Below are 56311 nucleotides of genomic sequence, written 5' to 3'. Positions count from 1 at the left end.
GACCAGTTGCCCGACAAGGAACTCGCGGCCGCGCCCGCGGGATCACAACTCGCCGAGGACTACTACGGCGCGATGAACGCGGCGATTAACTTCGCGTGGGTCAACCGGCAGCTGATCATGCACCGCACGCGGCAGGTCTTCGAGCGCGTCTTCGATCGATCCTGGGAGTCGATGGAGATGGACCTGCTGTACGACGTGGCACACAACATCGCGAAGAAGGAGACCCACACCGTGAACGAGGACGGCGAGGAGCGCGAACTCTACGTCCACCGCAAGGGTGCCACGCGGGCGTTCCCCGCCGGCCACCCGGAGGTTCCGAAGGCGTACCGCGATGTCGGCCAACCGGTGATCATCCCCGGCAGCATGGGCGCGGGCAGCTACGTCCTCCGAGGCGGCGAGAACTCGATGGATTTGACCTTCGGCTCGACCGCTCACGGTGCGGGTCGGCTGATGAGTCGCACGCAGGCCAAAAACGAGTTCTGGGGCGGCGACGTCCAGCAGGACCTCGAGGACCAGCAGGCGATCTACGTCAAGGCCCAGTCGGGAGCAACGATTGCCGAGGAAGCGCCGGGCGTCTACAAGGACGTGGACGAGGTCGTCCGCGTCTCGGACGAACTCGGCATCGGCGACAAAGTCGCGCGGACGTTCCCCGTGTGTAACATCAAGGGGTAACGGATCTCGTTCTCGGTCATAGCCCTCGAGTAACCAGGAAGTACGGAGCGGGATTATCTCTTACGGCAAAAGTGAGAGTTCGCAGACAAAGTCATCCCTTCAGGAGCGGTTCCAAACGGAATCGAATCAGTGTTCGGCCGGTGGCCCTCTTTGCAATCGGAGACCGAGATATAGCGCTATCGCGAGCGCTTGAACGACCAGCATGAGAAGCACACTCCCTGTCATCACAGCCGCAACGATGCCGAAAACGAACGCGGTGATCGCCAGAATCAGTGGCGACCGACGATTGTGACTCTCGGCCTCGCGATACACGTAGGCTGAGAACAGTGCCTGAGTCGCGACGTATACAGGAGCACCGATTCCGATTGCGGCCATCTCGTCCTCGTTTCAGGTGCAACTACATGTAGTTTGTGACACACGTATCTCCTCGGGTATCGATTCCGTTTACACCACGGTGAGGCCGTCATTTCCACCGAAGTGAGGACCGAGCTCTACTTCAGACGATACGGACTTCCGCTATCCTCGTCATCGTCGTCCTCGCTCTCGTACGGCTTCCGCGCCGTGATCGTCACGGTCGCTTCGGGGTCGTCCTCGTCGGCCCACGGGCTGTCGTAGGCCGAGATCTCGAGGTCGGTCACGTCCCATCCCTCCTCCTCGACGAGTTCCACGAGCCGGCGCTGGTCCGCGAGCATGTCCTCGTCCATAGCGTCTCGTTCGAGCGGCGGAGAGGTATGTCTTCCGTCGGAAGGTGGGAGTGACCCTGCTCTGGGGGATACCGCCCACCCGATTTCGCGGTCCTGACGAGTCTCCGCGAACTCTCGAGTCGAACGGCGTCTCACAACCTCGTTGACAGTACCTAGAAACCGAAATTGGTTACGAGCCGCTGAAATCCCCGGCGTGTTTAAGCGGATCCGGCTGCAACCCAGTGGCATGCTCACCGACGAGTTCGGGCGAGAGGTCTCCGGGGTTCGCGTCTCTCTCACCGATCGGTGTAACTTCGACTGCGTCTACTGTCACAATGAGGGGCTCGGGGACACTCGCGGACCGATGGATCCGCAGGACGACGAAATGTCGACCGACGACGTCGTCCGATTCCTCGAGGTCGCCGCCGAGTTCGACGTCGACGCGGTCAAGTTCACCGGTGGGGAGCCGATGCTGCGACAGGACCTGGAGGAAATTATCGAGCGCACACCCGACCAGATGGAGGTCTCGCTGACGACGAATGGGACGTTCCTCCCCGGCCGCGCGGAGGCGCTCGTCGACGCTGGACTCGAGCGGGTCAACGTCTCCCAGGACGCGCTCGATCCCGAGGATTTCGCCGCGGTGACGAAAAGCGGGGCCTACGAGAAGGTCCTCGAGGGCGTCGAGGCCGCGCTCGAGGCGGGCCTGGACCCGGTCAAACTCAACATGGTCGTCTTCGAGCACACCGCGGGGTACGTGCCGGAGATGGTCGATCACGTCGCGGAAAACGACGGGCTACAGCTCCAGTTGATCGAGTACATGCCGGAGCTGACGGGGAAGCCGGAGTGGAACATCGACATCCAGCGGGTTCACGACTGGTTGGCCGAGCAGGCCGACGAAATCGAACACCGGGAGATGCACGATCGAAAGCGCTACTGGATCGGCGGCGACGACGGGAGCGGCGGTGGCATGGTCGAGATCGTCGACCCCGTCGAGAACCCGACGTTCTGTGCGAACTGCCATCGGGTTCGGGTCACCCACGAGGGCTATCTGAAGGGCTGTCTCAACCGCAACGACGACCTCAAGTCGATGGGCGAGATGACCAAGTCGGAGATCCGCGAGGCATTCCGCAATACCGTCGCGAACCGGGTTCCCTACTACGGCGAGTACATGATCCAGAACGAGGAGGGGCAGTGGGAGATCAACGAGAAGTACATCGAAGAGTACGCCGGAGCCTGAGTTAACCCCCCGTCTTCGTTTTGTCACGTGCGTTCGGGAACCGACTCGAGCCGAGTGACATCCTCCCCGCCGTAAACGGCAGGGCTTCCCGTACCGCAGTTGGGATATTTGCCGGTCTACGACACGACCTGTTCTCTCGTGTGAAACGTCCCGCTCTCGCGGTCGAACAGGTATGTCGATGGCTGTGTCGTTCGAAAGGCGCTTTGCGCCTTTCGTGATGACGAGAGACCTCCGGTCTCTCGAACCACCACACAGCCGTTACTCCTATCCTCGCCGTGAGGACTCGGAGTTATCTTCTGGCGCATATTTTCCGCCCCGTTACAATCCGCGTTCCCGACCAACTCGCACGACGAGCAGACGTACAGGCCACGTTCGACACGGTTCGACTTCGTGTCGTCACCACATCGTGAGCAGGTCTTACTAGTGTCCCACTCGTTCTCTTTCAGCACCTCAACGCCACAGATCTCGCCTTTGTATTCGAGGTACTGGTAGATGCGGTTGAACGCCCACGAGTGCAACTTCTTATTGCCAGTTTTGCCCCAGTCTGACTCACGTACGTCTTCAGGCCAACTCACCGCGAGCGTTCCAACACCGCGTTCAACACACTCGGTGATGATGGTGTCCGTGAGGACGTGGTAGAAGTGGGTTTCACGGTCTGCGAGTTTTTGACGTGCCCACATCGACTTCTCTGAGGGGCCGTTCTCTCCCTCAGTATCGTACTCTGATCGGGTGAAGTAGTGCTTGTCCTGTTTGAGCGAGTTCCCGGGGAACAGGACGTATTCGGCGGGGAAGGCGATCGTTGCAATGTTCTTGATGCCGAGGTCGATACCCGCCAATTCGTCGCCTGCGGAGTCGGTAGTTTCGAGTTTGACTTTACAGACGAAGTGTAGTTCCCACTCATTGCCGTTCCAGACGGCGCGAACGTTCTGCGCCCGGTTGACTTCTGAGAGGTCAACGTCCGGGCGAGTCTGGTACTCGCAGAGGATGAAATCTGACCACGATTCTTTGAGGTTCGACCCTTTACTGAGTCGGACGCGGTTGTTTTCGGGGTCGTGCTTGAAGCCGTCTGCTTTGAACGTCACAGTGCTTCGGGGCCGGGTGTCGCCGTGTTTGCGGTAGCCGGGCGGATTCGCCTTCGGGTCTTTGTGCCGCAGGTCGAACCACGACTGAAAAGCGTCAGAAAGTTCTTCGATGACTTTCTGACTGGATTGGGCATTCAAGTCTTTCCAGCACGTGCGGTTCTTCATATACGATTTCAGCGCCCCCTCATCTGGAATTTTGCCAGTTGCGTCCCAGATACGGTCGGCTGTCCATCGTGCGACATTCCAGATTTTCGAGGCGGAGTCTCCGAGCGAATCAAGGCCGTCGCAAACCTGACGCTGGTTCTGAATGGAACCAACGTAGGTGCGAGTGACCTCAATCGCCATACATAGCCTATGTGGATGAATCGACTTAATGGTGTGTATTAACGGTGAATATCCGGACTGCTATCGACGGTAGTTGGCGTCAGGGTTGTCAGATTCACTCTCGTCGTAAACGACGGGATTCTCTCCTCGTAGAAAGATAGTCGGACTCGAGTGTGATCAACAGTGGAATCGATTTGAACGAGGAGCGGCTACCTTTCGTTGCCCTTAAGTAGTCGACGGGGGTAGGTTCGGGTGCAATACGTGTAGGGGAGTGATCCCCGAGTCCGAGAGGGCGATGATAGACGGAAACGGTGTTGTGGTAGCCAAGCGGCCCAAGGCGCATGGTTGCTAACCATGTGGCGTCAAGCCTCCGGGGTTCAAATCCCCGCCACAACGTCGGACACTTCGCTGGCGTTTTCCCGCCAGTCGATTTGCATCGCAGGCAGACCAGAGACAGATACACGATACATGAGCGCGGAAGAACCTCAAGAACAAGAAGACGACGAAGACCTCCGATACTTCGTCCGCATCGGACAAACGGACCTCGATGGGACGAAGTCCGTCGAGCGCTCGCTCTCGGAGATGAACGGGATCGGTCGCCGGACCGCCCGACTCATCGCCGAGGAAGCGGGCGTCGACCGAACCGCGACGTTCGGTCGACTCGACGACGACGTCATCGACGGCGTCATCGAGGCCGTGGAGAACTACGCCGAACAGGTCCCCGACTGGCTCAACAACCGTCAGGGAGACTTCTACAGCGGCGAAACGACCCACGAGATCGGGAACGATCTCCAGTTGACCCGACAGCACGACATCAACCGGATGAAGATGATCGACTCCTACAAGGGCTCTCGCCACAAGCGAGGCCAGAAGGTTCGCGGTCAGCGAACCAAGTCCACCGGCCGAACGGAGGGCACCATCGGAGTCAACGTCGAAGAGATCCGCGAAGAACAGGCCGAAGAGGCCGCAGCCGCCGAAGAAGAAGAAGAGGACGAGGGTGAATAATGCCACTCGGCACTGACACCAAGCAATACGAGACGCCGAACCACCCCTACCAGGGTGAGCGCATTGCCTCCGAACACTCCCTCGTCGACCGCTACGGGCTCTCGAACAAAGAAGAGCTCTGGCGAGCGCAGTCCGAACTTCGCTCCTACCGGCGCGAGGCTCGAGAACTGCTCGGCCAGGCCCAGGACGACGAAACCGTCATCCGACGCTCCGAGGAATTCCTCAACCGACTCAAACGCGTCGGCATCCTCAACGAGACGGACGAACTCGGCGACATCCTGTCGCTCGAGATCGAGGACATCCTCGAGCGCCGACTCCAGACGGTCGTCTACCGGACGGGTCTGGCGAACACGCCCCAGCAGGCCCGCCAGTTCATCGTCCACGGCCACGTCGTGGTCGACGGACAGCGCCACCTCGTTCCGTCCTACGTCGTCGACACCGACGAGGAGGATCTGGTGGCCTTCGACGAGAACAGTCCGCTCGCGGACGAACTCCACCCCGAACGCGCGGAGGGTAACCAATGAGCCAGAACGACGATAAATGGGGAGTCGCCCACGTACACGCATCGTTCAACAACACCGTCATGACCGTGACCGACCTCACGGGCGCGGAGACGATCGCCAAGTCCTCCGGCGGGACGGCGGTCAAGCAAAACCGCGACGAGGCGTCGCCGTACGCGGCCATGCAGATGGCCGAGTCCGTCGCCGAAGAGGTCAAAGCAGCCGGTATCACGGGCCTTCACGTTCGCGTGCGCGGCCCCGGCGGCAACCTCCAGAAATCCCCCGGTCCCGGCGCGCAGGCGACGATCCGCGCGCTCGCCCGTTCGGGCATCGAGATCGGGCGAATCGAGGACGTCACGCCGATCCCCCACGACGGATCGCGCGCACCGAAAGGCAAGGGCGGCTACTAGACCATGACAGAGGAGTACGACGTCGAGTTCGTCGAACGCGAGGATCGTGAGGCACGGTTCCTCGTTCGCGGCGTGACGCCCGCATTCGCGAACGGCATCCGCCGCGCGATGGTCGCCGACGTACCTACGATGGCGATCGACACCGTCCGGTTCGTCGAGAACTCGTCGGTCATGTTCGACGAGCAACTCGCGCTCCGACTCGGGCTCGTCCCGCTGACGACCCCGCCGGTCGGCGAGTTCACCGAGGACGACACCGTTACGCTCTCGATCGACGTCGAAGGGCCGGCGACCGCCTACTCCGGCGATCTCGTCTCGAGCGACGACCTCGTCCGTCCCGCGGACGACAACATTCCGATCATCGACCTCAAGGACGGCCAGCGCCTCGAAGCCGAGGCCGATACCGTGATCGACCGCGGACGAAACCACGCCAAGCATCAGGGTGGGGTCGCGGTCGGGTATCGACACCTCCAGCGCGTGACGGTCGACGGTGATCTTCCCGAGTTCGAGGACGAGGAGAGCCGGATCATCCGCGGCGTCATTGAGGACGACGGCGAACTCGTGTCGACGAGCGAGTTCGACCACGACCTCTCGAATCGCTACCCGGGCAAGGAGGTCCGGGTCGAGGACGTGCCGAACGCCTTCGTCTTCCACGTGGAGACCGACGGCTCGTTCCCCATCGAGGAGCTCGTGACGCGAGCAGCGGAGACGCTCGCCGAACGCGCGACCGACCTCGAAGACGCAGTACAGCTATAGATATGAACCGACGCCCCCGACCCGATCAAGGAACGCCGTTCGCCGACGCCGTGAGCGACGAGACCGGCGATCGCGTTCCTGCTGGAATCGAAAGGGGTTTGAAGGGGCGACGGGTAGACGGAAGTGCGAGCAGGGATAGCCAAGTTAGGCCAACGGCGCAGCGTTCAGGGCGCTGTCTCGTAGGAGTCCGCAGGTTCAAATCCTGCTCCCTGCATCACTTCTCTAAACTCGATTCCACCGTCGACGGCGCAGTATCCCGCGTCGCCGACGTGCCGGCAGTTGCAGTATTTGGAGGAAACCAATGAGTAGCAAGACTAATCCGAGGCTCAACGATCTCATCGCCGAGCTGAAGTCGACGTCCCGCGAAACGGACGCCGATGTCTGGCGAGACGTTGCGGATCGACTCGAGAAGCCCCGACGCACCCACGCTGAGGTGAATCTGGGCCGCATCGAGCGGTACGCACGCGAAGAAGAGACTGTCGTCGTTCCCGGCAAAGTGCTGGGATCTGGCGCACTACAGAAGAACGTCACCGTCGCCGCCGTCAAGTTCTCTTCGTCCGCAGAGACGAAGATCGACCAGGTCGGCGAGCCGGTATCACTCGAGCAAGTGCTCGAAGAGAACCCCGACGGATCGGATGTCCGGGTGATTCGATGAGTCTCGCAGAGTTTGACGCAGATCTTGTCGTCGATGCCGGTGACTGTATCCTTGGACGAGTCGCGAGCGAGGTCGCCCAGCGCGCGCTGGACGGCGATCGCGTCGCGATCGTCAATGCAGAGGACGCGGTCATCACCGGCGACAAGGAAGACATCTTCGAGACGTACCGTACGCGGCTACAGCTGGGTTCGGACCGCGGACCCTACTACCCCAAGCGACCGGACACGATCTTCAAGCGGTCCGTTCGCGGGATGTTGCCGTACAAGAAAACCCGTGGCCGCGAGGCACTCGACAGCGTCCGCGTCTACGTCGGCAACCCCTACGAGAACGACGACGATCACGAGCTGGAAGTGCTCGAGGGGACGTCACTGGATCGGCTGTCGAACATCCGCTTCGTTCACCTACACGAAGTGTCCGAACAGTTAGGTGCTAACGTCACATGGTAACCAACACGAGTGGCAAGAAAAAGACGGCCGTCGCCCGCGCCACGGTGCGCGAGGGCGAGGGTCGCGTTCGAATTAATTCGCAACCCGTCGAACTGGTCGAACCGGAGACGTCCCGACTCAAGATGCTCGAGCCGTTCCGCATCGTCGGCGACGATCTGCGCGGCGAGATGGACATCGATGTTCGCGTCGAGGGTGGCGGTATCAGCGGACAGGCAGACGCCGTCCGCACCGCCGTCGCACGCGGGATCGTCCAGCACTCCAACGACGCCGAACTCCGCGACGCGTTCATGGAGTTCGACCGGTCGTTGCTGGTCAACGACGTTCGCCAGTCTGAACCGAAGAAGTGGGGCGGCCCGGGCGCTCGGGCGCGCTACCAGAAGTCCTACCGCTAAGGTGATTCAATCATGATGGTACCGGTCCGGTGTTTCACCTGTGGCAACGTCGTCGCCGAACACTGGGAAGCGTTCGACGAGCGAGCGAACGAGGGCGACGAGGATCCGGAAGAGGTTCTGGACGAACTCGGCGTCGAGCGCTACTGCTGTCGGCGCATGCTCGTCAGTCACAAGGACCTCGTCGACGTCGTCTCCCCGTACCAGTAACCATGCAACAACAACAGCACAACCGCTACGAGAAGGCACGCATCCTCGGCGCTCGAGCGCTGCAGGTCTCCTACGGCGCGCCGGTGTTGATCGAGACGGAGCAGACCCAACCGATCCTCATCGCCGCCGAGGAGTACGACGCCGGCGTGTTGCCCTTTACCGTCAAGCGGGGGTACGACCGGAAATGACGCTCATCACCGACATCCGGCTGCGTCGGATCCTCGACTCGCGAGGGAATCCGACAGTCGAGGCGGATGTCGTGACCGAGAGCGGCGGTTTCGGCCGCGCCGCAGCGCCCAGCGGGGCCAGCACGGGCGAGTACGAAGCCGTCGAACGGGCCCCAGGTGAGGCGATCGCGGCGGCCCGGGAACGCGCCGTTCCCCGGCTCGTCGGCGAGATCTATGCGGGTAACCAGCGCGACGTCGACGCCGCGCTCCACGCTGCTGACGGCACCGACGACTTCTCGGAGATCGGCGCAAACAGCGCAGTCGCGATCTCGATGGCCGCTGCAAAAGCCGGTGCCGACGTGCTCGGTGCGCCGCTCTTTCAGCACCTCGGTGGCACGTTCCGCGGCGAGAGCTTCCCGATTCCGCTCGGTAACGTCGTCGGTGGCGGCGAACACGCTGCCGACGCGACCGACATTCAGGAGTTCCTGGCCGCACCCGTCGGCGCGCCGAGCGTCGAAGATGCGGTCTTCGCGAACGCGGCCGTCCACGCCGCAGTCGCCGACCTGCTCGAGGAACGCGGCGTTCCCTGTGGCAAGGGCGACGAGGGCGCGTGGGCACCGTCGATCGACGACGGCGAGGCCTTCGAAATCGTCGCCGAGGCGGTCTCGATGGTCCAAGACGAGGTCGGCTTCAACGTCGGCTTCGGGCTGGACGTCGCCGGCGCTGAACTGTACGATTCCGAGTCGGAAACGTACGAGTACAGCGACCGGAGCCGCGATACGGACGAGCAGATCGCGTACATCGCCGAACTCGTCGAGGAGTACGACCTCGTCTACGTCGAGGATCCCCTCGACGAGGACGATTACGATGCCTTCGCCGAACTGACCGAGGAAGTCGGCGACCAGACGCTGATCTGCGGTGATGACCTGTTCGTCACCAACACCGACCGTCTCGTCGAGGGAATCGACCGCGGCGCGGCCAACAGCATCCTGATCAAGCCGAACCAGATCGGGACGCTGTCGGACGCGTTCGACGCGATCGAACTCGCGACGGAGAACGGCTACGACTCGGTCGTCTCCCACCGGTCGGGCGAGACCGAAGACGCGACGATCGCACACCTCGCCGTTGCGACCGACGCTCCCTTCATCAAGACGGGAACCGTCGGCGGCGAGCGAACCGCAAAGCTCAACGAGCTCATTCGAATCGCAGACGACGCGACATGACAGAAAACGACGCAACCCAGGAAGGGCTCGACGCCGCCGAGGAGGAAATCGACGAGGAGCCAGCCGAAGGGGCTGGCCCCGCCGCCGAGGAGGATGTCGAGCCAGTAGACGAACAGCCCGCCGACGCCGGGGGAGCGCCCGCGGCCGACGCAGAACCAGCCGACGACGACGCCGAGGAGGAAGACGCCGGTCCAACCCTCGACGACGACGTCATGTCCGACGAGGAGGCGGACCTGTTGATCCCCGTCGAGGACTACCTCGGCGCTGGCGTCCACATCGGGACCCAACAGAAGACCGAGGACATGGGTCGGTTCATCCACCGTGTCCGAACCGACGGTCTCTACGTGCTCGACGTCTCGAAGACCGACGGCCGCATCCGCACGGCCGCGGACTTCCTCGCGAACTACGACCCGGAGCAGATCCTGGTCACCTCGAGCCGTCAGTACGGTCGGTTCCCGGCGGAGAAGTTCGCCGATGCCGTGGGCGCTCGCGCCCGCACCGGCCGCTTCATCCCGGGCACGCTGACGAACCCGAAGTACGATGGCTATATCGAGCCGGACGTGCTCGTCGTCACCGACCCGATCGGTGACGCCCAGGCCGTCAAAGAGGCTATCACGGTCGGTATCCCGGTCATCGCGATGTGTGACTCGAACAACCAGGTCAGTAACGTCGACCTCGTCGTCCCGACGAACAACAAGGGTCGGAAGGCCCTCTCGGTCGTCTACTGGCTCCTCGCCAACGAGGTCCTCGATCGACGCGGTGCCGAGCCGTCGTACTCGCTCGAGGACTTCGAAAGTACGGTCTAACGCTGTAGATATCGACGCTGTTCGTTTTCTCGCCGACTTTCGCTCGAGCCCGATCTCCGAGCGCGTGGCGACGGACTATCACTGCGCTTAAACGGCGTGTGATCGGTGAGACTTCTTCTGGGCAATTCGACGGCTACTCCATCGGCGTTCGGATCGGCGCAAAGAGGTCAACTGTATGATAAGACTTATACACAACTAGTAGAAAGAAGCGATAATGTCCTCGGCACCCTTCGACCGGGACTGGCGGGCCGTTATCGCGACCGTGATGGTCGTCAGCGCGCTTCTCATTGCCGGCTGTACCGATACTAGTAGCAGAGAGTACAACTCGACGATCAGCGATCCGTCGACCGGTGACGTGATTGACAACGTCTCCGTTGATACTATCGACCAGCAAAACGGCGCTCGCTTCGACGTGGACTACTCTATCGACGCGACTGCGAACGAGACCTACTCTCTCGTCGTCTACGAGCGCCGGAACGATTCGCTTGAATGGGACGGTACCTACAGCCTCGATCCGAACAGATATCACACCGAATTCTCCGTTGGGTCGCCGCTTCCGGACGAACCCGACCCGACGTATCAGATCCGGGTCGAACGCGGGGCAAACGCGACCGTCATCGATGCCGTTACGGTGACGATCAACGCGAACCGTGAGCGTTCGCGGATGGCTCGAGGGCCCTCAGGACGAAGACGCCGCATCTAGCATCGCCTCGATCAGTTCGGCGGCGTCCGTCGCCGTCGCACCGAAGACGTAGGTCGCGGGCTCGATCCCGAACGCGCCTCGATGGTATGCGATGCGGGGAACCTCGCCGTGGTCCGCGAACCGATTTCGGAGGTGGTCCCCGCGGTCCTCGTAGTCGGCATCGAACTCGAGCGGATCGATCCCCATCGCCGCCGCGGCCTCGAGTAAATCGTCGTCAGTGGCAACGTTGATCGCGCCACGAACGGATGGATCAGCGTCGTTGGCGGCGAGTATCGCCGTCGAGACGTGTTTCGAGGCGCCGAACTCGGGGTTGGCTGGAATTTCGATTCGGCCGCCCATCGCGTAGATCCGACCGGGAACCGCGGCGATATCGGTCTCGTCGTGCGGCTCGGGCAAGCACATACCGACGTTCGTCCCCACGTTCGGGATGGAGTCGGCCATGCCGGGGATCGAGGCAAGCGTCCGCGCGGCGGTGCGGACGTTCGCGAGAACGTCCCGTTCGGCACGGATATCTGGATCGAGCCCGCGCACGCAGAGGTCGCAGCCGAGTCCCCGCAGCTCCGGCATCGCTTCTTCGTGAAGTTCGCAGATTGGGCCGCGGTCCTCGAGCGTACGGATCAACGCGAGGAGTTCGGCGAGCGCGTCGTAGCTGTCCAGTTCGCCGCCGACGAGTCCGTCCGCGATGCGATCGACGGTGGCAACGGTTTCGGGGTCGTCGCGAAACCGATCGTCACCGCCGCCGTCACCGCTGACGTACTTGCTGACCGCGGCCTGAGTCACGCCGAGTTCGGCGGCGATCTCCTGTTGTGTCATCCCGCGGTCGGCGAGCCGGGTGGCCAACATCGCCCGCACGGTCGGCAGGAACCGTTCGACGACGAGTTCACTCGGGAGAACGAGCGACATACGATCGACGTTCGACTGCAGGGGCATAAGTCCGACTCCGATCGAACGGCCGACGGCTCATACGGTCTGCTGTAAGTCATTTTCGGCACGACCGTGATCTGGCCTGCGGTCGCACCGGTACATCGTTACAGCAGACCGTCTCACCGCGGACGACAGCGTGACACAGACAGGTATTACTTGTCTTCGGACAAACGGCCGGGCATGACACTCTCGAGCGCTCCCGGGAAGGTGTACCTGTTCGGGGAGCACGCGGTCGTTTACGGCGAGCCCGCCGTCCCATGTGCGATCGAGCGGCGGGCACGAGTCGGCGTGCAACGACGCGACGACGGCAAACTCCGCGTTCGAGCGGACGATCTCAGTCTGGACGGATTCACGGTCGAGTACGACGGGACGACGGAGGACGGGCCCGACATCGATGTCTCGGAATCGCTCGTTAGCGCGGCGATGGGGTACGTCGACGGGGCGATCGAACAGGTCCGCGAGGTCACTGGCGAGGACGACGCCGGCTTCGACGTGACGATCGAGAGCGACATTCCCCTCGGTGCCGGACTGGGGTCTTCAGCGGCCGTCGTCGTTGCCGCGATCGATGCCGCGACTCGAGAACTCGGCGTCACCCTCGAGACCGCCGAACTCGCCGAGCGGGCCTATCAGACGGAGTCCCGGGTTCAGGACGGCCAGGCCTCCCGGGCCGACACGTTCTGTTCCGCGACCGGCGGCGCGGTCCGCGTCGAGGGCGAGGACTGTCGCACGCTCGAGGCGCCCGATCTACCGATCGTGATCGGCTTCGACGGTGGCGCGGGGGACACCGGCCAGTTGGTCGCGGGCGTTCGAGACCTCCGCGCGGAGTACGATTTCGCGGCCGACACGGTCGAAGCGATCGGCGACGTGGTCCGGAACGGCGAGGACGCGCTCGCCGACGGCGACATCGAGGAGATCGGTCGGCTGATGGACTTCAATCACGGTCTGCTCTCCGCGCTGGGGGTCTCCTCGCGCTCGCTCGATACGATGGTCTGGGCGGCCCGTGACGCGGGCGCATACGGCGCGAAGCTGACCGGTGCCGGCGGCGGCGGCTGCATCGTCGCGCTGGACCCGACGCCGGAAACCGAGACGGCCCTCTCCTTTACGCCGGGGTGTGAGGACGCGTTCCGCGCCGAACTCGCCGATGAAGGGGTGACGCGACTCGAATGATCGTCCTGAAACTCGGCGGCAGCGTCATCACCGAGAAGGACCGGCCGGAGACGCTCGACGGCGGCGCGCTCGAGCGAGCGGCGGACGCTATCGCTGCGGCGCTCGAGGCGGGGATCGACGAACTCATCGTCGTCCACGGCGGCGGGAGCTTCGGGCACTACAACGCCAGCGAACACGGCGTCAGTACGACCGACGGGACCCACGACGCGAGCGCAGTGCTGGACATCCACGGGGCGATGAAAACGTTGAACCAGTTCGTTCTGACTCGATTGCTCGAGCGGGACGTCGACGCGGTCCCGGTCCACCCGTTTTCGGCGGCGCATCGCGATCGCGAGGGGCACCTCGACCTAGCGACTGAGCAGATCGAAACGATGCTCGAGGAGGGGTTCGTTCCCGTCCTCCACGGTGACGTGATCGCCCACGCCGGCGCGGGTGCGACGGTGATCAGCGGCGACGAACTCGTGGCGGTACTCGCCCGCGACCTCACTGCGGACCGCGTCGGTCTCTGCTCGACGGTTCCCGGCGTTCTGGACGAAGACGACGCAGTGATCGATCGGATCGACGACTTCGACGCGGTGGCCGCGGTGCTCGGGGCCAGCGACGCGACCGACGTGACCGGCGGGATGGCAGGCAAGGTCCGAACGCTACTGGCTCTCGAGGCCGAGGCATCGATTTTCGGCCTCGACGCGCTTGAGTCGTTCCTCGACGGTGCAGATTCGGGAACGACGATCGATTGAGGTCGACGAACGATCGACGGCCACCGGAGCAGAACAGAACGACGAGACGCATCTCTTAGCGGGTCCAGAACCCGCCGGTAAACATGACGAGCACGGGGATGATCTCCAGGCGACCGATCCACATCAGGAAGATCATCAGGAGTTTCGAACTCATCGGAAACTCGAGATAGCTCCCGAAGGGGCCCAGTGAGCCGAACCCGGGACCGATGTTCCCGATCGTTGCCAGACTCGCGCTGAACGCCTCGAGCGGCGTCAGCGAGTACCCGATTCGGCTGGCGTCGAGCGCGATGAGCAGCGCTGCGATGCCGAAGATGAAGAGGTACATGAAGGTGAACCCGAGGACGCCGCGGATGGCGTCCTCGTCGACGACGTTGCCGCCGAGACGGATCGGTTGAACGGCCTCGGGGTGGGAGGCCGTAAACAGCTCCCGACGCAAGATCTTGAACACGATTAGCCACCGAACGACCTTGACGCCACCGCCGGTCGAGCCGGCACAGCCGCCGACGAGCATCGCGAACAGGAGTACGATTTTGCCCGTCGAGGTCCACTCGGCGAAGTCGCTGGTCGCGTAGCCGGTCGAGTTCAACAGCGACGCGATCTGGAAGGCGCTCTGTCGCAGCGAGTTCTCGAACGTTCCCTCCGTTACGCCGCCGAGTTCCGCCAGTGACGGCGCGGCACCGGTATAGAGAATTCCCGCGAGCAGCACCGTCAGCCCGCCGATCGCTCCGATGTAGGCGCGGAACTCGGAGTTACCGACGAAGCGCTGTCGCTCGCCGCTGAAGACGTGCCAGAACAGGGCGAAGTTGGTCCCGGCGATGACGATGAACGGAATGAACGTCCACTGGACGATCGCGGAGAACGCCGCGACGCTGTTTGCTTCTGGCGAGAATCCACCCGTCGGGAGCGTCGTGAATCCGTGGGCGATGGCGTTGTAGAGTCCCATCTCCGGAGCTAGTCCCGCGAGGTGCAGGCCGTAGAGAATGGCGATGAAAACGAGGGTGAACGCGAAGTAAACGAGCCAGAGGATGCGCGCCGTCTCGGCGATTCGCGGCGTGAGCTTCTGTAACTGCGGTCCCGGCGCTTCGGACTCGACGAGTTGTGCACCGCTGACCGCGAGCTCCGGCAAGATCGCGACCATCAGGACGATGATCCCCATCCCACCGAGCCACTGAGTCAGCTGACGCCACATCATTATTGCGTGTGAGTGGCTCTCGACCGATATTTCCCCGAGAACGGTCGCCCCTGTCGTCGTAAACCCGGACATCGACTCGAACAAGGCGTTGACGGGGTGGGCGAGCGTCGATTCGGTACCCCAGCCTGCGAGCACGTACGGCACTGCACCGATGATCGCCACTGCGAGCCACGTGATCGCGACGAAGAGCATCGCCTCGCGGACCTGCAGGTCCGGATCGGGACTGAGTCGCTCGAGGCCGTAGCCGACAGCGATCGTGAGGGCGATCGTTGCGATGAACGGGAATACGGGGTCGCTGTAGATGAGCGCCACGATGAGCGGAATCACCAGTGGGACGGCGAGATATTTGAGGACGATCCCGACGAGCGCGAAACTGGCGCGCCAGTCAGTACGGAGCCGCATGGAACACCCCACTCGAATACTCACGTCTGGACACGGTATCTAACGAAATTTGGGGTAGATCGTATTAATCCATCGTGACTCGGTTCGCTCTTCGATTCGACGGCGGCGGTTGCGACTCGCTTCTCGAGGTGGAGCATTTTCACCGTCGTTTCGGCGGTTCAGTGTCTGTCGCAGCGATTCTCGTGACCCGAGTCCCACGTTGTGAGGGGTCTATATACGGACTGCGCGTATATCAGCTATGAACGTTCGATTACCAAGCGTCCGTCACCCGCACTCGTTTTACGACGTGTTCGGCGTCATCGCCACCGCGGTGGCGATCATGGCTCTCGTCCTCGCCGTTCGATATAGTTCAGTCGTCAGGTTGGAGATGGTCGTCTTCATGGCGATCGTCTTCCTCTGGGTCGGCTGGGCGGTCCACGGAATTCTCGAACAGTCCGGAACGGGATCCAGCGGAGATTCGCGTTTCTCTCGAAACAGACGGCCTCGATAGCGCGTTACCACTGGACGATCCGACTACGGTTCGAGGAGAACCGGACCACGGAGCAGCAGACGGACGTGTTCTCTATTCTACAACGGAGATTAGATCAGTTTGATGACTTCGTCGAGCGCGTCCGCGGCGACGAAGATGATCACGTGGTCGCCGGACTGGACGATTGTCGATCCGCGCGGCGTGATATGCGCCCCGTCCCGCGATATCGCACCGATGACGACGCCCTCAGGAAGGTCATTCGTCGCATCGACGATCTCTCGCCCGACGAGAACGCTCTCCGAATCGACTTCGATCTCGATGACTTCCGCGCGATCGTGCTCGAGCATCGCAACCTTCTCGGTGTTGTCCGTCCGGGTGAACCGGATGATTTCCTCCGCGGTTTCCTCTCGAGGGTTGATCGCGACGTCGACGCCGACGGTCTCGAAGAGGTCGGCGTACTCGGGGTTCTCGATGATCGCGACGGTGCGGTCGACGCCGAGGCGGTCGGCGAGCAGGGAGACGAGGAGGTTCTTCTCGTCGCTGTCGAGGGCGGCGATCACGACGTCGGCCTCGCCGACGTGCTCGCGGGCGAGGAACTCCTGATTGGTAGCGTCGCTCTCCATGACCATCGTGTTCGGGAGCGACTCGGCGACCTCGCGAGCCCGTCCGTGGTCGCGTTCGATCAGCCGCGGACGAAAGCCGTGATCCTCGAACTCCCGGGCGGTCTGAAATCCGATCTCGCTGGCACCGACGATGACGACTTCCTCCGCTTCCTCGGGCGTCATAGCGACTTCGTTGGCGAAGTCGTTGATCGAAGTCGGGCTCCCGATTACGACGACCCGATCCCCGGCCTGAATAACGGTGTCACCTCTGGTGACGACCATCTCGTCGTCCCGGAAGATCGCGGCGAACGTGAGCGAATCGTAACAGTCAGCTTCCCTGACGGTCCGATCTGCGATCGGGCTGTCCACTGGGATGTCGAACTCGGCCATGCGAATGAGTCCGCCGGCGAACGTATCGACGTCGTGCGCGCTCGGCAACCCGGAAATCCGGAAGATAGCCTGTGCGGTCAAGAGGTCGGTACAGACCATGAAATCGACGCCGAAGGCCCCCTTCGAGCCCTGCCACGTCTCGAGCAACGTCCGGCGACGCACTCGCGCGATGGTAAAGACGTCGCCCGTAGCCTTCGCCGCGCCGCAGACGACCGCGTTCGTCTCGTCGTTGTCGGTACAGGCGATGACGAGACCCGCTTGCTCGAGCCCGGCCTCGCGTAGCGTCTCGAGGTCGGTGCCGTCACCGCGGATCGTGAGTACGTCAAGCGAGTACGTGAGTTCCTCGGTAACGTCGCCGTCGCGATCGACCAGGGCAACGTCGTGGGTGTCCTCTAGGTTGGCGGCGATCGATCGACCGACTTCGCCGGCCCCGACGATGATTACGTACACGACGGTCCCTCCGAAATCATAGTTAGTGGGATCCGTTTCGAGGCGACGGGGAAATGGATTTCGGTGCCTGATACTGACTACCGTTAGTCGTTTCGGCGCGACTGCGACCCTCCTGTCGTTGCACCGGAACACCGTCACAGCAATCCGTATGAAAGAGTCTGCGCGTTCTCCGGGGAGTGCCTTCAATGGACGGTAGGGGCGATGCGACGACGGGCAAGCCAACCCACTGCGTTTTTAACACCCGGGCGTGTAGGAGGCACTAGCGAAACCCGCGGGCAAGTGCGTTCGGGGCTTGCGATGTCGCGAGCTATCGGAGACGGAACCGCCGTCGCACCGAGCGCATAGCGGGATGGCCGACGTGCTGCAAGACGCCGGGGCCGCACAACCGGGAGTCCGCGGACCGTTTCGACGAGAGTCCAGGCAGTGACTTTCAGTACGAGGAACCATGGAAATCGAAATCGCAACCATCGGCGGCTACGAAGAAGTCGGCCGGCAGATGACTGCCGTCCGCGCAGGCGACGATGTCGTTATCTTCGACATGGGTCTGAACCTCTCGCAGGTTCTGATCCACGACAACGTCGAAACCGAACGGATGCACAGCCTCGACCTGATCGACATGGGCGCTATTCCCGACGACCGGGTCATGAGCGACCTCGAGGGCGACGTGAAGGCCATCGTCCCGACGCACGGCCACCTCGACCACATCGGTGCCATCTCGAAGCTGGCCCACCGGTACAACGCGCCGGTCGTCGCGTCGCCGTTTACGATCGAGCTGGTCAAACAGCAGATCGAGGGCGAACAGAAGTTCGGCGTCGAGAACGACCTCGTCAAGATGGAGGCCGGCGAGACGATGTCGATCGGCGATTCCGGCAAGGTCGACCTCGAGTTCGTCAACGTCACGCACTCGATCATCGACGCGATCAACCCCGTTCTCCACACGCCCGAAGGCGCGATCGTCTACGGGCTGGACAAGCGAATGGATCACACGCCGGTCATCGGCGATCCGATCGACATGGAGCGCTTCCGCGAGATCGGCCGCGAGGGCGAGGGCGTCCTCTGTTACATCGAGGACTGTACCAACGCGAACAAGAAGGGGAGAACCCCCTCCGAGAGCGTCGCCCGAGAACACCTCCGGGACGTGCTCTACAGCATGGAGGACTACGACGGCGGCATCGTCGCCACTACTTTCTCGAGCCACATCGCTCGCGTGAAGTCGCTGGTGGAGTTCGCCGACGACATCGGCCGCCAGCCCGTGTTGCTGGGTCGGTCGATGGAGAAGTACTCGGGCACCGCGGAACGGCTGGACTTCATCGACTTCCCCTCCGATCTGGGAATGTTCGGCCACCGCAAGTCCGTCGACCGCACGTTCAAGCGGATCATGAACGAGGGCAAGGGCGACTACCTGCCGATCGTCACCGGCCACCAGGGCGAGCCTCGCGCGATGCTCACTCGGATGGCCCGCGGCGAGACGCCGTACGAACTGGAAGACGGCGACAAGGTCGTCTTCTCCGCCCGCGTGATTCCGGAACCGACCAACGAGGGTCAGCGCTACCAGGCCGAGAAACTGCTCGGCATGCAGGGCGCACGGGTCTACGACGACATCCACGTTTCGGGCCACCTCAATCAAGAGGGTCACTACGCGATGCTCGACGCACTACAACCCCAGAACATCATTCCCGCCCACCAAGACATGAAAGGCTACTCGAGCTACGTTGATCTCTGTGAGAGCGAGGGATACAAGATGGGACGAGACCTCCACGTCACGCGCAACGGGAACCTCATCCAATTAGTCGACTGATATGACGAGTCCCGAGGCACGCGAAGAGGCGGTGCTCGAGGCGGTCCGGCAGCGCCGCGAGCTGGTTAACGACGCGATTCCCGAGGAGCTCCCGATCCAGCGGCCCGAACGGCTCTACGAGGCATCCAGATACCTGTTGGACGCGGGCGGCAAGCGGCTCCGCCCGACCGTCCTCCTGACGACGGCCGAGGCGCTGACCGACACCGATCCGCTCTCGGCGGCGTATCGGTCGTTCGCGCCGCTCGACGAGAGCGGCCCGGTCGACGTGATGGCCGCCGCGGTCAGCGTCGAGGTCATCCAGTCGTTCACCCTGATCCACGACGACATCATGGACGACGACGACCTCCGCCGCGGCGTCCCCGCCGTCCACAAGGAGTACGACCTCGAGACGGCCATTCTCGCGGGCGACACGCTCTACTCGAAGGCCTTCGAGATCATGCTCGAGACGGGAGCGGAGTCCGACCGCATCGTCGATGCGCTCTCCGTCCTCGCCACCACCTGCACGGACATCTGTGAGGGCCAGTCGCTGGACGTCACCTTCGAGCAGCGCGCCGACGTCACTCCCGACGAGTACCTGGAGATGGTCGAACAGAAGACGGCCGTCCTGTACGCGGCCTCGGCCTGTCTTCCGGCAATCTTGCTCGGAGCCGACGACGAAACGATCGACGAACTCTACGGCTACGGACTCGACATCGGCCGTGCGTTCCAGATTCAAGACGACGTGCTCGATCTGACGGTCCCCAGCGAGGAACTCGGCAAACAGCGGGGGAGCGACCTCGTCGAGAACAAACAGACGCTGATCACCGTTCACGCTCGCGAGCAGGGCGTCGACATCGACGGACTGGTCGACACCGACGACGTCGACGCGGTCACGGAGGCTGAGATCGACGAGGCGGTCGCCGAACTCGAGGCGGCCGGTTCGATTACCTATGCGAACGAGACCGCCCAGGAGCTAGTCGAGCAAGGGAAGGAGCGACTCGAGGTCCTGCCGGACAACGAGGCCCGTGAACTCCTCTGTGAAATTGCCCATTACCTGATCGAACGCGGCTACTGAACGAAGCCGCGGCCCTGTTTCGCGGAGTTTCTGCATATTCCTCGCTCGAGTCGTGTTCCGTGCGCTCCCTGCTTGAGTCGGGCGGAACGGGTTCGTTCTCGGCCGAACTCAACGTTCGATATCGTCCGGGTCTTTTTGCGGGTCCCACACTGAGCGAAGGACATGACTGACGACTCTTCGGACGTACCCGCCGCTTCCTCCTCTCGACGACGGTTTCTCGGCACGGCCGTGGCCACTGGCATGGCTGCGACCGCCGGCTGTGTCGGATCGCTGCTCGACACGTCCGATTCGAACGCGAACGAGATCGAACCCGAAGAGCCCAGCGAGCCCCGGAAGGGGACGCCCGGCGAGTTCTACACGCTCGTCGAGCGAAACGACATCCCCGTTGAATCGCTCCGGTGGGACGGATCGGATCTGGTTCTCCAGTACGACTCGAGTGCCTCGACCGAATCGGAGTCGACGACGGAGATCGAAGTCATCACGACCGTCTACAACGAGAACCTCGTGAAAAACGATGCCGAGGTCAACATGCTCTACGCGGAGGTCACGAACCCGTTCGACGGGCAGGCCTACGGCTGGGGCGTCAAGACCGAGTGGTGTAAGCAGTATAACGCGGCCGTCGACGACAGCGAGGGCGGCGACACCGAGACCGGCAGTGATGACGATGGGTCGACCGATGCAGAGGGCGATACCGAGGAATCCGACGGCTCCAACGAAACTGAGAGCGACGGAAATAGTACCGAGACAACGGATAGTGACGGCAACAGTACCGAGGATGGCACGTCCTCGGTGGGCCGGGCCGCGATGGTCCTCATGAGTAACGTCCTCAACACGCGGGTGTACGATGACGACGTCGAGAACTGAGGATGTCGTCGGAGACTGAACCGGAAACCGGATCAGCGGCTCAGGACGCTAACGTCGGAGTCGAACACGGGCCGAACGAGACGGCGAATCGCGAAGGTTTTGGGACGGGCGCGACTATCGCCGGGTAATGAACGACGAGTTACGCGAGCGCGTCGAGCGCGAGGCCGAGAAGCACGCGCTGTTGAACGCCGTGAAACACGAGAGCGACGCCGATGTCGGCGCTATCATGGGACCGCTGATGGGCGACAACCCCGACTTCCGCGAGCACGGCGACGAGATTCCGGGTATCGTCGGCGGCGTCGTGGGTCGAATGAACGACCTCGACTACAAGGACAAACGCGAACGGCTCGAGGAACTCGCACCCGAGGAACTCGCCGAGATCGAGGCCGAGGAGGAGGAAGACGAGCACGATCTTCCGGAGCTACCCAACGCCGACGACTACGACGCCATCCGGATGCGGTGTGCGCCGAACCCGAACGGTCCGTGGCACGTCGGCCACGCCCGGATGCCCGCCGTCATCGGCACCTACCGCGAGCGCTACGACGGCTGGTTCTGCGTGCGCTTCGACGACACCGACCCCGAGACCAAACGGCCGGATCTCGAGGCCTACGATGCGATCCTCGAGGACCTCGACTACCTCGGCTTCGAACCCGACGCGACTTACAGGGCGAGCGATCGCCTCGAGACCTACTACGACCACGCCCGCGACCTGATCGAGATGGGCGGGGCCTACACCTGCTCGTGTTCGGGCGAGGAATTCTCGGAGCTGAAGAACTCGGGTGAGGCCTGTCCCCACCGACAGAAGGACGAGGCGACCGTGCTCGAGGAGTTCGACGGGATGATCGACGGCGAGTACAGCAGCGGCGAACTGGTTCTGCGGGTCAAGACCGACATCGAGCACAAGAACCCCGCGCTGCGCGACTGGGTCGCGTTCCGGATGATCGACACGCCCCACCCCCGCGAGGAGGCCAGCGAGTACCGCTGCTGGCCGATGCTCGACTTCCAGTCGGGGGTCGACGATCACCTGCTCGAGATCACGCACATCATCCGCGGGATCGACCTGCAGGATTCGGCCAAACGACAGCGCTTCGTCTACGACTACTTCGACTGGGAGTACCCTGAGGTCATCCACTGGGGCCACGTCCAACTCGACGATTACGACGTGAAGATGAGCACGTCGACCATCTCGGAACTCATCAAGGACGGCGAACTCGACGGTTGGGACGACCCGCGCGCGCCGACGCTGAAGAGTCTGCGCCGGCGCGGCATCCGCGGCGAGGCCATCGTCGAGGCGATGACCGGGCTCGGCACTTCGACCACCGATGTCGATCTCGCGATGAGTTCGATCTACGCGAACAACCGCGACCTGATCGACGAGGAGACCGACCGCCGGTTCCTCGTCCGCGACGGCAACCAGATCCCCCTCGGCGGGAGCCCGCCCGAAGTGGGGACGCCGCCGCTTCATCCCAACCACGAGGAGCGCGGCGTTCGCGAGATCCCCGTCGGCGATTCGGTGATGCTCGAGCCCGACGACCTCCCCGAGCGCGAGGAGCGCATCTGGCTCAAGGGGTTGGGCTGTTTCCAGTTCACCCGCGATGTCCTCCAGTACACGGGCGAGGACATCGAAGTCGTCCGCGAGGGCGACGTGGACGTGATCCACTGGGTGCCGGCCGACGAGCGCGTCCCCGTCCGCATGCGAACGATGGATGGCGACGTTCGGGGGCACGCGGAACCGGGCGTCGGTGACCTCGCTCCCGACGACATGGTGCAGTTTGAACGGGTCGGGTTCGCGAGAATAGACCGACATGACGAGGCGGACGAGGAGACGGTCGCGTACTACGCGCATCCCTGAACGGGTCCGTCGCTCGTCGAGCGACCGTCCCCGGAACCAATCAGTTCCCGTTTTGGCGCTCTCACATCGAAAGTCGGCGAATTACTCTTCCTCGAGCAACGCGTCCCCTCGTTCGGGATCCGGGTCGGCCACGACGCCGTCCTGCCGTCCCAGTACGCGGGCGTGGGCGGCGCAGACGAGCCGATTCTCGTCCCAGGGGATATGCAACTCGACGGCGGCGGGGCGCTCGCAGTCGGCCTCGGAACACTCCATCTAGTCGTGCCAACGGCACCCATGGCTTCAGTGTTTCCCCGAGATCACAGGAGAAAGACGGCCGCGAGGAATCCGAGTAGGATCGACACCGTCAGCAGGACCTGCACCGCCGTCGACGCGAGGACGCCGATCGTCGTGTAGACCGCCGATCGCGTGCTCCCCTCGAGTTCGCCGTTGCGAACGAACTCGAGGACGAAGACGGTGCCGAAGAGGCCGACGAGCAGCCCCAGCGGGCCGGTGACAATCATGAGGAGGATGCCGACGATGGCCGCGGCTGCGGTCGTCAGCCACGAGGCACCGCCGGCCCGGGCGGCGATCGAGCCGCCGAAGAACTCGACGAGCGCGGTGATGACGGCGATGAACACGAGGACGGTGAAGGTGAGCACGCTCAGCTCCTCGAGTCCGGCCCCCCACCAGTAGACGCCGAGTCCGGAAAGCGAGAGGAGGCCGCTCGGGACCATCGGGACGGCGGCTCCGGCGATGGCACCCACGAGCAACGCGACCGCGACGACGGTGATGACGTCGACCATGCTGGCGATGACGACGGACCGCGGGAAAGGCGTACCGCCTTCGGTACCGGTGTCTCGGGCGCTGGAACGGGTTCGCGGATCCACGGGGTGCCGGCGGAGTCGGTCGTGGGCAGACAGCGAACGGTATACGTATCGGGGACCGAACGTGTGGGATATGACCAACCAGCGCGGAGCGATAATCGTCGGCGCGTCGTCGGGTATCGGCGAGGCGCTGGCCCGTCGACTCGCCGCCGACGGCTACGAGATCGGCATGGCGGCCCGGCGAACGGAACGGATGGAGCGGATCGGCGCGGCCCTCCCGACGAAATCCTACGTCGCGACGATGGACGTCACCGCGACTGAGGACGCTCGAGCGGGCTTTTTCGAGCTCGCCGAGGCGATGCCGTCGGTCGACCTCGTCGTCATCAGCGCCGGGACTGCGGCCCGCAATCGCGACCTCGAGTGGGAACCCGAGAAGCGAACGATCGACGTGAACGTCCGGGGCTTTACGGCCCTCGCGACGGCCGCGATGGAGTACTTCGAGCGCAATCCCGACCGCGCGAGCGAGTCGGACGGCCACCTCGTGGGACTCTCCTCGGTCGCGGCGCACGTCGGCAACGACGACGCCCCGGCGTACAACGCTTCGAAGGCCTACGTGTCGACCTATCTCGAGGGGCTGCGCTACCGACAGGCCGATCGCGACGCGGACGTGACGATCACGACCATCGAGCCAGGCTTCGTCGACACCGAGCTCTCGATGGGCGGCTTCTGGGAGTGTTCGCCCGAGACGGCGGCCGAACAGATCGCTCGAGCGATATCGAAGAAACGGGCCCACGCCTACGTCACTCGGCGCTGGCGAGCTATCGCGTGGGTTCTCGATCTGGTTCCGGACGCGCTGCTTCGACGGCTGTTGTGAGGTCGATGCTCGAGGCGCGTTCAGTGTACTAGCGAATGGAACGGCGTGTTACTGATGGGTATTGGGTGAGACGAAGCGTCCTGCTATCGTGGCAACGGGGAATCGCCACGCCCTCCCCAGCCGATTCGCTCAGTCACTTCGTTCCTTCGCTCATCCCTCGCACGGCTTCGAGCCGCGGTTCACCAGTGGTTCGCGGCTCCCTGCGGTCACCGCTCACATCGAGGCCTTCACTTCGTTCAGGCCTCGCAGTTCACCGCGGCACAGCGTGCGCCACCGCATGCGGGTCGATCAGTTTGGTGCGAGACGACGGTACGTTATGTTGAGCGTTCCCCCTCCGTTTCTCCCATCGATCGGAGCGGGAGTCGGAATCACCCATCGTCAAACCGCTCCCGGACCTCGACCGCCGCGTCCGTCCCGTAGCGATCGACGAGCGGACGGAGCGCGTCGCCGAGCGCCCGCATACACTGTCCCGACGAATGGTACCCGAGCCGTTCGGCGATGGTCTCCGCGTCCCGACCCTGGAGGACGCGCGCGACGAGCAGCCGTTCCTCGCGATCGGTCAGGTCGGCTGTATCAGGGTCGTCCACGAAGTATCGCACGACGAGGTGTCTGAACGGGCCGGGATCGACGTCGAACAGCCCCGGTCCGTAGGTGGCACCCGCGACGACGCGCCACTCGTGGTCGGTCAGCGCCAGCGGCGGTCCGGCGTCGGTGTCGACGCTTCGAAGCACCGCGCGGGCGATATCGGGCTCGAAATCGTCGAGCGCGTCCGAACACAGGGCGGCGAACCGGCCGGCGAACCAGTCGGCGTGGCGGTCGCGTACCGCCCGGCCCGCGTCGCTGGTCGGCGCGAGCATGAGTGCAGAGTACTCGCCGCTGGCGTCGTTGCGCGTCGTCGAGACGTGGACCGTCCGGTAGCCGTTCTCGCGCCAGAACTCGAGGAGGCCGGGGGTCGCGCCGAAGCCGGTTCCGAGCCAGTCGATTGCGGCGTCGTCGCCACGCTCTCCGCGATCTGGACCGGCGCTCTCGGTGCTATCGGTAAACTCCTCGCGAACGCGCTCGAGCAACCGCGAGCCAAGTCCTTGCGAGCGGGCAGCGTGGTGGGTGGCGATGCGGACGACGCGGAGTCCCGCCGGCTCGCCCGCCGCCTCGTCCCGGAGCTGGCTCGTCAGTATGTCGGGCAGCATGTTTCCGCGGACACGGCCGCCCTCGTACATCATCGCTCGGGTCTCCGCCGAGAGGTTTCCCTCGCGTGCGAGCAGCGCGACACTGACGACGTGACCGTCGTGGGTGAGTGCGCGGGCCTCGAGGTTCGGCGCGTCGAGCAATCGAGCGAGGTCGTTCGGCTCGGTCCGATAGTGTGCGAGGACGAGCAGCCCGAAGGCCTCGCGGAGCAGGCGTTCGTCCGCGAGCGCTTCGGCCGCCTCGAGTCGCCGGTAGTCGACCGATTCGGGTGTGGCGGCGTCCACGAGCGGCTCTACCGGTGGGCGAGCGTCGAGCAACAACGCGCGGAAGGCCCACACTTCGATCGGATCGCCCGCCGCGTACCGGATGGGTTCCACGAGCGTGCAGTCGGTAACGGCGTGGTCGCTCTCGATGAGCCGATCGCGGAATCGGACCGAGAACCCCCGTCCGGCTCCCTCGTAGCCGTGGATCGTCGTGGCGAACGCGACGCGATCGGCCGTCAGTAGCGACTCGAGGGTCGCGACCGGGAGCGCGGCCGCCTCGTCGACGACGACGACGTCCGCCGACTCGAGGTCCGCGATCGCGTCGGGGGGCTCGTGGAATCCGATCGAGCCACCGGTAGCCGTCTCGATTCGGCGGGGTTCGACGATCGCGGCATCGCCCTCGAGGCGTTCGCAGAGTTCCCCCGCGCGGTCGAACAGTTCCGCCGCGTTCCGCGCGGCGGGAGCGGTTACCAGGACGTCCTCGCCATCGATGGCGAACGCCCCCGCAGCCAGACCCGCCGCGCTGGACTTGCCGCGGCCACGATCGGCCTCGAGGACGACGGCTCGGTCGCTATCGAGTAGTGACTCGAATGCGGCGACGGCGTCGATCTGATCCGCCGTGAGACAGGCTTCGTAGGCGGCGGCCGGAAACCGGTGGTCCGGGGGTGGAGTCGGCGTCTTCGGTGACAGCCGCGGGGCCGGATCGGTCAGCCCGTCGGCCTCGACTTGCTCAGTATCGAGGTCGAGGATAGCGATCCCGCGGTGTTCTCGCAGCGTCTCGACGAGACGGCGTCTGAACCGACCGGTAACGTCGTCCAGTTCGAACGGCGGGACGGCGAGGGAGGCGTCGAATCCGTCGCGGCGGTCCGGCCACGTCTCGAGCGGCGGTGTGAGTACCACGAGGAGTCCCCCACCGTCGACCGCCCCGACGACTTTCCCGAGCGCGTTCGGCTGAAGTTCCTCGTGAGCGTCGATAGCGATTACGTCCCGCGTCGTCCCGAGGAGGTCGCCCGCGTTGACCTGTGGAATCTGTTCGCACCGGAGTCGGTCGTCGGGACCGACGAGCGTCGTCTCGGTGATCCCAACAGGGAGCGTATCGAGGATCGACTCGAGCGCGTCGTACCCCCGCTCGCGATCGCCCGCGAGCACCAGCATCCGTCGTTCGTTCGCTCGCGTCGCCTCCTCGGCGAGCGACTCGACGAGTCCGACGACATCGACGTTCATGCGTTCGGCTTGGTGCCTCGGGAGTAATAGGCACCGACCCGCGGCGGCCCGCCGTGATATTGTAAGTTCAAATATATGTATGCGTGTTCGTGTTGGAGGGTTCACGATGGCGGACAATCCGTGCGGTGGCCTCCCACGGCCTCATGCGTTTGAACACGCTTTTAAGGGGGGCAACGCTATTCGAGTGTACACCCTACGCGGGGTTGATGATGCTCCTAGCTTCACAGGACTTCCGCCGGGATCCGCCCGGCACGGGTACCCAGTGCCCGGACGGCAGGGGAGCGCGAGCCCACGTGTAGGAGAGGTGAACAACCAATGTCAGTTTACGTAACTACGGACATCCCAGCCGACCTCGCCGACGACGCCCTTGAGGCGCTCGAGGTCGCACGAGACACCGGTCGAGTAAAGAAAGGAACGAACGAAACCACGAAGGCGATCGAGCGCGGCAACGCCGAGCTCGTCTACGTCGCCGAAGACGTCTCCCCCGAGGAGATCGTCATGCATCTGCCCGAACTCGCAGACGAGAAGGGGATTCCTGTCGTCTTCATCGAGACCCAGGACGACGTCGGCCACGCCGCCGGCCTCGAGGTCGGCTCGGCCGCCGCGGCAATCGTCGACGCCGGCGAAGCCGAAGACGACGTCGAGGACATCGCCGACAAGGTCGAGGACCTCGACTGAGGTGATCAGAGATGAGTGCTGAAGAGGAAGAAAGCGGCTCTACGCCCGCCGAGGTCATCGAGGTCGTCGGTAAGACCGGCATGCACGGCGAAGCCATGCAGGTCAAGTGCCGGATCAAGGAGGGCGAGAATCAGGGACGAATCATTACCCGAAACTGCCTCGGGCCGGTCCGCGAAGGGGACGTACTCCAGCTTCGCGAGACCGCCCGTGAGGCGGACTCCATCGGAGGACAATAACCAATGGTCGAGAAACGCACCTGCGACTACACGGGCGAAGAGATCGAACCCGGCACGGGCATCATGTACGTCCAGAGGGACGGTACCGTGCTCCACTTCGTCGACTCCAAGGCGGAGAAAAACTTCAAGCTCGGGCGCGAACCACGCGACCTCGAGTGGACCGAGGACGGTCGTCGCGGCAAGGGTCCCGCCCAAGAAGACGCACCTGCCGACGAGGAAGCCGAGCAGGTTGCAGTCGATGACGACGAGGACCCCGAGACGGAAGCAGGCGCCGTCGACGAGCCCGAGGAAGACGTGGCTGCCGAGGACGACACTCCGGAGACCGACGCCGAGGAGACCAACGCAGACGCCGACGCCGAGGAAACCGACGCTGAAGAAACCGAGACCGAAGCCGAGGAAGCATGAGCGATCACGAGCGCACGTTCGTGATGGTCAAGCCCGACGCGTTCGCACGCGGGCTCGTGGGAACTGTCGTCTCTCGGCTCGAGGACCGCGGGCTCAAGCTCGTCGGTATCAAAGTCGAAACGATGCCCCGCGAACGGGCGGAAGAACACTACGGCGAACACGAGGACAAGCCGTTCTACGACGACCTCGTCGACTTCATCACCTCGGGGCCCGTCGTCCCGATGGTCTGGGAGGGACAGGACGCGACCCGACAGGTTCGCCAGATGATCGGCGAGACCGACCCGCTCGAGGCAGCTCCCGGAACGATTCGGGGAGACTACGCGCTCGATCTCGGTCGGAACGTCGTTCACGCCGCAGACCACGAGGACGAGGGCGCAAACGAGCGCGAAATCGGGATCCACTTCGACGACGACGAACTGATCGATTACGATCAGCACGACGCCGAGTGGCTCTACGAGTAACCGGTCTCGATCGGCCGACGAGTCCCGACCGTGGTGGTCCGCTCAATTGAACGCGTTCCGACTGCTCGTCGACAATCACTGTTCGGCGACGGTCGAGACGTTTGTCAGTAGATCGCGTTCCCTTCTTATTTCTATTATACTATTACAGAATAATAACACATTTTAAACATCTATTTTTCTAGGTAGACGTAACATCTAATGTGTCGGCTGCAGTAGAGGCCCGTGGTGGTTTCGAATGGTAACACACGGTAGGTGGTTCGTGGATGCGTGAAACGGAGGGAGAGGCGACAGCGTTGGCGCCGGACGCGACACCGTCGCTAGATCTCGTTTTCGATCTCCTCTCCGACAGCCGACGGCGATACGCACTGTACTATCTGAACGATCAGCCCGACGGCGTCGCAACGATCGAAAACCTCACGAAAAACGTTATCGCCCTCGAACGGTCAACCGGCGCCGACGAGGAGACGACGGCCAAGACGGAGGCGGTATCCGGTCACGATCCGGGGGACGGCTCGGCGGACCAACGAGCGAGCGTGCGAATGGAACTCCAGCACATCCACCTTCCGAAACTCGAGGACGCGGGAATCCTCGAACACGATCCACGGAGCGAGACGGTTCGATACTGGAGCCAGCCGTCGGTCGAGGAGTGGCTCGAGCACGCACAGCACAAGGAAACGGCGTAGTCCCGGGGATACCGAACCGGCCGGCAGCCACGAACGACCGCTGGGGGAGTGGGCAGCCGCCGATCGCTGAAAGTTTTAATACCCCATTCGTTGTGAATCGACTGAGGTGTCGGTAAATCGCACGACGAGAAGGTCGTCGAGCGATGAGGTGTGATATCGTCTCACTCCTCAAAACTTAACAGGCGAGATACCGATACAGAACGTGAGGTGCATACTATGGCTGATCACGAACTTCCACCGCTTCCGTACGATTACGACGCGCTCGAACCGGCACTGTCCGAACAGGTACTGACCTGGCATCACGATACCCACCACCAGGGCTACGTTAACGGACTGAACTCCGCCGAGGAAACCCTCGCGGAAAACCGCGAGGAGGGCGACTTCGGCTCCACGCCCGGAGCCCTCAAGAACGTCACCCACAACGGCTGTGGACACTATCTCCACACGCTGTTCTGGGAGAACATGTCCCCCAACGGCGGCGGGGAGCCGGAGGGCGACCTCGCCGACCGCATCGAGGAGGACTTCGGCTCCTACGAGGGCTGGAAGGGCGAGTTCGAGGCAGCTGCCGGCGCAGCCGGTGGCTGGGCACTGCTCGTGTACGACCCGGTTTCCAAGCAGCTTCGCAACGTCGCGGTCGACAAGCACGACCAGGGCGCACTCTGGGGCTCTCACCCCATCCTCGCGCTGGACGTCTGGGAACACTCCTACTACTACGACTACGGACCGGACCGCGGAGACTTCATCGACGCCTTCTTCGACGTCGTCAACTGGGAGAAGGCCGAAGAGGAGTACCAGACCTGCCTCGGCCACTTCGAGTAGGGCAGTCGATTCGAAGACGAGCCAGTCAACCCCGAATTTTCTCTGCGATCGATGGCCGACAGCGGTCGCTCTCATCTGGCGCTGTTCAGAGTAGAGTGCGAAGGAGTGAGGCGGTAAAATTCGTTGTGCTATGCCAGAATTCGACCGCCTCGACGGATCTAGCATCGGGATCGCGTTAGATTTTGTGGAGCGCGAACTCATGGAACTCAGTATCCAGCTCCAGTTGTGCGAATCATCACTTTTAGAAACAATCTCTATCTTAGAGTGTTTCGGTGCCGAACGGGCGCGCTCGACTGTACACAATTGGGTCCAAAAGGTCGACGTACAGCCGACAGACGGTACCCAGCCGGATCACATCGCGCTCGACGAAACCCCGATCCATCTCGACGATCAGCGCTACTGGCTGTACGCTGCTGTCGATCTCGAAGCGAACAAATTTCTCCATGCCAGGCTGTTTCCGACGCGAAACGAAGGTGTCACCTGGATCTTTCTCTCTGAACTCACCGAGAAACACGACGTCGACGACGCCGTGTTTCTCGTCGATTTTGGACCGTGGCTGAAAGTTCAACTCCACTGACACGTCCTCCGATTTCGTCACGAGACACACGGAGATCGGAACGCCGTCGAACATCTCTCTCAAGAAGTAAAACAGCGGACCTACCAGTTCGAAAATTCCTTCAGAAACGCCGAACCGAATACCGCCGAAACGTGGCTCCAGCGCTACGCGTACGTAGGGAATCAACGAAACTGAACACGGCCTCATAGTAGCCGTTAGAACTTTCTACTCAAAAGTTGGTACTGAACACAGTGGACCCTCTCGACGAGATTTCTGTCGGGTAATTGCAAGATATCTCGACAACATGAAACAAAAGAAACCGACACAACGGCTATTAGCGGCAATAGCGTCCAAAATGGCTTCACGCAGACCGAGCTAGCCGAGTGGTACGACGTTCAACGACGGCCGATCTACAGCTGGCTCAAACGACTCGACACCGACGAGTCGCTCGAGCAGACAGTAACCAATACTCAATGATCTGGGAGAAAACGAAAGCCATCAGAAAAAGAGTGAAACGAATTCGAGGAAGCTGTTCACGAATCACCCGAGGCGGTCGGTTCGATGCGACGACGTGGACGCCGGTGCTCGTCCAGCAATATCTTGACGAGAGCTATGCCGTCGAATACTCGATCCCGAGTTGTCGGCAGCTACTCGAGAAGCGGGATTGAGTTATCAAAAATCTCGCCTGACAGCCGCTGAATCTGATGCTGACGAGCGAGAACCGTTTCGTGCGGAACCCAAAAAAAAAGCGGCAGGAAATGGACGCCACAGTAGGCTCTCTCGATCAAACCGAGAGATCCGTCCACGTCGAGCCGCGTGCCACGTTGTTTCCGTGCGGGTCGCGGCCGTCTGTCGAATTATCCGGGCAACGCGGCTGGATGCCTCTCTCGGGCGCGACCACCGAGGACAGTACTCACTTTTCCTCTCGATCCGAGATGTACGTTACTGATCATTACTCAAAGAATGCCAGTTTCGAATTATACAATGGTATATAGATAACTCGATTGTCGTTCCGGAGGGAGCGCCGTCCGTCCTGGCATCGGTCGTCACTGTCCTCGAGAACCGTGACGACTCTGCATTCGCCACGTTTCCGGCGTATTCGCCGGAATCGAATTCAGTCAGGTGTGGTGACGACGGCTGCACCTCCTCTCAGGATCAGTTCTGACACCCCCAGCGAGTTACTAACAGCGACTACACCGCGCTTACACAATCCTAGTTCATGAGTGAGCAATTATTTCTAACGGATACTATAGACGGCGCGTCGTAGCGTTACGAGTCATTCAGCGGATAGACGGCACCGAGAGTACTGCGTCAGACGGTGCTCCGGGTCGCGTTTCGCCCACACTGCGTCTCGGTCCGGGGAGCCGTCACCGCCGGAGCAGTAGGTTCTATTCGAAGCGTTTTCGGACTCGCGCTTCGCGATCGGTCGGCGCTGTGTCGCTCGTCAGCGTTTCATACACCGCTGAGAGGGCGTCGGCGCTAACTGCCCCGTACGCGCCGTCCGTTAGATCAGTCTCTGCCTCGGCGAGCGCCGTCTCGAGGATCCGCTCGTTGAGACACTCCGCGAGCGTCAGAAGACTCGCGTCCGCCATGTCGCGTCGGTGCTGGAGTTCTCCGTTTAGTCCGTCGAGATTGTACCGACCGATGGCGCCGCCGATTTTGCACGTGCACTGGTATTCGTTCTCGAGAGCATCACTCATTACCGCTCCACCCCTATAGTAGCCACTGAACGTCATTGAACACCTGATAGAACGACAGCTGTACGATCAGTATGTGAATCGTTTCAGTGGCTACTATAGTTCGATCGCATCACTCGTTCCGGCTTCGCCCTCCGATAGCTCCCGCGATCGCCCGAACCCTGGCGTGTTATCTTTGGTCGTTCATGGTGTATCGCGGGGAAGACCGTCTCCATTTTGACGACTCTCGTCACGTTCGTGCAGCACCTGCTTTCCAGTCGTACTGTTGTAAACCACGCCGTCGGTAGCGGGCTCTGTCACGGTTCGTTCCGCGGGACGAAACTCACCGATCTATCCCTGGGCTGGCGACCCTCGGTGCGCGGCTCCGCTCCCATCCGTCTTTCCGTTCCGAGGAATGCGTCGAACGGCTATCGTTGCCGATCGATACCACGCGAGCCACCGTGAATTCAGTCATTGTATTGCCGTCGCGACTGACGGCTCGAGGAGTCACCGAGTAGTGATCGTTCCTGTCGTTCCGCTCGTGCGTCGATAATTGCGTTCGATAATCTCGAACGAATCTTTTCACCCTTGGCAATCTATTCCACACTCGTTTGAATAGATAACTAGCTTCTTTTCCCCGATAACTTGGGCATATGTATCTATATTCGAGAAATATTGGCATATATACCCTCATCTGATGAGTGTATTTCAACGTTCCTTCCTACAGAATGGTATCGAAAACTGGGCCGTTCGGAAATTACCGTCGAGAAGTATATCCGACCGACGGAGCTGTTAAGGAGGAACTCGAGAGACGGACTGTATGGTCGATCATGGATACGTCCTTCCGACGCGGGGTATCGTACTCGATTCCGATGGGGCACAGGACCAGCTCGCACGCACGCGGTCGTGTTCGACGCTCGCTCGAGCGGCCGAGTCGATGGGGTTCGAATCGGTCTGGGCAGGCGACAGCGTCCTCGCGAAACCGCGCCTCGATCCGCTGTCGACGCTCGCGGCCGTGGCGGCCGAGACGGACGCGATCGAACTGGGGACTGCGATCCACCTCCCGCATCTCCGGCGTCCGGTCGCCGTCGCCCAGCAGGCCGCGACGGTCGATTTGCTCTCTGGCGGCCGTCTGTCGCTCGGGGTCGGCGTCGGAAGCGGTGCGTCGGTCGCGACCGAACACGAACAACTCGGCGTCCCGTTCGACCGACGCGGCCGCGTGCTCGACGAGACCCTCGACGTGATTCGCGGGCTGTGGGACGGGGCGATAGACACGTACGACGGCGACTTCGTCACGCTCGAGGACGCCGATATCGGATTACGGCCGACCGGGGATCTTCCCATCTACGTCGCATCGGCGACGTTCGACCCGCGCGACGGATATCCGAAACAGATCCGTCGGCGGATCGCGGACCACGGCGACGGCTGGCTGCCGATTTCGAAGTCACCGGAGATGTACGCCGGCGGAATCGACCGCGCTCGAGAGATCGTCGACGACGCCGGCCGCAATCCGTCGGCGTTCGGCGCGGCGTACTATCAGGACATCGTCATCGACGAGACGCGCGAGGCGGCCCTCGATCAGGCTCGCGACTTCATCGCAGCGTACTATCCCGAATGGGGGCAGATGTCTGACGAGCAACTCGAGCGTCGGGGCGCGTTCGGCCCGCCGTCGGTCGTCGCCGAGCATCTCGAACGGTATGCCGACGCGGGCGTCGAGACGTTTGTCACGCGGTTCGCGACGACGGATCAGCACGCGCAACTCCGTCGGTTTCGAGAACTATTGTAGGGCGGGACGAACGGCTACTATTTCCAACACGTCCTCCGAGAACTGATTCTCCTGGAGGCCGGGCTCTTGGCCGCGCCGTTCGGAGGGGGCGTCGAGCGCCCGGCGGCGCTGAAACTGTGCCGAAGCATGGGCACCGAGGACATCGTATGCGATCGTCCTCCCGCCCTGCGATCGACACGATTTCAGACGGCGTCGGTGAGGGAATCTTTTTGAGCCTCGCCGAGAAACTCGGCGACGTGCCGATGATACAGTCGCTCTTCGGAGAGAAAGCGGCGGTTTTACGCGACACGAATTTTCAGCTTCTGTTGCTGGCGAACCTCGTTGCGCCACTCGGAACGGCACTTATCTCTCCGCTTCTCGAGTCCCTCCAGCACCCCTACGGCGCGACGGACGCGACCATCGGATTGCTGATGACCGTGTTCACCGCCCCGAGCATCCTGATGATTCCGGTGGTCGGTGTTCTGGCCGACAGATACGGGCGGAAGCCGTTCCTCGTCGTCGGATTGTTCGTTTTTTCGGTCGCCGGAACCGCACTCGCGGTAACGACGAGCTTTCGCGTCGTCCTGTTCCTTCGGTTCTGTCAGGGCGTCAGCTTCGCCGCGGTGACGCCGGTTATCATCACGAGTATCGGCGACCTCTATACCGGTCGTGCCGAAGCGACGGGACAGGGATTGCGATTTTCGGTATCCGGCCTGACACAGGGGTTCTTCCCGCTGATCGGCGGTGTACTGGTCGGCGTCGCGTGGCAGTACCCCCTGTTGCTGTACGCGATCGGTATCCCGATCTCGATCGTTCTCGCGCTGTGGTTTACCGAACCGACGACACCGTCTCGGGAGACCGCGTCAGCGGTTGATCGAGCCGACCGTGGGACCTACGTTCGCGAACTGACTGCCGTCCTGCTCCGACCGCGCGTCGCCTCGGTTCTCGTGTTCCGCATGATACCGATACTCCTGTATATCACGTTCATGACGTACGTGTCGCTGTTAGTCGTGAGATCGATGGGCGGCACGGCGGGGCAGGCCGGTATTCTGGTCGCGTTGGCCAGCGCCACCTACGCCGTCGCGGCGACGCAAGCCGGACGATTCGGCTCGTCGTTCGCCGGACGAATCCTCCCCCTTGCGACCGCGATATCGCTCATGGCGGTCGGCCTCGTGATCGTCGCGTTCGTCCCGACGGTCGCCCTGGCGACCGTCGGCGCGTTGGCACTCGGGGTCGGGTTCGGCATGTCGCTATCCCTCCTCCGAAGCGTCGCGACCGGATTTGCACCCACGGAACTCAGGGGTGGCCTCGTGAGCGTATTCGAATCGGCGGGTCGGCTTTCGGCGACCACAGCGCCGATCGTCGTCGGGTTCGGGATCGAGTTCCTCGACGGGTCGGTTCCCCAGACGGAGTCGTTACAGCTCATGGTCGGCGGCATCGGCGTCGTCGGCGGCCTCGTCGGTATCGCCTGTCTCGTCGTCGCCCGTACGGCGTCACCCCTTCCACACCAGTCCGGGCTCGTCGATTCCGATTGATCGATACCCCCGTCCGTCACGGAGGGGGACCTCTCCTGTCTGGCGGTTCTGCTCTGCCATCCGAAACCGTCTTGCGGAAGCCGACTCGAGAGCGTTTCAAAACGCCTCGATCGACACTGTTCGAAACGCTTCGACCGACGCGGTTCGAGATTCGAACGACTACCGGTTTCCTGCCCAGCGTCGGACGAGTCCGAACCGGGCCGGGCTTGAGGTATCGACGGCTGCTGGAACGGTCGATCGAAGTAAAACGTCTCGTGGTAATACGGGCGTTCGTCGGTGGTCAAGAAGGAAACTTCGATGCGGCGGCCAACGCCGACCGGGAAGACACGTCTGGCCTCGATCGACGAGGGAGCAGCGTCTCCGCGAGGGGAGTTACGTGAGCGAGGGGAGGCCGTCCCGTTTGAGGGCCGCCGCGATCTGATTCTTCTGGATTTCGTCGGTCCCCGCCGCGAGCCGGCGACCTCGCGCGAGTCGGTGGAGGTACTCCAACGCGTGTCCCTGCTGATAGCCGTTTGCACCGTGGACCTGCAGCGATTCGCTGACCACCGTTTCGACCATTTCCCCGGAGTAGAGCTTCGCCAGCGACGCGTCCATCCGATCGGGGATCCGGCCTTGCTCTTCCGCGTTGAGCGCCGCCCGGTACGTGAGCGAGCGCGACGCCTCGAGTTCCTTGACCATATCGGCGAGCTTCCACTCGATGCCCTGAAAATCAGCGATCGGCTGATCGAACTGTTCGCGCTGTTGGCCGTACTCCAGCGCCTTGTCGAGGGCACACCGGCCGATGGCGTTCGAGAGCGTCGCGCTTCCGAGACGCTCCCAGTTCAGCGCCTGGAGTTGCTGTTTGAACCCGTCCTTCCCTCGAGTCAGGACGTGCGTTTCTGGAACGACGATGTCGTGCATGCGGAACTGCGTCTGGGTGTGGTTCGCCATGTTCGTGTAGTGTTGCTCGATCTCGACGCTGTCCTCGTTGTCATCGAGGTCGATGATGACCGAGCCGAGTCCGTCCGGGAACCTCGCCCAGACGACGCAGGCAGACGCGTGCGGGATGTTACTTACCCATACTTTTTCGCCGTTCAGGACGAGTTCGCCGTTCTCCTCTTCGACCGTGGTACTCATCGCACCGACGTCCGATCCGGCTTCGGGTTCGGAAATCGCGATCGCGATCGCGTCTTCGCCCGCAGTGACGCCGGGGAGGTACCGGTCTTTCACGGTGTCGCTCCCGAACATCTCGATACCGCGAGGGGCGACCATCTGCTGGTTGTAGAGGTATTCGGCCGTATCCGGACAGACTTGTCCGACGGCTTCGATGCTGAGCATCGCCTCGAATTCGCCCATGCCGCCGCCGCCGTACTCCTCGGAGATGTTCAGTCCGAGATAGCCGCGGTCCGCGAGCAGTTCGATGTTCTCCAACGGAATGTCCCCGTCCCACGAGAACGCAGCGTCAGAAAATTCGTTTTGGGCGAGTTCTTCCAGTGACGATACGACCATCTCCTGTTCCGCCGATAGCGACAGCATTACCACGATTACTACGGCTCTCACAGTAAAGTCTTCTGTTTAGTCAGATACCGAATCCCGGTTTCCGTGGCAAGTCGTCGTCCGCGCATCGACGCCTTCCCGACCGCCGTCGTCCGCCGAATCGTCGATACCCGGTCGAACGTATCGGTTCCGTCCGTGCGACGCGTCTTTTCGAGCCCTCGTCGCTCGAACTCGGTGGGAGCATCGTCACTGGGAATGTCGGTGGAACTGCGTGTTGGACCCGAACTCACCGACTCGCGGGCGACCGTCGGTGGAACTTCCCGGAGAGATAAGTAGGTGGGACTGGTAGTACAACTATGTACAAGGTACTACTAGCGGTCGATACGAACGAAGATCGTTCCACGCTGGCGGCCGAAGCCGTCGCGAATCTCCCGGGAGAGATCGAGGTCGTCCTCTTGAACGTATTCGAAGAGTTCAACGTAACCGACGGCGATGCGCGGATCGATTCGTCCGAACTATACGACGAAGACGATCTCCCGGAGAGCGTGACGGCCGCGGAGGGCGTCCTCGAGGCGGCCGGTATCGATCCGGTGACGCGACGCGAACACGGCGAACCCACCGAAGTGATCCTCTCGGTCGCCGAGGAAATCGACGCGGACAGTATCGCAGTCAGCGGGCGAAAGCGCAGCCCCGCCGGGAAAGCCATCTTCGGAAGCGTCACGCAGTCCCTGCTCCTCTCCGCCGACCGCCCCGTGATCGTCGCCACGAGTGACTGAGTCTCGAGGGGGCCGGAACGTCGAAATCGGCCACGGCGACGCGGCACCGTTCCGTAATCAGTAGAATATTGAACATTGCCTTCGTGAGAGACGGACGATGAAGAACAACGACTCCTCTATTGCGGTCTTCACGGGTCTCGGTCACGGGGTGTTTCACGGATTCGAGCTGGTAATTCCGCTTTTCGTCCCGATCTGGCTCTCGATGTTCGACGTCTCGGCGACGACGCTCGGACTCGTCGTCGGGGCGGGGTACGCCCTCATCGGACTGTTCGCGCCCCTCGCGGGCGTGTTGGCGGATGTATACGGATCGAAACGGCTCGTCTTGCTCTCCACTGGTGGCATGGGGCTCTCGTTCGCCGCGCTGAGCGTGCTTCAATCCGTCGCGGCGCTCACCGTGACGCTGATGATCTGGGGCGCGATGGCGAGTCTCTACCATCCGTCCGGACTGTCGCTCATCAGTCGGAGCGCGGAGCAACGAGGGACGGTGCTCGCGTACCACGGTGCCGGGGGAAACGTCGGAATGGTCGTCGTTCCGCTCGCTGCGATCGTCCTGCTCGCGTTTTTCGAGTGGCGACTGGTCGCGCTCCTCCTCACCGCCCCGGCAGCGATCTGCGTTATCGTCGGTCTCTTCGTCTCGTTCGACGACACCGTTTCCGAGGCGGCCTCGGCGCAACCCGATTCGGACCGAACGGCGAATCCGACCCTCGTCGCGTCGCTTCGTAACGTCGTAATGAACACGCGGACCCTGCTGATCGGTGGGTTCGTTCTCGTGTTCGCGATACAGATCCTGTACGGCGTCTACTATCGAGGGATCTTCACGTTCCTCCCCGACGTCCTCACGGACTTGCCGATGTTCGAGACCGTCGCGGTCGGCGATCGAGAGATCGAAGCGGGCCAGATCGCCTACTCAGGACTCCTGCTGGTCGGTATCTTCGGGCAGTACACCGGCGGCAAGATCAGCGACAGGGGACGCTCCGAGACGGCCCTTCTCGGAACGTTCATCGCGCTCGGTATCGCATCCGCGCTGTTCGTTCCCGCCTCCGCAATCGGCGTCGCCCCACTGCTGGCCGTCTGCGTCGCACTCGGATTTTTCATCTACATGTTCGCACCGATCGCACAGAGTCTCATCGCGGAGTACGTCCCGGCGGAGAGCCACGGCCTCTCGTTCGGGTACATCTATCTGGGACTGTTCGGCATCGGCGCGGTCGGCTCGGCCGTCGCTGGCGTCACGCTCGATTACGGCGGTACACCCGCGTTATTCGCGGTGCTCACCTGCGTGACGGTACTCTGTGCCGGCCTCGCCGTCGTGTTGGTCGCTCGATCGAACGACTGAGCGAGCTACCTGCTGAGAATGTGGCTCGCACTGGCGCGTCGATACCTGTGAGACACGCACTCGAGACGGGATCACCACTGCTCGAGCGATTCTCCCGGGTCAACCGCGAAGGCGTTCAGGACGCAGGCCAGCATACTGTAGTAGCCGAACGTCACCGTCAGTTCAGTGACTCCTTCGACGCCGAAGCGATCTCTCGCCGACCGAAAGAGCGACTCCGGGATCTCGTTTTCGCGGAACAACGCGCGACCGTAGCGGACGACGAGCGCGTCGGTCGCCGAAAGGGGATCCGTCGGCTCTCGAGCGGCGACGATATCGATCGTGTCGTCAGCGACCCCCTCCTCTCGAGCCAGCGGCTCGTGTATCGCCCACTCGTAGGCGCAGTCGAGTTCCCGGGCCGTCGTGATGATCGCGAGTTCTCGCACCGGACCCGGGAGCGTACCCTCGAAGCGCACGTACGTTCCGACATCTGCGATTCTAGTCGCGACCGCCGGGCTGTTCATGAGGACGCTGAATGGACCGCGAACGTGGCCCCGGCTGGCCGCGATCCGATCGTAGTGGTCGTGCCAGTCCTCCGATAGCTGCTCTTTTGCGGTGATGTACGGCACCCTGGACGTTCCTTCGTTCGACATCGTACCGACTAGAGCGAGCGGTGACCACATGAATGGTCCGGCGCTCGCGTCGGGTGGGAAACAGCTAACACGGTCTCTTCTCGTTTGTTACAGTATGCCATCGTACGACCTCGCGCTACCGTTGCCAGCCACCGGCGACGTCACCACAGTCGAGCAGTGTGACCTCGCGATCGCGGCGGAGGACGCCGGATACGACCTCGTGATGGTCCCCGAAACGTGGGGTCGGGAAGCGTTCACCCGTCTCGGCTACCTCGCGGCCCGTACGGAAACGATCGGGCTCGGAACGGGAATCATCCCCGTCTACTCGAGGTCGCCCGCGCTGATCGCGCAGGGAGCGGCGACGCTGGACGAACTCACGGACGGACGGGCGGTACTCGGGCTGGGCCTGTCGGGGCCGAAGGTCATCGAGAACTGGCACGGCGTGGACTTTCAGCCGGCGTTGCGCCGCCAGCGCGAAACGATCGAGATCGTCCGACGCGTCCTCTCTGGGAACGAAGTGACCTACGACGGCCGGCTGTTCGACCTCCGTCACTTCCGTCTCCGATTCGAACCGCATCGCTCGGACGTTCCGATTTACGTCGCCGCGCAGGGCGAGACGAACATCGAACTGACGGGCGGGTTCGGCGACGGATGGATGCCGAACCGCATTCCGGTGTCGGCGCTCCCGGCGAAGCGTGAACACGTCGATCGCGGCGCTCGAAAGCAAGATCGCGATCCCGAAGCGGTCGCGACGATCCCGTGGGTGACGACTTGCGTCCTCGAAGACGGCGAGCGGGCTCGAGACAGATGCCGGGAGATGATCGCGTTCTACGTCGGCGCGATGGGCGATTTCCATTACGATGCGGTGGCCGATCACGGGTTCCGGGACGTCGCCGACCGGATCCAGGACGAGTGGGAGGCCGGGGAGAAGGACGCGGCTCGAGCGGCCGTCAGCGACGACCTCCTCGACGAGATCGCGATCGCCGGCAGTCCGGACGCCGTCGAGCACCTCTTCGAGCGGTACGAGGGGATCGCCGACACGCTCGCGCTGCTTCCGCCGACCACTGCCACCGTCGAAGAGATACGCGAGACGATCGACAACGTCGGCGAGACGGTCGCGTAACTCGTCGGTTCAGAGTCGATCGTCCGCCGCGGCGGCGCGCATCGCCTCGATGTGGTCGCGCGCGGTCGGTCCGACATCGTCGTGCCACTCAATGAGTTGCAGTTGGAGGCCGAACAGCGATTTGGGATGGAGGGTCGCCTCCGTTCGGACGCCCGAAACCACGTCTTCCATGACGACCTCCCCGCCGGCCGCCGTCAGCTGTGCAACGGCCGTCTCGAGGTCCGCAACGGTGGCACCGATGTGATGAAGTCCCTGGCCGTTTCGCTCGAGGTAGTCGGCGACGAAACTCCCCTCGCTCGTCGGGGAGAGCAGGGTGAACATATCGCTACCGAACAGGAGGTACGCCGTTCGGTACTGCCATTTCTCGCTCTCGAGGGTCCAGACGTGTTCGACGCCGTCGACCGCCGTGATGGTCTCGAGCGCGTCCGACAGGTCCCAGACTGCGTGTGCGATGTGATCGATTTCATCCATCGTGGCCTGTTAACGTGGGCCGCGCTTATAGTTGTGTAGTCGGACCGGCCGCCGCACGGATGCTGCGTAAGTGCCGCTCGAGTGCTGCTTCGCACTGTTCGACGGAGACGTGGGACGCCAGCGATCTCGGCGGCTGATGACTCCCCTGGCAAATCACCATCGTCCTTCGCTCACTGAGCGACAGATCTGGAATATATTAAAAGGTTTAATAAATACCGGCGTAACGTGGAACACGTATGAACAACATTTCGGACACCATCTTGTCAGACGAACATAAACTACTGCGCGACGAAACGAAGCGATTCGTCACGAACGAGGTCCGCCCGGAGGCGAGCGAACGCGACCCGAAGAAAGAGGAGATGTCGGCCGAACTCGTCGACCAGCTCGGGGAGATGGGGTTTTTCGGCGTTCTCATCGACGAGGAGTACGGCGGACTCGGGATGGACCTGAAATCGTACGCGGTTATCGCTGAGGAACTCTCTCGAGGGTGGCTCAGCGTCGGCAGTATCATCGCGCGCGGACAGAGCCTCGCGGGAGCGACGGACGAGCAGAAAGAGGAATATTTGCCGAAGATGGCGTCCGGAGACGCGCTCAAGAGTATCGCGATCAGCGAGCCGAACGCGGGCAGCGATGTCGCGAACATGCAGACCCGCGCCGAGCGCGACGGCGACGAATACGTCCTCAACGGTCAGAAGACGTGGACGACGTTCGCGAAGGGATCGGATTTCATTCTGACGTACGCGGTCACTGACCCGGACGCGGAGCCAGCACACCGCGGTATTTCCGGCTTCATCGTCGAGAAGCCGGCCGGGACGTTCGATCGCGACGGCCTTAGCGGCCAGGCGATCGACAAGATCGGCTACCACGGCTGGAAAACGTGGGAGGTGAATTTCGACGACGTGCGCGTTAGCGCCGACAAGCTCGTCGGCGGTGAGGAAGGGAACGGATTCTATCAGATCATGGATTTCTTCGAGGAAGGCCGCGTCCACACCGCCGCCCGGTCGGTGGGATTAGCCCGCGGCGCGATCGAGGACTCGGTGCAGTACGCGAAGGAACGCGTACAGTTCGACGAACCGATCTCGGAGTTTCAGGCGATCCGATTCAAGTTGGCTGACATGGCGACGCAGGTCGAGGCCGCGCGGGCGCTGACGCTGCTCGTCGCCGACGCGGTCGATTCCGGCGAGCGAGCCGACGCCGAAGCCGCGATGGCGAAGCTCTTCGCCAGCGATATCGCCGAGGAGGTCACCAGCGAGGGGATTCAAATTCACGGCGGCTACGGCTACACGACTGATTTCGACGTCGAGCGATACTGGCGGGACGCTCGAGTGACTCGAATCTTCGAGGGAACCAACGAGATACAGAAACGCATCATCGCCGACGACCTGCTGTCGTCGTAATGACCGCCGTCGAATCAGTCCGTCTCGATCCCGTCAGCGTCCCTCTCGAGTCCGTCTGTTGACTGTCCCAATGCGTTCCGACGGTGCCGACTCGTAATTCGGCCAGATAGTCCGATACCACAAATCGTTTTCATCGGCTCTCTGTAGGGAGCCTGTGAACTGGCGATATCAATACACGGCGCTGCTTCTCTGTACATTTGCGTTCATGGCGACGATGGCCGCTCGTCTCGCGATCAGCCCGCTCGTTCCCGCTATCACGGACGATTTCGCCGTCTCGAACGCGGCTCTCGGAACCGCGTTATCGCTGATGTGGGCGACGTACGCGCTCACCCAATTCCCGAGCGGCATCTTCGGTGATCGGTTCGGAGAACGGCGAGTCATTCTCGTCGCGATCGGATTGACCGCGATCGCCAGTCTGCTGCTCGCCGTCTCTCCGTCGTACGAATTTTTCGTCCTCTTCACGATCGTTCTCGGCGTCGGTGCTGGGCTCCACTACACGGTCGCAACGACATATCTCACGAAGCAGTTCGCAAACACGGGTCGCGCGATCGGGTTGCATATCGCAGGCGGCCCCGTTGCGGGCCTCGTCGCGCCGATCGCCGCGACGCTGATCGCCGTTCGGTACGGGTGGCGAGCGGGCGTGTTACTCGGATTCTTTGTCGCAGCCCCGATTTTCGTCCTGTTCGCGTGGCGAATCCGCCCGACGGAGCCGGACCGACCCGAGCAGCCGATGCGCGAACGGGCCGAACTCGGCGCGATGGTCGAACTGCTCTCCCGGCCGTCGATCGCGTACACGACGCTGCTCTCGTTTCTCTGTGCGTTCGTCTGGCAGGCGACGGCGTCGTTCCTGCCGACGTTTTTCGCCGAGGGGCAAGGACTCTCGCCGGCGATCGCGAGCGCGCTCTTCTCGCTGTATTTCGTCGTCCACGGGCTCACGCAACCGCTGATGGGCGGGCTCTCGGATCGAATCGGTCGCGATTCGGCCGCGATCGTGACGATGAGCGCCGGCATCGTCGGGTACGGACTGCTCGTCGTCGCCGGGAGCCTCCCGCAGTTCGTCGCGGGGGTGTTGTTCATCGGCCTCGCGATGAGCTGGGGAGCGCCGATCCAGTCGCGATTCATGGATCTCCTTGGGGCGTCCGAGCGCGGTACCGGATTCGGGCTCGTCAGGACCGCGTACATGACGACGGGCGCGACGGGCAGCGTCGTGGTCGGTATTCTCGCCGACCTGTACGGGTGGGACGTCTCGTTCACGTTGCTCGCCGGAATCATGATCCTCGGCCTCGGTATCCTCGCGGCGAACCGTCTCTTTCGGCTCGGATTGTAGCCGACCGTTTCATCCTCTTCCGGCGGTCGATCATCGGACCTCCACCGCTGATGGAACGCATGCGCCGTGAGTGGGGGAAGCCCCTCGAGCGGCCCCGTCGGAAACGACACGGGGCTGAATACGGTTACAGCAGTAACACGTAGAGTTTAGCATCACCGCGACAATGTCTCACCGATGGCAACCCACCCACTGGCAGACAACGGAGCGATCGTTACCGGTGCGAGCGCGGGAATCGGACGGGAAACGGCTCGCGCACTCGCAGCCGATGGTGCCGACGTCGCACTCGTCGCCCGTCGAGAGGATCGGTTGACGGAACTCGCGGCCGAAATCGAATCCGAGACCGACGCGTCGGCGCTCGTCTGTCCCGCAGATGTGAGCAACGAAGACGAGGTTGAGGCGGCCGTCGAGAAGACGGTCTCGGAGTTCGGCCGTCTCGACGTGCTGGTGAACAACGCGGGGATCGCGACCGATTCCGAGACGCCCGTCGAGGAGTTTCCGACCGACCAGTATCGGACCGTCATGGGGGTGAACGTCGACGGGATGTTCTACGCGGCCCGGGCGGCGATTTCGCACCTGCGCGAGACGAACGGAACGGCGATTTTTGTCGCGAGTTACGCGGGCAAGAACCCCCGTCCGGACGCGCCGCTGTACGCGGCGACGAAATGGTGGACCCGCGGATTCGCGAAGAGCCTCGCGGGACAGGTCGGGACGGACGATATCGCCGTCAGCATCGTCAACCCGTCGGAAGTCCGGACGGAGTTCGGCAAGGAGTTCCGAGAACGAACCTCGGAGGAACGCTACGAACAGGACGAAGTCACCGGGCCTCGAGCCGTCGCCGACGCGATCGCGTTCGCCGCGCGTCAGGAGACGCCCAACACGGTGAGCGAACTGGACCTGTACCGTCGCGACAAGTTTTCCGGCTAGCCCGTCCCGACGCGACAGCGGGATTCCGTTCTTTATCGAGAAACGATCGATAGCACCGCGTCGGTGAATCGAATGGCTGCGGACCGATCGGGACGGGTTTTGGGAAGATACGCTACGGACCGATCAGAACGGGTTTTGGGAAGAGACGGTCAGATCGGGCCGAAATTCGGACCACGGTGCGTTCTCCCGGAAACGAACGTCACAGTGCGGGTTCAGGAGTATTTCATATCCAGTTCGAGTTCGTTCGCCGTTCCGAGGAGGATATTCGGAATCGTTTCGTCGAGGCGATCGCCTTGCACGCGGTGTGTGGGGCCGGACACGCTGAGCGCGCCGAAGACGCCGCCGTCCGGGCACTCGATCGGGACACCGATCGCCCGGAGCCCGGGGATCGTTTCCTGGTCGTTGATGCTGTACCCCCGCTCTCGGATCTCCTCGAGTTCCTCGTAGAGTTCGTCCTCGTCCGTAATCGTGTTCTCGGTCAGCGATGGCAGTCCGTGCTGTCGAATGATTTCCTCGACGCGCTCCTCGGGGAGGTGTGCGAGGATCGCCTTTCCCGCGGCCATCGATTGGAGCGGCCGGTACTTGCCGATCACGGAGTCGGTTTGCACGGCGTGTTCACCGGTCTCTCCGAACACGTAGACGGCCTTGCCGTGTTCCTCGACGACGAACTGCGCCCGCTCGGCGGTTTGCTCGGCGATTTTCTTGACTTTCTGACTCGCCATCTGGTACGTGTCGGTGCGCTTTTTCGTCCCTTCACCCAGTTCCAGGAACCGAAAGCCGATTCGATACCGGTCCCCGTCTTTGACGACGTACTCGAGGTCCTCGAGCGTCGCCAGATGCCGGTGGATGGTGCTCTTCGCGAGGCCGAGTTCGTCCGCGATCTCGGTGATCTGACCGCCGTCCGCTTCGGCGAGCGTTTCGATGATCTCGAACGTCGTCCGCGTCGCCTTCACCGTTCCCGGATCGGTGTACGTTTCCATGAGAACAGATACCGTAGCTTGGTGTATAAACATTCCGTATACTCGAACACCCATCAGCCCCGACCGAGACCGACATTTTCCGGACTGTTCCGGAGAATTCGGGCGGTTTTGTAACTATCTGTGCTTCCACCCTGAATAGAACGCTCGCACTCCGTGTTCCGGATCGAGTGGAGCGGGTTCCAGTGTCAGGCGCGAGTATCTCGAGTGCTCCCGTCTCAGCGACGCATCACGAGCTCAGCGACGGACGAAACCGCCGACGTGGATTGCCGATGAGGCAGAAACATCTGCTACCTCCGACCGCGTAGGGCTGCGAACCGGTGTTCCGTAGCCGAACCCGCTGCAAACGGTTACTCCTTCAGAAAATGGAATCGCTCTCCCCGCCGTCGATCGGGACCGCCGCACCGTTTATCTGGCCTGCCCGGTCGGAGCAGAGGAACGTGACGGCGTCGCCGAAGGCGTCCGGATCGCCGATCTGCTCGACCGGAATCGATGCCACTCTGGCGGCCTTCGCCTCCTCGTAGGAGTCGTACTCGCCCCGCTCGACCGCCGCTTCGAACACGTCCTGGAGACGCGGCGTTTCGTGGACGCCCGGCAAGACGGCGTTGGCGCGAACGTCGGGACCGAGATCCTTCGAGAGCACCTTCTCGAGGCCGACGACGCTCGTCCGCACCGAACTCGAGAGGACGTTCCCGCCGTCCGCTCGCTTGGCGGCTATCGAGGCGATGGCGACGATGGAGCCGCCGTCACCGCTCCGGAGGTGTTCCGCCGCTTCGCGGACGACCCGAACGACGCTCATCGTCAGCAGGTCGAACGCCTCGTACCACTCGTCGTCGTCCGGCTCGAGCGGGCGCATCGGCGTCGGTCCGCCGGCGCTCGTCACGAGGTGATCCAATCGGCCGAACTCCTCGACGGGTCGCGCCACGAGCGTTTCGACGTCCTCGGGGTCCGTGAGATCGCCCGACTGTGCGATCACGTCTCCCGAGGCGACCGCCCGAATTTCCTCGGCGGCGTCGGCCAACCGCTGTTCGTCTCGCCCGTTGATAACCACGTGTACGCCCTCCCTCGCGAGGGCTTTCGCGGACGCCTTTCCGAGACCGCTACTCGAGGCCGTAACCAGCGCGACGTTTCCGTCCAATCCGAGATCCATGCGTTGCCATGTCGGTAGACGCACGAAAGCGTACCGGTACTGACGCTGAGCCGGACGACGACGGATTTTCGGAACCCACCGCGTTCGGACTACTGACGGACGCGGGCCGACGGGCGACGGGCGCGAGAAAACGAACCGGTGGAGGCGGGGCGGTTTCGACGATGCGTCGTTCGACAGCCTGCACTTCGACAGCCCGCTACATCTTACTTCGATGGCGGACGGCGCTGTTCGTCTTGCAGTCGACGACGACCGGCCCGTCCGGTCGGTGGTCGAGAACGTCGCTGATAGCGTCCAGATCGTCGCTCGAGCGAACGGTGTAGCCGTCCGCGCCGAGCGACTGTGCGACGTCCGCGATGTCGGGTGCCTCCAAGAGAGCGACGTCGGCGTACTTGTTGGCGGTTTGTAAACTATGATACTCCGTTCCGAGGGCGCTGTCACTCATGACGACGATGGTCACAGGGATCTCGTGGCGGACGGCGGTGTCAACCTCCTGAAGCGCCATCATGAATCCCGCGTCGCCACAGAACGTGACGGGAGTGCGGTCACCCGAGTTCAACGCCGCGCCGATCCCGTGGGAAAGTCCCTGCCCGATCGCCGCGAAGTCGAGCGTCCAGTGGAAATCGGCTGGCTCCGGCGTCGAAACCCCGTCGAGGACCCATCGCGAAAAGTGTCCACCGTCGCTGACGACCACGCGGTTTTCGGGCAAGGTGGAATCGAGACCGCGGACCAACTCTCGCGGATCGATTCGTCCCTCCTGTTCGGGGAACTCGTCCTCGTCTAGCGACGGCGTGTCCGCGATCCGGTTCCGGAACCGATCGGTCCAGAACTCGCCGCTTCGGTCGATTCCGTGTGCCTCCAGCCGCTCGGTCAGCGCGTCGACCGTCAGCCGGGCGTCCCCTCGGACGCCGAGATCGACGGGCTCGTACCGCCCGATCGCGCTCGGGTCCGTATCGACGTGGACGACTTTGGTCTCGTCCTCGACGAGGTGGCCGGAGTCCGTCGTATACGGGTTCAGGCTACAGCCGACCGCTAGCACGAAGTCGCTCTCGTGCAGGTGTTCGTTTGCGATATTGCTCCCGAAATCGCCGACGAACCCGAGCGAGAACGGATGATCGTCGAAGTAGCCTCGAGCCTGCAGGGTGGTGGCGAGCGCGGCGTTCGTCCGCTCGGCGAACGACTCGATCGCGTCCTTCGCGTCCGCCGCAATCGCACCGCGACCGGCCACGACTATCGGGACTTTGGTCGCGTCCGAATCGAGGTACAGGTCGACGGCCGCATCGATCGCGTCGTCGTCGGGGTGGAGTCGAGCGTTCGATGTGGCGGCGTCCGTCGCCGCTACCGATCGATTTCGGTCGGTCTCGACGTCAGAGTCGGGCAGTTCGCCGTCCAGTACGTCCCACGGAACCTGGACCGCTATCGGCCCCTCTCCGACTCGGAGGCTCCGGAAGGCCTCCTCGAGCGTCGAAAGCAGTGTTTCGGGGCTTCGAGCGGTACGGACGGTACCGACCGTCGACTTCAGGAAGGACTCCTGTTCGAAGTCCTTGATATCGTAGGAGTCGGACACGGACATCTCCGGAACGATGACGAGCAACTTCGACCCCTTCTTCCGAGCCGTGACGAGCGAGGTGCCGGTCTGTGCGACGGCGGGTCCTCGACCGACCATACAGACGCCGACGTCGTCGCTCGCTCGCGAGTAGCCGTCGGCCATTCCGACGGCGCCCTGCTCGTGGCGCGTGTGGACGACGCGAATTTCTCCGCTCCACTGGTCGTGTAACGTCGAGAGCGTGCGCATCGTGTCCTCGCTCATCAGCGCGAACAGCGTATCGACTCCCTCCTCGTTGAACAGTCTAATGACTGCGTCGTGGACTTTCATGATCTTCTCCTCGATACTAGGCCCCTACCGTTATCGTACTACCGGTGAGCACGGTCCATCCCGTCTCGAGCGGGGCGATATTCGTCGCGTCGGCCGGTGTGCTCGAGCGTGGGATCGGTCCGTCAGTGACGTATGAGTTCCCCGGCCGGCAGCACGAGCGCGGACGATCAGCCCACTGGTGCGTACGCTCCGAATCGACCGGGACCGAATGTTTATATATCCGTCTCTGCGACTACTTGGCATGCAACCGTTAGAAGACATAAATATCATAGACTTTACTCAATCGATCGCCGGGCCGGTCTGCACGCAGATGTTGGGTGAGATGGGCGCGGAAGTGATCAAGGTCGAGCCCCCGAACGGAGACGCCTTTCGACCCCTGATGAAGGGGAGTCTCTTTTCCGCCTACAATAACGGGAAGAAGAGCATCTGCGTCGATCTGAAGACCGACGAGGGACAGGAGCTTCTCACGGACCTCGCCGCGAAAGCCGACGTGTTGATCGAGAGTTTCCGCCCGGGCGTCCTGGACGAGTACGGTCTGGACTACGACTCAATCTCCGCGGACAATCCGGACATCGTCTACTGCTCGTTGTCGGGGTACGGACAGACTGGTCCGAACCGCAGCTTTCCCGGATACGATCCGTGCATTCAGGCGATGTCGGGCCTGATGGCGACGACGGGCTACCCGGACCGACCGCCCGTCCGAATCCGCTCGAGCCTGATCGACTGCGGCACCGGGACCAACGCCGCCTTCGCGGTCATGGCCGCGATCCGCGAGCGGGACAAGACGGGCGAGGGTGACCACATCGACGTCTCGCTGTTCGACGTCGGAATCTCCTGGATGTCCTACTGGATCGCCAACTACGACACGACGGGAGAAGTGCCGGAACGGAACGGCGAACAGGGAATCGGAAGCGCCCCCAACGGACTCTTCGAGGCAGCGGACGGCTACGTGTATCTGATCACGATGACCCAGACCATGTTCGAACGACTCTGTGAGGCCGTGGATCGGTCCGATCTGCTCGACAGCGCCGAGTATCAAACGATGGACGATCGGATCGAACACCGGCCGAAGTTGCGGGAGGAACTACACGAGGCGTTCGCCTCGTACACCGCCGAGGAACTCGAGCAGCTCCTGTTAGAGGCGCGCGTTCCCGCGGCCGCGGTGCGCTCGATCGACGAGGTCGTCGAACTGCCGCATCTCGAGGCCCGATCCATGCTCACCGAATCGTACAACCCGGAAGTGGACGAGCCGGTCGATATCGCGGCCCTTCCGTTCACGTTCGAGTCCGACGGCGAACGGCCCGGATACAGCAGTCCACCGCCGACGAAGGGGCAGCACACGACGGAAGTGCTCGAGGAGTTCGCGTATTCCGACGAACGGATCGAAACCCTCCGAAACAACGGCGTCATCGAGTAAGCGTTCCGACACGAGTTCGACGACGAAACGGCGAGTGCGGTCCACTCTCCGTCTCCGGCCGTACCGTCGCGACGGCATCGATCCGCGGTCACGGACGAGCAATCGCCGGCGAATTCGTCGGCTTGCCACCAGTAAATCAGGTCGAAGCCGGCTGAGACCTAGTTTTATGCGCTGGTGCGTGAAATCGTACTACGATGGTCCTGTTCGAACCTGCCGAGGAGAGACAACCGCTACCGCTGACACCGAGCGAGTCCCCCGAGATTCGACTCGAGTCGATCGCATCGGAGGGCGGCCCGGAATGACCGGAACGGCATGCGTCCTGCCGAAGACGAGAACCGACGAGAGAAGACGAAGGCGGCTCCGGGACGGAGGCGAGACGCGATGACTGATGACCCCGTTCTCCTGGACGTGACCGACGGTGCGGCACGCGTCGAGCTGAACCGACCGGAGACGTACAACGCGCTGAACGACGCCCTGGTCGAGCGCCTGTCGGACATCCTCGAGAGGGTCGAGCGCGATCCCGATGTCCGCTGCGTCGTGTTGTCGGGGGCCGGTGATGCCTTCTGTGCGGGCGGCGACATTGGCCGGATGAAGGGCCGTCGCGAACGGAACGTCACGCCGCCCGAAATGCGGCGAGAAGTCCTGTATCAGGTCAGAGACACGGTCGAGCGAGTGTTCTCCCTCGAGAAGCCGGTGATCGTCGAAGTCGACGGCGTCGCGATGGGCGGCGGTGCGAACCTCGCACTGGCGGGTGATCTGGTGTTCGCCGCGACGGACGCGACGTTCGGCGAGGTGTTCAGAAACGTCGGACTGTCGGTCGATTTCGGCGGCTCGTTCTTGCTTCCGCAACTCGTCGGCCTCCACAAAGCCAAGGAACTCGTGTTCTCCGGCGAACCGATTTCGGGCGAGGAGGCGGCCGAAATCGGACTGATTAACGATGCGGTCCCGCCGGGGGACCTCGACGCCCTGGTCGACGAGTGGGTTTCGGACCTCTCGTCGGCGCCGACCGAGGCGCTCGCGCTGGCGAAACGAGACCTCAACGCGGGCGCTACGGCCGACTTCGCGACGGCGATCCGGAACGAAGCGACGTCGCAGGGATTACTCCAGTCGACTCGAGACCACCGCGAAGGCGTCGACGCGTTCTTCGAGGAACGCGATCCGGAGTTCCACGGGGAATAACGACACGCCGCAGTTCGGAGGCGCTCTTCGACTGGGTGAGAACCCTTGCAATCCTCGATAGCGACGATGGAGGAGCAGCGTATCTCCGTCAGCGGAGCCGCCCGTTATTTGCTGTGAGACGGTGCGATCGTTCGGAGCGATGCGCTACGGTGTAATCGATCGTCGTGGTTCGCTACGGTTAATCGATCGTCGTGGTTCGCTACGGTTAATCGACCGTCGTAATTCGCTGCGGTGTGTTCGAGCTGCTACTCGTCCGCTATCCGTGCCGGTTGCTCGTCTTCGCTCAACCAGGGGAGCCCCTCGCGTTCGTTGCCGACGAGGTCGGCGTCGAACTCCTCGTCCAGAAGCAGCTGGTAGGCGTCGTGTTGGACGACGCTCTTCATGACCTCGGTCGCACCGCCCATGAACCTGCCAGCGCGGACGTCGCGCTGGGTCTGCTCGACCGGATACGACGTGGTCGTCCCGATTCCGCCCATGATCTGGATGCAGGTGTCGGCGATCTCGTGAGCCAGCTCGTTGCCGAGCCACTTCGCCATCGCGCTCTCCATCCGGCCGGCGGAGACGCCGCGATCGTCCATAATCCGGGCTGCACGGGTGTTAAGCAGGTACGCCCCGTCGAGCTTCGTCACCATCTCGGCGACCTTGTGATTGACGGCCTGGTACCGCGAGACCGGTCGTTCGTTGACCTCTCGGTTGGCGGTGTAGTTGGCGGCGATCTCGAGCGCTTGCTGGCTCGCTCCGAGACAGTAGCGGGCGACGGTCAGGTGTTCGAGGTTGAGTTCGTCGGTGATGTACGACCACGCCTCGCCCTCGTTCCCCACGAGGTTGGCCTCGGGCACGCGGACGTCGTCGAACTGCATCCACGACGCTCCAGTCCCCCGGAAGCCGTGCCAATCGGACTGGTCCTGCAGGAGTTCGATACCGTCGGTATCACGATCGATCACGATAATCGAGACGCCCTCACGGTCGCCGTCTTCGCCGCTTGTACGCACGGGCGTGAAGTAGAAGTCAGCGTAGGGCGCGAAGTCGATGAATCGCTTCTCGCCGTTGATCACCCACTCGTCGCCGTCCTTCTCGGCGTCGGTCTCGAGATGGGCGAGATCTGTTCCGCTCCGGGGTTCCGTATAGGCCTGCGCCACGACGAGATCGCCCGCGGCCATCGGCTCGAGATACTCCTCCGTGATGTGCTGGTTGCCGTGTTCGTACATCGTCCGTCCGACGTGTTGCGTCAGCGATGTCTGGCAGGCGTGGACGATGTTGCCGCAGTAGCCGATCGCTTGTTCGGCCAGCACCGTCTCGATGATGGTCCCGCCCGGACCGCCGTGCGCCTCGGGGACCGAGATGGCGTTGAAGCCGGCGTCCCCCATGCGGCTGACGTACTCCTGCCACTCCTCTCGAGAGCCCTCGTTCTCGTCGAGTGCTCGGAAGTGGTCGTGGCCGAGCCCATCGACGAACACCTCGGTCTCGAGGGTGGTTATCGCGTCGGCAAGATACTCCTCTTCCTCGTCTGTCAGGACCGTGTCTTCCCCGATCATAGCGGATGCCTCATCTGACATGACCCACGATCATAAGTGTTTCAGAAAATAAACGTTGAAATCACTCGAAAATAATGCGACGAGACAGGGTTCGTGAGGATTCGGTGTTCGGGAGGCGTGAACGCGTCCACGGAACGATCGTTCGGCGGAATTTGCCCGCTGTCGACCGCCAGCTTACATCTTTGGACCGAATTCTCGACGGCGCGCATCGATGCGAGACGAACGTCCATCCGGAACTCGTTCGGCAGGGCCTCCCGAACGGGAAACAGCACCGTTATGTGGCAACTGATCGAACCACATCTCGTTCGGCAGGGGCGAACTACCGATCGACGGGCCGTGAGACCCCGCCGGAGGAACACATGATCGACGCAACCGAGAATTCGCTGGCGATCCTCGAGGCGGTTCACCAAAACGACCGGGCCGGCGTGACGGCGCTCGCCGACGAGACCGGCCTCGCAAAAAGCACCGTTCACAGCCACGTCGAGACGCTCAAACGCTCCGGCTACCTAGTCCAGTCCGGCGACGATCTCGAACTCTCGCTTCGGTTTCTTCAGTTCGGATTGGACACGCGCCGTCGTGAACCACACCGGATCGCCGCCCGTGAGAAGGTGGTGGAACTGGCTCGACGGACGGGCGAACGCGCCCACTACGTCGTCAGGGAGGGAACGAACGCGGTGTTCCTCTACTCGGAAACCGGCGAGAACGCCGTCCGAACCGGAGTTCACACGGGAGATTTCGTGCCGTTGCACGCGACGGCGAGCGGCAAGGCGATACTCGCCAACCTCCCGCCGGAACGAATCGAGATGATCGTCTCCGAATCCGATCGGCGGCAGGTAACGCCGAACACGATCACCGACCTGGATGCGCTCCGGGAAGCGCTTCGGAACGTCCGTTCGCGAGGACTGGCGTTCAACGACGGCGAATACGTCGAGCGACTCTGGTCCGTCGGCGCTCCGGTGTTCGACGACGAGAAGCGTGTCCTCGGAAGCATGAGCGTCTCGGTGCCGGCGAACCGACTCGGCCGACCCGGCGTGAAAGACGAGCTTTCGACGACACTGCTGGAGACGGTGAACGAACTCGAACTCGAGATCGCCCACGCGTGAGCGCCGATCGGACGGGCATCCGATAGCCGACGAGAGGGACCGGACCCACGGGATCACGATGTTTCTCGTCGACCGCGACGGCGACGGCGTCGGGATCGCTGCGAATTCGGCGAAAGTCGTGACATCGAACGCCGCATACGAGGCGGCAAGCCACGGAATGCAGACGTTTGGCGGCTGGTCGGTGACGAGGAGTACGATATCGATCTGTTGTGGCGGGACGCTCGCTTTTTCCAGATCGGTCCCGTTTCCAACGAACTGGCGAAGACCTTCATCGCCGAGCGCGAACGGGGACTGCCGAAGTCCTACTGATGGATCGAACGGTGAGTTCGCTCTCCCGCGTTTCGCTCGGTCGAAGTGACTCGAAATCGGCCGATGGGTGTGTCGGTCGTCAGACGAGGTCGTCGGTTTTCATTCCCTCTTCAATTCTTGCCGAATGTATGTGATATATACAAATAAGTATATATGGTTTGGATTGTGTCATCATGACACGGATGTCGTACAACAGACGGCGTCATCATGACACGGATGTCGTACAACAGACGGCGTCATCATGACACGGATGTCGTACAACAGACGGCGCTTTATGACGGCCGCAGGTGTAGCGGGACTAGCAGGGTTAGCGGGCTGTATCGGTGGGGGAAACGGTGATAGTAGCGTTGAAAGTGATACCACCGATTGGAGTTTCGGGATTACGCGCGAGGGAACGATCGGATACATAAAGGCAAGCGGGTGGGCCCAGCTTTTCGAGAACGCTGATACGGATATCAACCTGACCCTCAACACGACTGGTGGGTCGGAAGAGGCCTACAGGCTCTGTGCCCAGGGTGAGAATCACATCACTCGAGGGACGAGCGCGATGGGGATGGCCTCTTATAACGAAGAGAGTCGACCGGGCGCCCAGTTCGGTGGTGACAACACCGTTCCGACCGTCCCACAACAGGTCATGGCGATCGCCGATATCCGTCCGTTCTGGGTGACGGCGGACGATAGCATCCAATCGATCGACGACTTGGCGGGGAAGACCGTTCACAACGGCGCTGCCGGGTCCCGCTTCGTCGGTGCAATTCCCTTCGACAGCGTCGGACTCTACGAAGACATCGAACTCACACAGGGAGACTGGTCGGACATTCCCTTCGCTCTCGAGGAAGGACGAGTCGATGCCGCGTACACGTACGTGATGGCGAGCGGGACGTCGCTTCCCGGATGGGCCGAACAGCTAAATAGCATGGACAGCCTGCGAGTCCTCGAGTTCAGCGACGATCAGCTTTCGACGATCGAAGAGGACCCGTACCTCAACGTCACCGAGGTGCCGG

Annotated in this window: 56 protein-coding genes, 2 tRNA genes and 2 pseudogenes (2 of these 60 only partly in view); 44 read left to right on the top strand and 16 right to left on the bottom strand. The window is 62.7% G+C overall.

The window, feature by feature from the left end:
- Positions 1–672 carry the 3' portion of an RtcB family protein gene (locus CP556_RS18070; RefSeq protein WP_098726877.1) on the top strand. Its footprint begins 795 nt before the window's first position, so the window shows 672 of its 1467 coding nt (coding positions 796–1467); its start codon lies off the left edge, out of view; its stop codon occupies positions 670–672.
- 491 nt (positions 673–1163) lie between these two features.
- Here the strand turns inward: CP556_RS18070 and CP556_RS18060 are convergent, their stop codons facing one another.
- Complete coding sequence (locus CP556_RS18060) at positions 1164–1376, bottom strand: hypothetical protein (protein WP_098726875.1); 213 nt, start codon at positions 1374–1376, stop codon at positions 1164–1166.
- 226 nt (positions 1377–1602) lie between these two features.
- Here CP556_RS18060 and moaA point away from each other — a divergent pair, with 226 nt between their 5' ends.
- Positions 1603–2592, top strand: a complete 990-nt coding sequence (moaA, locus tag CP556_RS18055; protein ID WP_098726874.1) for a GTP 3',8-cyclase MoaA — start codon at positions 1603–1605, stop codon at positions 2590–2592.
- 116 nt (positions 2593–2708) lie between these two features.
- Here moaA and CP556_RS18050 read toward each other — a convergent pair whose 3' ends face one another.
- Positions 2709–4019, bottom strand: a complete 1311-nt coding sequence (locus tag CP556_RS18050) for an RNA-guided endonuclease InsQ/TnpB family protein (protein WP_098726873.1) — start codon at positions 4017–4019, stop codon at positions 2709–2711.
- Between the two features lie 292 nt (positions 4020–4311).
- Here CP556_RS18050 and CP556_RS18045 point away from each other — a divergent pair.
- The 14 genes from CP556_RS18045 to CP556_RS17980 all read left to right on the top strand — a co-directional run bounded on the left by CP556_RS18045 (position 4312) and on the right by CP556_RS17980 (position 11265).
- A tRNA-Ser gene (locus CP556_RS18045) sits at positions 4312–4394 on the top strand.
- Between the two features lie 72 nt (positions 4395–4466).
- Positions 4467–5003, top strand: a complete 537-nt coding sequence (locus CP556_RS18040) for a 30S ribosomal protein S13 (protein WP_098726872.1) — start codon at positions 4467–4469, stop codon at positions 5001–5003.
- Complete coding sequence (locus CP556_RS18035) at positions 5003–5527, top strand: 30S ribosomal protein S4 (protein ID WP_098726871.1); 525 nt, start codon at positions 5003–5005, stop codon at positions 5525–5527. Before CP556_RS18040 ends, CP556_RS18035 begins: the two co-directional genes overlap by 1 nt.
- Positions 5524–5913 carry a 30S ribosomal protein S11 gene (locus CP556_RS18030; RefSeq protein ID WP_098726870.1) on the top strand — a complete coding sequence of 130 codons (390 nt, stop codon included), beginning with the start codon at positions 5524–5526 and terminating at the stop codon, positions 5911–5913. Before CP556_RS18035 ends, CP556_RS18030 begins: the two co-directional genes overlap by 4 nt.
- A 3-nt stretch (positions 5914–5916) precedes the next feature.
- On the top strand, positions 5917–6666 hold the full coding sequence (locus tag CP556_RS18025) for a DNA-directed RNA polymerase subunit D (protein ID WP_098726869.1): 750 nt from the start codon (positions 5917–5919) through the stop codon (positions 6664–6666).
- A gap of 129 nt (positions 6667–6795) precedes the next feature.
- Positions 6796–6880 (top strand) — tRNA-Leu (locus CP556_RS18020).
- Positions 6881–6967: 87 nt separating this feature from the next.
- Positions 6968–7321 carry a 50S ribosomal protein L18e gene (locus CP556_RS18015; protein WP_098726868.1) on the top strand — a complete coding sequence of 118 codons (354 nt, stop codon included), beginning with the start codon at positions 6968–6970 and terminating at the stop codon, positions 7319–7321.
- Positions 7318–7767 carry a 50S ribosomal protein L13 gene (locus tag CP556_RS18010; RefSeq protein WP_098726867.1) on the top strand — a complete coding sequence of 150 codons (450 nt, stop codon included), beginning with the start codon at positions 7318–7320 and terminating at the stop codon, positions 7765–7767. Before CP556_RS18015 ends, CP556_RS18010 begins: the two co-directional genes overlap by 4 nt.
- Complete coding sequence (locus tag CP556_RS18005) at positions 7761–8159, top strand: 30S ribosomal protein S9 (RefSeq protein ID WP_098726866.1); 399 nt, start codon at positions 7761–7763, stop codon at positions 8157–8159. The genes CP556_RS18010 and CP556_RS18005 overlap by 7 nt, the downstream gene beginning before the upstream one ends.
- A 12-nt stretch (positions 8160–8171) precedes the next feature.
- Positions 8172–8366, top strand: coding sequence for a DNA-directed RNA polymerase subunit N (locus tag CP556_RS18000; protein WP_098726865.1), 195 nt, complete (start codon positions 8172–8174; stop codon positions 8364–8366).
- A 2-nt stretch (positions 8367–8368) separates the two neighbouring features.
- On the top strand, positions 8369–8554 hold the full coding sequence (locus tag CP556_RS17995; RefSeq protein ID WP_006184680.1) for a DNA-directed RNA polymerase subunit K: 186 nt from the start codon (positions 8369–8371) through the stop codon (positions 8552–8554).
- Positions 8551–9756 carry a phosphopyruvate hydratase gene (gene eno, locus CP556_RS17990; protein WP_098726864.1) on the top strand — a complete coding sequence of 402 codons (1206 nt, stop codon included), beginning with the start codon at positions 8551–8553 and terminating at the stop codon, positions 9754–9756. The genes CP556_RS17995 and eno overlap by 4 nt, the downstream gene beginning before the upstream one ends.
- Complete coding sequence (gene rpsB / locus CP556_RS17985) at positions 9753–10562, top strand: 30S ribosomal protein S2 (protein WP_098726863.1); 810 nt, start codon at positions 9753–9755, stop codon at positions 10560–10562. The genes eno and rpsB overlap by 4 nt, the downstream gene beginning before the upstream one ends.
- Positions 10563–10776: 214 nt before the next feature.
- Positions 10777–11265, top strand: coding sequence for a hypothetical protein (locus CP556_RS17980; RefSeq protein WP_098726862.1), 489 nt, complete (start codon positions 10777–10779; stop codon positions 11263–11265).
- On the opposite strand, the gene CP556_RS17975 is transcribed toward CP556_RS17980, so the two are convergent.
- A complete protein-coding gene (locus CP556_RS17975; protein WP_098727469.1) occupies positions 11242–12168 on the bottom strand; it encodes a thiamine-phosphate synthase family protein in 927 nt (308 codons plus the stop codon). The two genes, CP556_RS17980 and CP556_RS17975, sit on opposite strands and share 24 nt — an antisense overlap.
- A 201-nt stretch (positions 12169–12369) precedes the next feature.
- Between CP556_RS17975 and mvk the strand changes: the two genes are divergently transcribed.
- Together mvk and CP556_RS17965 are read left to right on the top strand one after the other, a co-directional pair.
- Positions 12370–13356 carry a mevalonate kinase gene (gene mvk / locus CP556_RS17970; protein WP_098726861.1) on the top strand — a complete coding sequence of 329 codons (987 nt, stop codon included), beginning with the start codon at positions 12370–12372 and terminating at the stop codon, positions 13354–13356.
- Positions 13353–14093 carry an isopentenyl phosphate kinase gene (locus CP556_RS17965; RefSeq protein ID WP_098726860.1) on the top strand — a complete coding sequence of 247 codons (741 nt, stop codon included), beginning with the start codon at positions 13353–13355 and terminating at the stop codon, positions 14091–14093. Before mvk ends, CP556_RS17965 begins: the two co-directional genes overlap by 4 nt.
- Before the next feature lie 55 nt (positions 14094–14148).
- On the opposite strand, the gene CP556_RS17960 is transcribed toward CP556_RS17965, so the two are convergent.
- On the bottom strand, positions 14149–15687 hold the full coding sequence (locus CP556_RS17960; protein WP_098726859.1) for a TrkH family potassium uptake protein: 1539 nt from the start codon (positions 15685–15687) through the stop codon (positions 14149–14151).
- 238 nt (positions 15688–15925) lie between these two features.
- On the opposite strand from CP556_RS17960, the gene CP556_RS17955 reads away from it, so the two are divergent.
- Positions 15926–16177, top strand: a complete 252-nt coding sequence (locus CP556_RS17955) for a hypothetical protein (RefSeq protein WP_098726858.1) — start codon at positions 15926–15928, stop codon at positions 16175–16177.
- Positions 16178–16266: 89 nt separating this feature from the next.
- On the opposite strand, the gene trkA is transcribed toward CP556_RS17955, so the two are convergent.
- The gene (gene trkA / locus CP556_RS17950; RefSeq protein ID WP_098726857.1) at positions 16267–17598 is read right to left on the bottom strand and encodes a Trk system potassium transporter TrkA; all 1332 of its coding nucleotides are present in this window, start codon (positions 17596–17598) and stop codon (positions 16267–16269) included.
- A 445-nt stretch (positions 17599–18043) separates the two neighbouring features.
- Here trkA and CP556_RS17945 point away from each other — a divergent pair, with 445 nt between their 5' ends.
- The 4 genes from CP556_RS17945 to CP556_RS17930 all read left to right on the top strand — a co-directional run bounded on the left by CP556_RS17945 (position 18044) and on the right by CP556_RS17930 (position 23166).
- Complete coding sequence (locus tag CP556_RS17945) at positions 18044–19396, top strand: ribonuclease J (RefSeq protein WP_098726856.1); 1353 nt, start codon at positions 18044–18046, stop codon at positions 19394–19396.
- A 1-nt stretch (position 19397) separates the two neighbouring features.
- The gene (gene idsA3, locus CP556_RS17940) at positions 19398–20450 is read left to right on the top strand and encodes a geranylfarnesyl diphosphate synthase (RefSeq protein ID WP_098726855.1); all 1053 of its coding nucleotides are present in this window, start codon (positions 19398–19400) and stop codon (positions 20448–20450) included.
- A gap of 162 nt (positions 20451–20612) precedes the next feature.
- A complete protein-coding gene (locus CP556_RS17935; protein ID WP_141551709.1) occupies positions 20613–21314 on the top strand; it encodes a twin-arginine translocation signal domain-containing protein in 702 nt (233 codons plus the stop codon).
- 127 nt (positions 21315–21441) lie between these two features.
- A complete protein-coding gene (locus CP556_RS17930; RefSeq protein WP_098726853.1) occupies positions 21442–23166 on the top strand; it encodes a glutamate--tRNA ligase in 1725 nt (574 codons plus the stop codon).
- Between the two features lie 81 nt (positions 23167–23247).
- Here CP556_RS17930 and CP556_RS26095 read toward each other — a convergent pair whose 3' ends face one another.
- Positions 23248–23418, bottom strand: a complete 171-nt coding sequence (locus tag CP556_RS26095; RefSeq protein ID WP_176548237.1) for a DUF8014 family protein — start codon at positions 23416–23418, stop codon at positions 23248–23250.
- Positions 23419–23462: 44 nt separating this feature from the next.
- Complete coding sequence (locus CP556_RS17925; protein ID WP_098727468.1) at positions 23463–23948, bottom strand: DUF456 domain-containing protein; 486 nt, start codon at positions 23946–23948, stop codon at positions 23463–23465.
- Positions 23949–24102: 154 nt separating this feature from the next.
- On the opposite strand from CP556_RS17925, the gene CP556_RS17920 reads away from it, so the two are divergent.
- Positions 24103–24843, top strand: a complete 741-nt coding sequence (locus CP556_RS17920) for an SDR family NAD(P)-dependent oxidoreductase (protein ID WP_098726852.1) — start codon at positions 24103–24105, stop codon at positions 24841–24843.
- Between the two features lie 368 nt (positions 24844–25211).
- Here CP556_RS17920 and tmcA read toward each other — a convergent pair whose 3' ends face one another.
- Positions 25212–27515, bottom strand: coding sequence for a tRNA(Met) cytidine acetyltransferase TmcA (gene tmcA, locus CP556_RS17915; RefSeq protein ID WP_098726851.1), 2304 nt, complete (start codon positions 27513–27515; stop codon positions 25212–25214).
- Positions 27516–27830: 315 nt separating this feature from the next.
- Here tmcA and rpl7ae point away from each other — a divergent pair, with 315 nt between their 5' ends.
- The 8 genes and pseudogenes from rpl7ae to CP556_RS26800 all read left to right on the top strand — a co-directional run.
- Entirely contained in the window at positions 27831–28193 is a 363-nt protein-coding gene (rpl7ae, locus tag CP556_RS17910) for a 50S ribosomal protein L7Ae (protein ID WP_098726850.1), read from the top strand.
- 11 nt (positions 28194–28204) lie between these two features.
- Positions 28205–28429: a 30S ribosomal protein S28e gene (locus tag CP556_RS17905; RefSeq protein WP_006184658.1), complete on the top strand. Its 225-nt coding sequence runs from the start codon at positions 28205–28207 to the stop codon at positions 28427–28429.
- Positions 28430–28432: 3 nt separating this feature from the next.
- Positions 28433–28834: a 50S ribosomal protein L24e gene (locus CP556_RS17900; protein WP_098726849.1), complete on the top strand. Its 402-nt coding sequence runs from the start codon at positions 28433–28435 to the stop codon at positions 28832–28834.
- Complete coding sequence (gene ndk, locus CP556_RS17895; RefSeq protein ID WP_098726848.1) at positions 28831–29295, top strand: nucleoside-diphosphate kinase; 465 nt, start codon at positions 28831–28833, stop codon at positions 29293–29295. The genes CP556_RS17900 and ndk overlap by 4 nt, the downstream gene beginning before the upstream one ends.
- A 263-nt stretch (positions 29296–29558) precedes the next feature.
- Positions 29559–29978: a DUF7344 domain-containing protein gene (locus CP556_RS17890; protein WP_098726847.1), complete on the top strand. Its 420-nt coding sequence runs from the start codon at positions 29559–29561 to the stop codon at positions 29976–29978.
- A gap of 216 nt (positions 29979–30194) precedes the next feature.
- Positions 30195–30797, top strand: a complete 603-nt coding sequence (gene sod / locus CP556_RS17885) for a superoxide dismutase (protein WP_098726846.1) — start codon at positions 30195–30197, stop codon at positions 30795–30797.
- A gap of 130 nt (positions 30798–30927) precedes the next feature.
- Positions 30928–31548, top strand: a pseudogene (locus CP556_RS17880) (IS6 family transposase).
- A gap of 56 nt (positions 31549–31604) precedes the next feature.
- Positions 31605–32473: pseudogene (locus CP556_RS26800) on the top strand (IS630 family transposase); the annotation flags it as partial.
- 268 nt (positions 32474–32741) lie between these two features.
- On the opposite strand, the gene rdfA reads toward CP556_RS26800, so the two are convergent.
- Entirely contained in the window at positions 32742–33053 is a 312-nt protein-coding gene (gene rdfA / locus CP556_RS17870) for a rod-determining factor RdfA (RefSeq protein WP_098726844.1), read from the bottom strand.
- Between the two features lie 796 nt (positions 33054–33849).
- Here rdfA and CP556_RS17865 point away from each other — a divergent pair.
- Together CP556_RS17865 and CP556_RS17860 are read left to right on the top strand one after the other, a co-directional pair.
- Positions 33850–34815 carry an LLM class flavin-dependent oxidoreductase gene (locus tag CP556_RS17865; protein WP_098726843.1) on the top strand — a complete coding sequence of 322 codons (966 nt, stop codon included), beginning with the start codon at positions 33850–33852 and terminating at the stop codon, positions 34813–34815.
- A gap of 146 nt (positions 34816–34961) precedes the next feature.
- Positions 34962–36329 carry an MFS transporter gene (locus CP556_RS17860; RefSeq protein ID WP_098726842.1) on the top strand — a complete coding sequence of 456 codons (1368 nt, stop codon included), beginning with the start codon at positions 34962–34964 and terminating at the stop codon, positions 36327–36329.
- 372 nt (positions 36330–36701) lie between these two features.
- Here CP556_RS17860 and CP556_RS17855 read toward each other — a convergent pair whose 3' ends face one another.
- Complete coding sequence (locus CP556_RS17855) at positions 36702–37844, bottom strand: acyl-CoA dehydrogenase family protein (RefSeq protein WP_098726841.1); 1143 nt, start codon at positions 37842–37844, stop codon at positions 36702–36704.
- Between the two features lie 317 nt (positions 37845–38161).
- Here CP556_RS17855 and CP556_RS17845 point away from each other — a divergent pair, with 317 nt between their 5' ends.
- Positions 38162–38581 carry a universal stress protein gene (locus CP556_RS17845; protein WP_098726839.1) on the top strand — a complete coding sequence of 140 codons (420 nt, stop codon included), beginning with the start codon at positions 38162–38164 and terminating at the stop codon, positions 38579–38581.
- A 97-nt stretch (positions 38582–38678) separates the two neighbouring features.
- Positions 38679–39914 (top strand): MFS transporter, encoded by a 1236-nt coding sequence (locus CP556_RS17840; protein WP_098726838.1) that lies wholly within the window; start codon positions 38679–38681, stop codon positions 39912–39914.
- 71 nt (positions 39915–39985) lie between these two features.
- On the opposite strand, the gene CP556_RS17835 is transcribed toward CP556_RS17840, so the two are convergent.
- Positions 39986–40543, bottom strand: a complete 558-nt coding sequence (locus CP556_RS17835) for a carboxymuconolactone decarboxylase family protein (protein WP_176548236.1) — start codon at positions 40541–40543, stop codon at positions 39986–39988.
- Positions 40544–40637: 94 nt separating this feature from the next.
- Between CP556_RS17835 and CP556_RS17830 the strand changes: the two genes are divergently transcribed.
- Complete coding sequence (locus CP556_RS17830; RefSeq protein ID WP_176548235.1) at positions 40638–41645, top strand: LLM class flavin-dependent oxidoreductase; 1008 nt, start codon at positions 40638–40640, stop codon at positions 41643–41645.
- Positions 41646–41654: 9 nt separating this feature from the next.
- Here CP556_RS17830 and CP556_RS17825 read toward each other — a convergent pair whose 3' ends face one another.
- Positions 41655–42116 carry a VOC family protein gene (locus tag CP556_RS17825; protein ID WP_098726836.1) on the bottom strand — a complete coding sequence of 154 codons (462 nt, stop codon included), beginning with the start codon at positions 42114–42116 and terminating at the stop codon, positions 41655–41657.
- A gap of 236 nt (positions 42117–42352) precedes the next feature.
- On the opposite strand from CP556_RS17825, the gene CP556_RS17820 reads away from it, so the two are divergent.
- The 3 genes from CP556_RS17820 to CP556_RS17810 all read left to right on the top strand — a co-directional run bounded on the left by CP556_RS17820 (position 42353) and on the right by CP556_RS17810 (position 45764).
- Positions 42353–43513, top strand: a complete 1161-nt coding sequence (locus tag CP556_RS17820) for an acyl-CoA dehydrogenase family protein (RefSeq protein WP_098726835.1) — start codon at positions 42353–42355, stop codon at positions 43511–43513.
- A 154-nt stretch (positions 43514–43667) separates the two neighbouring features.
- Positions 43668–44840, top strand: a complete 1173-nt coding sequence (locus CP556_RS17815; RefSeq protein ID WP_098726834.1) for an MFS transporter — start codon at positions 43668–43670, stop codon at positions 44838–44840.
- Between the two features lie 174 nt (positions 44841–45014).
- The gene (locus CP556_RS17810; RefSeq protein WP_098726833.1) at positions 45015–45764 is read left to right on the top strand and encodes an SDR family oxidoreductase; all 750 of its coding nucleotides are present in this window, start codon (positions 45015–45017) and stop codon (positions 45762–45764) included.
- A gap of 212 nt (positions 45765–45976) precedes the next feature.
- Here the strand turns inward: CP556_RS17810 and CP556_RS17805 are convergent, their stop codons facing one another.
- The 3 genes from CP556_RS17805 to CP556_RS17795 all read right to left on the bottom strand — a co-directional run bounded on the left by CP556_RS17805 (position 45977) and on the right by CP556_RS17795 (position 49764).
- Positions 45977–46744, bottom strand: coding sequence for an IclR family transcriptional regulator (locus CP556_RS17805; RefSeq protein WP_098726832.1), 768 nt, complete (start codon positions 46742–46744; stop codon positions 45977–45979).
- Between the two features lie 355 nt (positions 46745–47099).
- Complete coding sequence (locus CP556_RS17800; protein WP_098726831.1) at positions 47100–47891, bottom strand: SDR family oxidoreductase; 792 nt, start codon at positions 47889–47891, stop codon at positions 47100–47102.
- Between the two features lie 196 nt (positions 47892–48087).
- Positions 48088–49764, bottom strand: a complete 1677-nt coding sequence (locus CP556_RS17795) for a thiamine pyrophosphate-binding protein (protein ID WP_098726830.1) — start codon at positions 49762–49764, stop codon at positions 48088–48090.
- A 241-nt stretch (positions 49765–50005) separates the two neighbouring features.
- On the opposite strand from CP556_RS17795, the gene CP556_RS17790 reads away from it, so the two are divergent.
- Positions 50006–51181, top strand: a complete 1176-nt coding sequence (locus CP556_RS17790) for a CaiB/BaiF CoA transferase family protein (protein WP_098726829.1) — start codon at positions 50006–50008, stop codon at positions 51179–51181.
- Between the two features lie 381 nt (positions 51182–51562).
- Positions 51563–52360 carry an enoyl-CoA hydratase/isomerase family protein gene (locus CP556_RS17785; protein ID WP_176548234.1) on the top strand — a complete coding sequence of 266 codons (798 nt, stop codon included), beginning with the start codon at positions 51563–51565 and terminating at the stop codon, positions 52358–52360.
- Positions 52361–52605: 245 nt separating this feature from the next.
- Here CP556_RS17785 and CP556_RS17780 read toward each other — a convergent pair whose 3' ends face one another.
- Positions 52606–53916, bottom strand: a complete 1311-nt coding sequence (locus CP556_RS17780) for an acyl-CoA dehydrogenase family protein (protein ID WP_098726827.1) — start codon at positions 53914–53916, stop codon at positions 52606–52608.
- Positions 53917–54254: 338 nt separating this feature from the next.
- On the opposite strand from CP556_RS17780, the gene CP556_RS17775 reads away from it, so the two are divergent.
- Both CP556_RS17775 and CP556_RS17770 read left to right on the top strand, forming a co-directional pair.
- The gene (locus CP556_RS17775; protein ID WP_176548233.1) at positions 54255–54998 is read left to right on the top strand and encodes an IclR family transcriptional regulator; all 744 of its coding nucleotides are present in this window, start codon (positions 54255–54257) and stop codon (positions 54996–54998) included.
- Positions 54999–55548: 550 nt separating this feature from the next.
- On the top strand, positions 55549–56311 hold the 5' portion of the coding sequence (locus tag CP556_RS17770; protein ID WP_098726825.1) for a TAXI family TRAP transporter solute-binding subunit. The gene runs 281 nt beyond the window's last position; the window shows 763 of its 1044 coding nt (coding positions 1–763); the start codon lies at positions 55549–55551; the stop codon falls past the right edge of the window.

The organism is Natrinema sp. CBA1119 (assembly GCF_002572525.1).
In the GTDB taxonomy this organism is placed as follows: Archaea; Halobacteriota; Halobacteria; order Halobacteriales; family Natrialbaceae; genus Natrinema.
The sequence above is the reverse complement of the archived record's forward strand: the minus strand, read 5'-3'. Positions and strand labels throughout refer to the sequence as shown.

Bases quoted from the DNA above. Each gene is read 5' to 3' on its own strand.
- CP556_RS17935 (WP_141551709.1), top strand. From the start codon at position 20,613: ATGACTGACGACTCTTCGGACGTACCCGCCGCTTCCTCCTCTCGACGA.
- CP556_RS17860 (WP_098726842.1), top strand. From the start codon at position 34,962: ATGCGATCGTCCTCCCGCCCTGCGATCGACACGATTTCAGACGGCGTC.
- mvk (WP_098726861.1), top strand. From the start codon at position 12,370: ATGACACTCTCGAGCGCTCCCGGGAAGGTGTACCTGTTCGGGGAGCAC.
- CP556_RS18000 (WP_098726865.1), top strand. From the start codon at position 8,172: ATGATGGTACCGGTCCGGTGTTTCACCTGTGGCAACGTCGTCGCCGAA.
- CP556_RS17775 (WP_176548233.1), top strand. From the start codon at position 54,255: ATGATCGACGCAACCGAGAATTCGCTGGCGATCCTCGAGGCGGTTCAC.
- tmcA (WP_098726851.1), bottom strand. From the start codon at position 27,515: ATGAACGTCGATGTCGTCGGACTCGTCGAGTCGCTCGCCGAGGAGGCG.
- CP556_RS17900 (WP_098726849.1), top strand. From the start codon at position 28,433: ATGGTCGAGAAACGCACCTGCGACTACACGGGCGAAGAGATCGAACCC.
- sod (WP_098726846.1), top strand. From the start codon at position 30,195: ATGGCTGATCACGAACTTCCACCGCTTCCGTACGATTACGACGCGCTC.
- CP556_RS17975 (WP_098727469.1), bottom strand. From the start codon at position 12,168: ATGTCGCTCGTTCTCCCGAGTGAACTCGTCGTCGAACGGTTCCTGCCG.
- CP556_RS17805 (WP_098726832.1), bottom strand. From the start codon at position 46,744: ATGGAAACGTACACCGATCCGGGAACGGTGAAGGCGACGCGGACGACG.
- CP556_RS17780 (WP_098726827.1), bottom strand. From the start codon at position 53,916: ATGTCAGATGAGGCATCCGCTATGATCGGGGAAGACACGGTCCTGACA.
- idsA3 (WP_098726855.1), top strand. From the start codon at position 19,398: ATGACGAGTCCCGAGGCACGCGAAGAGGCGGTGCTCGAGGCGGTCCGG.
- CP556_RS17945 (WP_098726856.1), top strand. From the start codon at position 18,044: ATGGAAATCGAAATCGCAACCATCGGCGGCTACGAAGAAGTCGGCCGG.
- CP556_RS17845 (WP_098726839.1), top strand. From the start codon at position 38,162: ATGTACAAGGTACTACTAGCGGTCGATACGAACGAAGATCGTTCCACG.
- CP556_RS18040 (WP_098726872.1), top strand. From the start codon at position 4,467: ATGAGCGCGGAAGAACCTCAAGAACAAGAAGACGACGAAGACCTCCGA.
- CP556_RS17960 (WP_098726859.1), bottom strand. From the start codon at position 15,687: ATGCGGCTCCGTACTGACTGGCGCGCCAGTTTCGCGCTCGTCGGGATC.
- CP556_RS18025 (WP_098726869.1), top strand. From the start codon at position 5,917: ATGACAGAGGAGTACGACGTCGAGTTCGTCGAACGCGAGGATCGTGAG.
- CP556_RS17795 (WP_098726830.1), bottom strand. From the start codon at position 49,764: ATGAAAGTCCACGACGCAGTCATTAGACTGTTCAACGAGGAGGGAGTC.
- CP556_RS18030 (WP_098726870.1), top strand. From the start codon at position 5,524: ATGAGCCAGAACGACGATAAATGGGGAGTCGCCCACGTACACGCATCG.
- CP556_RS17930 (WP_098726853.1), top strand. From the start codon at position 21,442: ATGAACGACGAGTTACGCGAGCGCGTCGAGCGCGAGGCCGAGAAGCAC.
- CP556_RS17890 (WP_098726847.1), top strand. From the start codon at position 29,559: ATGCGTGAAACGGAGGGAGAGGCGACAGCGTTGGCGCCGGACGCGACA.
- CP556_RS17980 (WP_098726862.1), top strand. From the start codon at position 10,777: ATGTCCTCGGCACCCTTCGACCGGGACTGGCGGGCCGTTATCGCGACC.
- CP556_RS17835 (WP_176548236.1), bottom strand. From the start codon at position 40,543: ATGTCGAACGAAGGAACGTCCAGGGTGCCGTACATCACCGCAAAAGAG.
- CP556_RS18015 (WP_098726868.1), top strand. From the start codon at position 6,968: ATGAGTAGCAAGACTAATCCGAGGCTCAACGATCTCATCGCCGAGCTG.
- CP556_RS17855 (WP_098726841.1), bottom strand. From the start codon at position 37,844: ATGCTGTCGCTATCGGCGGAACAGGAGATGGTCGTATCGTCACTGGAA.
- CP556_RS17800 (WP_098726831.1), bottom strand. From the start codon at position 47,891: ATGGATCTCGGATTGGACGGAAACGTCGCGCTGGTTACGGCCTCGAGT.
- CP556_RS17905 (WP_006184658.1), top strand. From the start codon at position 28,205: ATGAGTGCTGAAGAGGAAGAAAGCGGCTCTACGCCCGCCGAGGTCATC.
- CP556_RS26095 (WP_176548237.1), bottom strand. From the start codon at position 23,418: ATGGAGTGTTCCGAGGCCGACTGCGAGCGCCCCGCCGCCGTCGAGTTG.
- CP556_RS17810 (WP_098726833.1), top strand. From the start codon at position 45,015: ATGGCAACCCACCCACTGGCAGACAACGGAGCGATCGTTACCGGTGCG.
- CP556_RS18050 (WP_098726873.1), bottom strand. From the start codon at position 4,019: ATGGCGATTGAGGTCACTCGCACCTACGTTGGTTCCATTCAGAACCAG.
- CP556_RS17955 (WP_098726858.1), top strand. From the start codon at position 15,926: ATGAACGTTCGATTACCAAGCGTCCGTCACCCGCACTCGTTTTACGAC.
- rpsB (WP_098726863.1), top strand. From the start codon at position 9,753: ATGACAGAAAACGACGCAACCCAGGAAGGGCTCGACGCCGCCGAGGAG.
- CP556_RS18060 (WP_098726875.1), bottom strand. From the start codon at position 1,376: ATGGACGAGGACATGCTCGCGGACCAGCGCCGGCTCGTGGAACTCGTC.
- ndk (WP_098726848.1), top strand. From the start codon at position 28,831: ATGAGCGATCACGAGCGCACGTTCGTGATGGTCAAGCCCGACGCGTTC.
- CP556_RS17830 (WP_176548235.1), top strand. From the start codon at position 40,638: ATGCCATCGTACGACCTCGCGCTACCGTTGCCAGCCACCGGCGACGTC.
- rpl7ae (WP_098726850.1), top strand. From the start codon at position 27,831: ATGTCAGTTTACGTAACTACGGACATCCCAGCCGACCTCGCCGACGAC.
- CP556_RS18035 (WP_098726871.1), top strand. From the start codon at position 5,003: ATGCCACTCGGCACTGACACCAAGCAATACGAGACGCCGAACCACCCC.
- CP556_RS17865 (WP_098726843.1), top strand. From the start codon at position 33,850: ATGGTCGATCATGGATACGTCCTTCCGACGCGGGGTATCGTACTCGAT.
- CP556_RS17825 (WP_098726836.1), bottom strand. From the start codon at position 42,116: ATGGATGAAATCGATCACATCGCACACGCAGTCTGGGACCTGTCGGAC.
- CP556_RS18010 (WP_098726867.1), top strand. From the start codon at position 7,318: ATGAGTCTCGCAGAGTTTGACGCAGATCTTGTCGTCGATGCCGGTGAC.
- rdfA (WP_098726844.1), bottom strand. From the start codon at position 33,053: ATGAGTGATGCTCTCGAGAACGAATACCAGTGCACGTGCAAAATCGGC.
- CP556_RS18005 (WP_098726866.1), top strand. From the start codon at position 7,761: ATGGTAACCAACACGAGTGGCAAGAAAAAGACGGCCGTCGCCCGCGCC.
- CP556_RS17995 (WP_006184680.1), top strand. From the start codon at position 8,369: ATGCAACAACAACAGCACAACCGCTACGAGAAGGCACGCATCCTCGGC.
- CP556_RS17920 (WP_098726852.1), top strand. From the start codon at position 24,103: ATGACCAACCAGCGCGGAGCGATAATCGTCGGCGCGTCGTCGGGTATC.
- moaA (WP_098726874.1), top strand. From the start codon at position 1,603: ATGCTCACCGACGAGTTCGGGCGAGAGGTCTCCGGGGTTCGCGTCTCT.
- CP556_RS17965 (WP_098726860.1), top strand. From the start codon at position 13,353: ATGATCGTCCTGAAACTCGGCGGCAGCGTCATCACCGAGAAGGACCGG.
- CP556_RS17840 (WP_098726838.1), top strand. From the start codon at position 38,679: ATGAAGAACAACGACTCCTCTATTGCGGTCTTCACGGGTCTCGGTCAC.
- eno (WP_098726864.1), top strand. From the start codon at position 8,551: ATGACGCTCATCACCGACATCCGGCTGCGTCGGATCCTCGACTCGCGA.
- CP556_RS17785 (WP_176548234.1), top strand. From the start codon at position 51,563: ATGACTGATGACCCCGTTCTCCTGGACGTGACCGACGGTGCGGCACGC.
- CP556_RS17820 (WP_098726835.1), top strand. From the start codon at position 42,353: ATGAACAACATTTCGGACACCATCTTGTCAGACGAACATAAACTACTG.
- CP556_RS17790 (WP_098726829.1), top strand. From the start codon at position 50,006: ATGCAACCGTTAGAAGACATAAATATCATAGACTTTACTCAATCGATC.
- CP556_RS17925 (WP_098727468.1), bottom strand. From the start codon at position 23,948: ATGGTCGACGTCATCACCGTCGTCGCGGTCGCGTTGCTCGTGGGTGCC.